Origin of the sequence: Methylomonas sp. DH-1, from assembly GCF_046097555.1 — a bacterium.
GTDB lineage: Bacteria > Pseudomonadota > Gammaproteobacteria > Methylococcales > Methylomonadaceae > Methylomonas > Methylomonas koyamae.
On the sequence record NZ_CP143089.1, the window covers coordinates 4124471 to 4182141 of the forward strand.

The window sequence follows — 57671 nt, forward strand, 5'->3', positions numbered from 1 at the left end:
TTACCACAGGGGTATGGAATTCATGACCAACACTTTAGAAATCAACCTGCCGCGCAAACTGACCAACCAATTGCTGCATCTGGCGCAAATGTCACCGGAGGCCGAGATCTGCGGTTTGATCGGCGCCGACGCCAGCGGCAAACCGGTCGGCTGCTACCCGGTCAACAACAGTGCCGCCGAGCCGAAACGCCGATTTTTACTGGATGCGGCCGAACAAATCGCGGCGATGAAGCAAATGCGCGAAAACGGGCAAAGCCTGTTCGCGATTTACCATTCCCATCCCGACGCGCCGGCCACGCCCTCGGCCACCGACATCGCCGAAGCCGCTTATCCGGATGCGCTGAATTTGATTATTTCGTTGAACACCAAAGGCGTATTGGAAATGCGCGGCTTCAAAATCGACGGCAATAACGTCACCGAAGCCGTATTGAATTTGATCGAAGCCTAGGAGCCCTTGCACTTCAGGTTGTATTTCTGCACCCGGTAACGCAAAGTCTCGCGGGTCGTGCCCAACATCCGTGCAGCCGCGGTGACGTTTTCGTCGGTGCGGTTCAATACTTCCTGGATCAGGTATTTCTCCATATCGTGCAAGCTCAGACTGCCGTCCAACGGCAAAAAAATGCCGTTTTCGTTTTGCTGCACGGCCGGACCGGTCGGTGCATTCGGCAATTGCAACCAATGCTCGGGAAAGTTCTCGTCGGTTGCCAGCAACACGCAGCGCTCGACCACATTGCGCAATTCGCGCACGTTGCCGTGCCAATCGTAGCCTTTCAATAAAGCCCAGGCCTGTTTGGAAATTTTGCTGACATTCTTCGCCGACTTGCGGTTGCTCTCGGCGACGAAAAACGGCACCAGTTCGTCCAAATCCTGCTTGCGCTCGCGTAAGGCCGGCACCCGCAAGCTCATCACGTTCAGGCGGTGGTACAAATCGCTGCGGAATAAGCCCAGCTCGACTTTTTGCAACAGATTCAAGTTGGTGGCGGCGATGATTTGCACGTCTATCGCAATCTCGGTTTCGCCGCCCAAACGCCGAATGCGCAAATCCTCCACCGCCTTCAGCAACTTGGTCTGCAAATCCAGATCCATCTCGCCGATCTCGTCGAGAAACAAAGTGCCGGTGTGGGCTTGCTCGAACAAACCGCGGTGGCGCTTCTTGGCACCGGTAAACGCGCCGGCTTCGTAACCGAATAATTCCGATTCCAACAATTCCCGCGGCAACGCCGCACAGTTGATCTCGATCAGCGGCGCATTGGCCCGGTTGCCGGAGGCGTGCAGAATGCGGGCGATCAAGCCCTTGCCGGTACCGGTTTCGCCGGAAATGATCAAACTGGAAAACGGCGTTTTCGCCACCTGGGCGATCATGGTCCTCAGTAAAGTCGCCGCCTGACTGCCGCCGATCAAGGCATCTACCGTGTGCTTGCTGTTGCGCGCCATCGCCTGCTGCTGCACCTGGCGCTGGGCCCGCGCACTGCGCGCTGCACCTTCGACCAACAAATTCAGCCGCTCCAGCTCGCAGGGTTTTTCGACGAAATCGTAAGCGCCCAAACGCACCGCCCGCACCGAGTCGGCAACCCCGCCGTAACCGGTTAAAAACACCCATTCGCTGCTGACGATTTTGTCCTTGATTCTTTCCAGCAAATCCAGGGCATTGCCGTCCGGCAGGTTCATGTCGGACAACACCACCAACGGATCGATAGTCTGGCTCAACAAATGCCGCTCGGCTTGTTGCAGATTCTCGCTAATCGTCACTTCCCAATTTTTTTTCCGAAAAAAACGCGCCAGCTCGGAACCGAGCAAGGCCTCATCTTCGATGATTAACAGAGTGTCCGGCATAGGCGTTATTTATGCTCCCAGGAGGCAAGGTCTTCGATCGGTTCCAGATGGGTGTCGATATCGATGTTGTCCAAATTGTCCATGATCCGCCGCTCGATGTCTTCAAGCAAATCGTGGCCCTGCTGTACGCTCCATTGGCCCGGCACCAGCACGTGCACCGACATGAAACGGCGGGCGCCGGCGTAACGGGTCCGCAAGGCGTGGTAGGCAATGGCATGGCTGGCGACGTATTGCTCCAACACCGCAACGATGGCTCTGACCTCGTCGGCCGGCAAGGCCGCGTCGAGCAATCCGGAAACGGTACGCCGAATCAACTGCAAGCCGGCCCAAACGATATGCAAAGCCACGCCGATCGCCAGCAACGGATCCAGAATTTCCCAGCCGGTCATACCCAGACTTTTCGCCAGACTCAAACTGGCTTCGAACCGGTTGCCCACTGAAATCAAGGCAATCCCTACCAGGATGCCGACCGTGGTCCAGACGTCGGTCATCAAGTGCTTGCCGTCGGCTTCGAGCGTGATCGATTGCCGGTTGCGGCCAACCCGGATCAAAATGCGCGCGACGGCCAGATTAATCAACGACGCGAACACCGATATGGCGATACCCAAATCCAGTTGTTGCAAAGCCTGGGGATGCCACAAGCGATCCCAAGCCGAAAAGCCGATGCTGAAAGCTGCAAGCAGAATCATCACGCCTTCGGCGCCGCTGGAAAAATACTCGATTTTCTCGTGGCCGTAGGCATGGGTAGCATCCGGCGGCCGGGCGGAAATACTCAACACGGCAACCATGATCACCGCCGCCAACAAATTAATCACTGATTCCAGCGCATCGGATAACAAACCCACCGACCCGGTCAGCCAATAGGCGTAACTTTTCAGCGCGATAGTCGACACGGCCGCGGCGATGGACAGCCAACCATAAGCGGCGAGAGATTTCGGTGCGTCAGCCATTAGCGTTGCATTGTCAGAAAAGGCTGAATATTAGCAGATTGAACTACGCCGGCCGGCCTCATACGGTCAGCGGCAAGGTCAATGTTACGCAAGCATGGCCCTGAGCATCGTTTTGCAATTGCAGCGCCCCTTGGTGGTCTTTGGCGAAACGCCGGACCATCGCCAACCCCAAACCGCTGCCGCCGTCCTTCAGGCTGACAAAGGGGCGGATGCCGTGACACAAAAAATCGGCGCTGAAACCCGGACCGGAATCGGCCACGGTAAGCTCCAACTTGTCGTCTACAATCTCGGCCGTGACGTCGACGGCGCCGTTATTGGGGCCAATGGCCTGCACCGCATTCAACAATAAATTCAGGATCGCCTGGCGGAACTCGCTCTCCGGCAAGAATGCATACAGGTTATCGGCCACCCGACAATTGAACGCCACATTTTCCCGGGCCTGGTATTTCAGCAAGGTTAACAATTCTTCCAGCAAAGGCTGCACCGCGACCCGTTGCGACGTCTCGCCGTTACTGCGGGCCGAGGCCAATAAATCGTTCAAATTGCGAGTCAGCCGCTGCACTTCGCGGTACACCATCCGCAACCGTTCCGCCAATTCGCTGTCGCCGCATTCCTCCAACATGTTCTCCAGTGCCAATTGGATACTGGCCAGCGGATTGCGCAGTTCATGGGCGGTGCTGGCCGCCAATTCGGCTAATGCCGCCAAACGCTCTGCCTTGGCCAACTGCTGGCTGCGCTCCAGCAAAGCGTGGCTGGTTTGCCGGACCCGGTATTCCAGCAATTCGGTATGCTGCAAATGTTCGCGTTCCAACTCCACCAGACGCGAGACCAAATGGTTATAGCGGTCGAACAAGGCGTGCATTAAAGGATCCGAGGTGCTGCGGTTGATCGGCTTCATTTCGCCTTCCGCCAGACCGGACAACAATTCCTTCAAACAATCCAACGGTTCCAATACATTGGTGCGGAAGAAATAACCGACGATCCACAGCAGCAACAGCGGCAACAAAATCGCCAACTGCATTTCGAGTTCGCCGTCGTCCTCGATATTGATCAACAACCGCTCTTCTTCTTGAGCCTGGCGGTCCAAAACCTGCTTAATCAATTGCAGGGCATGGACCAGATTGGCCTGGTCGCCCTGCACCGCCTTGCCGAACACTTCCTGCAATTGCTGCAGATTAGCCGGAATCGCGCTGTCGTAGTCGCTCAAGCCGCCGATCAATTGTTCCTGGATATCGGACATTTGGCTTTTCTCGGCTTCGGAGGCGCTCTGATTGGTCGACAGCGTCAATTGCAGTTGCAGCAGTTCGAATAGCGTATCTTCCAAATGGTGGCCGCGGCCGATATCGCGTTCGATGATGTGGATCCGCTGATCGTTAACCCAGGTCAAGCGGCCGATCGCCAACAATTCGGCAATCACCAACAGGCCAAGAACAAAGCTGACGAAAATAACCGGCCGAAACAGCAGGCGGCGCATGGTGGGGTACATAGGCGGATACCGGGTAATCGTAAGATAGCTGGGGAGTTTACCCGACGTTGTTCGAAGTCGGTAAGCGGATAGCTAGCGACATCCGGTTTTTATTCGGCAAAAAAAACGCCTCGTTTCAGGAAAAACGAGGCGTTCATTCCACACATGCCGCTGCCCGGGTAATACCCGCGGCTCGATTAGTAGTTGAACTGCAACTGGGTACGGATCATGTCGCCGCTGGCTTGCTGCAAAAATCCGGCGGCGGTTGTTTGAGTTTGGATTTGGGTACGGTTCATAGTCGAGTAAGCCACAGTTAACTCCAAAGCCTTATTGATTTGATACTCGACACCTGCCTCGACTTCATCAACCGACACTCTCGGGGCATTGGTAACGCCTTTCCACGCGCCGTCGTAGGTTTGCCATTTCACATAAGGGAACATCGTGCCTTTGGTACCGAATACTTCGTCGATTTTGTACATGGCTTGGACATAACCGCCTTCCAAATGTTTGCGGTCGATGACGTTGGTTACCGGATCGAGCGTGGAGCCCGCCCCCCAGTTCCATTCCGCTTGCAAGCCAAATGGTTGCGGGAATAAGACTGCGTGGACGCCTACCCGGTCTTCGCTGTTATCCCGCGCGGTCGGGGTGCCGGAACCGAAGCGGCTGGTATACGCCGCAGTGGATCGGTTAAACCGGCCCGATAACGCATCGGCACCGATTTCCAAAACCTGGCCCCGCATTGCACTGCCGAGAAACCCCAACTCGAATGGATAGGTAGAGTGGGCTACCAAATACATCCCGTCATTGGCTTCGGCTTTGTTGATACCTTGACCGTTATAAACACCGATACCCAAGACACCGTAATCACCCGAGGTTTTCAAGCCCTTCTTGGTCAAATCCTTCCAGAGCTTTTGTACGTCGGACGGACTCCAGTAGGCAAATAAGCCCAAATCGCGTTCGCTGGGTACCGCGCTGTTCAGGGCGTCGTCGCGGTCCAGGGTCAAACGGTTTTGCGAGGATTGCAGGTTTTCCCAACCGAACGGTACTTTCGATTGGCCGGCGCGAATCCGATATTCATGGGCTTTGTCGAAGGCCAAGTCGGCATAAGCATCGCGCAACTGGGCAAAGTTTAGGTCGCCGTTGGTAGTGGCGAAATCCGGTTGCAAGTACAACGAGATATAGTCGTTGATGTCGCCGGAGAAAACCAAACGTACCCGGCGCAATGAGAAGTTACTGTTATTGCCGATCGAACCATCGCCGACCGATTTCAGCTCCGGTTCGCCAGCGACGCGATCCCCACTCAGAGGCTGGTTATAACGCATCTGGGTATAACCGCGCATGTTGATCTTGTTGAACCACTTCTCGTCGTTCTTGGCCTTGTCTTCGCGCTGAGCCACGATATGCTCTTCGATGGCTTTCAATTCGTTGGTTTTCAGTTCCAGATCGGTTTGAATCGCAGTCAAATCGGCTTTTTGTTTGGCATTGTCTTCGACTTTTTCGAAAGACCCTAATTTGGTCCGGCCGGGACCGGGCTCGGCAAAGATCTGCTTGGTTTTGTCGTCCACGTACAGGTCCAACGCGACGGCTTCGGCAAAGCTGCCGGCACCCATCACCGCCACGATTGCCAAACTAAGCTTGGAAAGTTTCATCAAAAATGCTCCGTAATTTAAATAAATCAATAAATTAAGACAGGCCAACCGGCTTGGCCGGCGAGTTTGGAAGCATTTTAGGGAGGCAATATGACAGCTTTGTGACAGCTCGGTTTAAGCAACGCCAACGTTGCTTAAGGGCAACAAATCCGCCGAATCGGATCGAAAATATTTGATAGGCAGCACATATTCAACCGCGCGGCTTGCCGCCGGCAATCATGCAACAAAGCTGTCCTTTTTGGATTTGCAAGCGTGGCGGCCGCAAAAACGGCCGTAACATTTGCGTCACAACCGGCGGCAAGCCTTAGGGGGCCGGCACGGAAAAGCGGGATAAATTAGCGGGAGGGGTAGAACAGTTTAAAAATGACTTCGAATTCGTCGCTGATCTTGTCCAGTACAAAACTGATTTGTTCCGGGGACAGGTTGAGGGCGCTGACCGCCAGCGCGTCGTAAGGGTTCTCGATCCGGCTCAGGCAATTGGCCAACCGCACCATCGCGGCCAAGTCGGAATACGGGCTGATGGTGTCCGGAAAACTATGCAAGCGGATGCTTTCCACAATGGCTTCCGGCAGATTCCAGAGCTGGCACAGTTGGGCACCGACCTGAAAATGGTCGAATCCGATCACGCTTTGCTCGGTATGGACATCGTCGTCCACTTCCAGATGCGCCTGCGCTTGCAACAGCAAATCCACTTCCCGAGCCAATACCGGAATCCGGCGGTAGAACACCAACTGGCCCAAGTTGTGCAGCAAACCGCAGATAAAGGCGACTTCCGCGTGGTGCTTGCCGAATTGCGCGTCGAGTTCGCGGGCGATCAGCGCGCAACGCAGATTGCGCGCCCAAAAGTCGTGTATCGTGAAAATCTGGCCGGGCAAATCGGAAAACCGCTCCACGATAACCGCGCCAAGCACCAGATTCTGCAGCTCGCGGGTACCGATCAGCGTGATGGCACGGGCAATGGAACCGACTTGGGCCGGAAAGCCGTAGAAAGCGCTATTGACGATCTTCAACAACTTGGCGGCCAGCGCTGCGTCGTTCTCGATCACGAACGCGGCGTCCTTTGCGGTCTTGGCGGAATCGTCGACGATCTTCTTCAATTGGAAGTAAATATTGGGGGGAGAAGCGAGTTGGAGATCGCCCCGCAACAAATCGGCAATGGTTAACGTGGAGGGTGAGGATACTATCATCAACAATTCTAAATTTATAAATTTGCACCTATACTAACTGGAAATAGCATAGAAACGACTTTAAAGTCTGCGCTTAACCCTAGTCCATTTCAATGGAATTACAAGCTTTACCAATGCCGGCCACTCTCCCAGCCCATGTTTGAAGCTCCCCATTTCCAACAAATACCTGGATGGTATTAAATGTTTGCCAGTGACGCGCTCAAAGAAAAACTCATCGTCGTAGCGGAACATGACGAAATCTCCGCGTTGAAAATCATATCCACGCTAAAAGCCAAAGGTTTTAGCCATATTCTCCAAGCCGCCAGCGGCGAAGAAATCTACCAATTACTCCGCCCTTACAGCGAAACCCCCGACGCCATCGGCCTGATCGTGCTGAATACGGCGTTGCCGCAGTGCAAAGTCCATGAGATGTGCCGTAACCTGTCCAGCACCACGACCGCGTCGGTGATTCCGGTGTTGTTGTTAAACAGCGAACACTTCGAGTGCGCCTCCGAGCATTGCCCAACCGAACCCGAATCCGATTGCCTGACTTACCGGATCCACACCCCGGTCAACACCCAGGAATTATTGTTGGCCGTGAAATTTCTGCTGAGCCTGAAGCAGGAACGCCAGTTGCGCCAACGCCAGGAAGAACAATTGATCAACGAGTTGGCTGCGAAAAACGTCATCGACGCCAAGCTCAAATTTCTGGTGGCGCACGACGAACTGACCGGCTTATTCAACCGCAGCAGCTTCGAGCGCCAGTTACGCCTGATTTTGAACCGCAGCAACAAAACCCAAAAAGACGGGGCGCTGTTGTTCATCGACGTCGACCGCTTCAGCCTGATCAACGAATTGGAAGGCTTCGAGGTCGGCGACCGGCTGCTGGTGGAGCTGGCGATTCTGGTCAGAAAAATGACGCCGCCGGCCAGCCTGTTTGCCCGCATCGGCGCCGACGAATTCTGTTTGTTCATCGAGAACAAGACCAAGAAACAGGCACAGCTTTTGGCCGAAACCATCAAGAACACCGTCGACAATTTCCGCTTCTTCACCGGCGAGGTCTGCTACAGCGCATCGGTTTCGATCGGCATCGCCACGCTGGACAATTCGGTATCGGCCTTCCACCCCGGCGAGATGATTCTGCACGCCCGCCAGGCCTGCAATTTCGCGAAAAACACCGGCCGCGACAAGGTCTGCGTCTACAACAGCGAAGACCTCACGGTTAAGGAAAGGCGGCGCGACATCTATTGGGTGCCGTTGATCCGTAAAGCGTTGCGCGACAACAGCCTGTTTCTGGTATTTCAGCCGGTAGTGCAATTGGCCGACGGCAATATCTCCCATTACGAAGTCTTGCTCCGAATGCGCGGCGAGGGCGACGAGATCATCACGCCGGACCAGTTCATTCCGGTAGCCGAGCGCACCGGCTTGATTCACGCCATCGACCTATGGGTGGTGGAAAACGCCATCGACTTCCTGGCCGCGCTGCCGTCTTACATGTCCTACGTGTCATTGGCGATCAACCTGTCCAGCACCGCGTTCCAATACCCGGATTTGCTATCCACGATCAGCGACAAGCTGGAAATGACCTGGGTCGACGCCGGCCGCCTGACCTTCGAAATCACCGAAACCGCCGCCGTGGATAACTTCGATAAAACCCGGCACATGATCAATAAAATTCGCGCTTTGGGCTGCAAATTCGCGCTCGACGATTTCGGCGCCGGATTTTGTTCCTTCAATTATTTGAAAACCTTTCCGGTCGATTATGTAAAAATCGACGGCCAGTTTATTAAAAACCTGCTGGAAAACGAAACCGACCAGATTCTAGTGAAATCGATGGTGGAAATTGCCTCGAAATTGGGCAAGAAAACCATCGCCGAATTTGTCGAATCGACCGGCACCGCGCTTAAATTGAAAGAAATCGGCGTCAATTTCGGCCAGGGTTACGCATTCGGCAAACCCGACCGTAATTTAATCGACAGCCAGGTTTCCAATGCGATATTGTTCGCCGCGCCCAAATCGCCCACCAAGGTTATTTAAAGTTTATGCGGGGAAAAACTCCCGCGCTTAACAGCAAGCCAATTGGTTTACCGGCATGGCGCGCTCTGGTATATTCGGATTCGGCAATCCTATTTGCCATTGCAGCGTACTTAAACTTTAATAAATAGAATTAAAACAAGGGGGAAGGACTATGGCTGAATTGCTTTTCATCGCAACGACTATTTTCGTGGCTTATGTGGTATTTGTAGTATTAGGCGGCAAGAAGGAAGTTCCGGAAACTCCGAAAGCCGAGGCGCCCAAACCGGAAGCTGCCAAGCCGGCGCCGCTCGCGGAACCTGTCGCCCCGCCCGCCGCCGCCAAAACCGTAGAAAAGCCCACCAAACCAGCCCCCGCCAAACCCGCCGCGAAAACCGCCAGCAAAGCCGCCAGCAAAGCCGCTCCGGCCAAAACCGCCGCAACCAAACCGGCCGCAAATCCCGACAGCCTGAAAAACCCGAAAACCGGCGAAGTCGCCAAATTCCCGGCCAGCTACTCCTTTGCCAAACGCTGGATCAAAGACGCGCTGGTAGAAGAAGGCCTGCTGGACAAAGTCTATAAAAACAACGAGCTGGACGAGGCCACCAACGCCAAAATCCAAGCCGCGCTACAACAATTGAGAACGCTGGACAAATACCAATAACGACGGCGGCCTTGCGGCAGCCTTGCGCAGCAGGCTGCCGGCCGCTTATTCCAGACCGAGTTTCTTCAACCGGTAACGCAACGAGCGGAAACTCATGCCCAAATATTTAGCCGTCGCGGTTTTATTCCAGCGGTTTTCCTCCAAAGCCGAACTCAGCGCTTTTTTCTCGATATCTTCCAGATAACTTTCCAGCGACATTTTTTCGGCATCGAAATCTTCCGCCGCGGCCAAGTCCAAACCCGTCGGCAAATTCAAATCGTCGACCTCGATCACGCCGCCCTCGTGCAGCGCCAAAGCCCGCTCCAAAATATTTTCCAACTCGCGGACGTTGCCCGGAAAATAATACTGTTTCAGCGCATTCAACGCCGCATCCGACAGGCGCGGGATAGCAATACCGTTGGCCCGCGCCAAACCTTGCAGCAGATGTTCGGTCAATTGCGGAATATCGGCGGCTCGCGCCCGTAATGGCGGCAGATTCAATTCGATGACGTTGATCCGGTAATACAAGTCCTGCCGAAAACTGCCTTCCTGAACCATTTTGGCCAAATCCCTGTGGGTTGCGCTCAGCAAACGCACGTCCACCGGAATTTCGCGCTGCTCGCCGATCGGACGGATTTTCTTTTCCTGTATCGCCCGCAGCAATTTGACTTGCAAAGCCAACGGCAAATCTGCCACTTCGTCCAGAAACAGCGTGCCGCCGTCCGCGGCTTGAAACAAACCTTGCTTATCGCTGACCGCCCCGGTGAAGCTGCCTTTTTTGTGGCCGAAAAATTCGCTTTCCATCAATTCGTGCGGAATCGCGCCGCAATTGATGGCGATAAAAGCCTTTTCGCTGCGCGGGCTTTGCTGGTGGATCAGCCGCGCCACCAATTCCTTGCCGGAACCCGACTCGCCGCTGATGTAAACCGGCGCCTGGTTGCGCGCCACTTTATCGATCTTGGAGCGGATATTGCGCATCGGCGCCGATTCCCCGAGCAACAAATCGCGGGTGCGGCGTTCCTTTTCGGCCACCCGGTTCAGCGAGATCTGCAAGGCATGGCTGACCAATTGCCTTAACACCGCCAGATCGACCGGCTTGGACAGAAAATCGAACGCGCCTTTTTTCATGGCCTTGATCGCGATATCCATGCTGCCATGGGCGGTGATTACCGCCACCGGCAGTGTCAAACCTTGGGCCTGGATGTAATCGACCAGTTCCAAGCCGTCTCCGTCCGGCAAGCGCATGTCGGTCAAGCATAAATCGAAGGATTGGTTAGCCAGACAGTGCTTGGCTTCGGCTAACGTAGCCGCGCTACGGGTCTGGATCTGCATCCGGTTTAACGTGATTTCCAACAGTTCCCGAATATCGGGTTCGTCGTCGACCACTAACGTAACAGGCATATTCATATTTCAATCGCCGCCCGATCGGCATTCGCCAATAACAAGGTAAAACAGGATTTTTCGCCGGGGGCGTAATTCAACTCGGCCCGGTTCAATTCGGCCAATTCCTTGGAAATGTAAAGTCCCAACCCGGTCCCCTGGTGAGACGTGGTGAAAAACGGTTCGAACAGATGCTGTAGATTGTCGGCGCCGATACCGGGCCCGTTGTCTATCACGCTGATGTAAGGCGAGCCTTGCGCCATGCCCGCCTCGACCAGAATCGGCCCCGCTTCCGGCCGGCCATACTTCAACGCATTGGCGCACAGATTGTCCAGAATCTGCTTCAAATGGCCGGCGTCGATACAGGCAGCGAGTGCGTGGGTCTGAAACGACAGTTTGAACGTATCCTCCGCCAGCCCCAGATTGAGGCGTTGTTCGCTCAAGTAAGCCGGCAGCCACTGGTCGAGCACAATTTTCTGCTTCTGGGATGGCGCCCGCCGCGACAGCTTCAGAATGTCTTCGATGATACCATTCACCCGCTGGCAGTGAATCCGGATGATTTCGGTCAGGCGCAAATCCTGGGCATCCAGCGCGCGCGATTCCGCCAACAATTGGCCGGCATGGCTGATCGCTGCCAGCGGGTTGCGGATTTCGTGGGCGATACTGGCCGTCAACCGGCCCAAGGAAGCCAATTTGCTTTGTTGCAAGCGCTGATTGTACAAGGCGATGTCTTCGAAAATCATCATGTTCAAAGTTTCTTCTTCCACGGCCAACGCCGAGAACTGAACTTGAATTTCGCTACGGTCGGGCAAAGACACGATGGCAAAATCCTGCTCGCGGCGTTCGCGCCACATCTCGAAAGCCTGCTGCAATTGCGGCGAGATTTCGGCCAATGCCTGCGGCTGCCGTTCCAGCCCCAACAAGCGCAGTGCCGATTGGTTGGACAATTGGGTGGCCTGGCGGTCGTCGACGATCATGATGCCGGATTGCAAATGCTGAATGATGTAGCGGTTCAGGCTTTCCAGGCGGGCGATGGTCTGCTCGTGGCGTTGTGCCAGAATCGCGGCCTGCTCGGCGCGTTGCGCCAGGATCACCGACAGAAAGGCAATCGAAAAAAAAGCCACGCCGAGCATACCGGCATAGGTCAGCGTCGTGGTTTCGAAGGCGCGGGTCTGGATTGCATAAAGCTCCTCGGCCAAAATCGCCAGGCTGGCCAAGGCGGCAAACAAGATCGCGCAACGGCCGCCGACCAACAGTCCGCCGGCCGCTATCGATATCGCCAATAAGATGCCGATGCCGCTGCCGACGCCGCCACTGGCGTGCATCATCAACGTGACCAACACAATATCGGTAAAGATAAAAATCTGAGCCAACCGGGCGTAACCCAGCCGTTGGCGAAATGCGATCGGCCCGGCAATCAACGAAATCGCCAAATAGGCCGCACTGGCGAACTGGTACAATGCCGCGTCGTAGGCGCCGAGCAAGGACGGGCCGAAACGCAAATAAAACAGCATCGAGAACAGGCTGGCCGTGACGAAACGGTACAGGGCAAAGATTTTCAGCATCAGCCAAGCCTGCCGACTGGGAATACCGTAACCTTTGGAAAAGGGACAGGGGTATAAAGTGTCGGCCGCAGGGGTTCGCATTGCCCGTCGTTTTTTCAGGAGTTGTTTAAAATTAGTGTCCGGCAATCATAGCACCAACTTGGAACGCCGCGATGTCCGCCTCAACATGGAGCACCTAGATGAACATTCACGAATACCAGGCGAAACAACTATTTACAGATTTTTCAATCCCGGTTCCGCGCGGTGCGGTGGCAGCCAATGCCGCCGAAGCGCAGGATGCCGCGCGCCAATTGGCCGGTTCGGCTTGCGTCGTCAAAGCGCAAATCCACGCCGGCGCCCGCGGCAAGGCCGGCGGCGTAAAACTGGCCCGCAGCCCGGAACAAGCCGGACAATTCGCCGCGGACATGCTGGGTACGCGCTTGGTAACCCACCAGACCGATGCCGCCGGCTTACCGGTCAATAGCGTCTGGATCGAAGAGGCTTCGGCGATCAAATCCGAATTTTATTTGAGCCTGCTGCTGGATCGGGAAAGCGAACGCCTGATTTTCATCGCCTCCGCTGCCGGCGGCATGGATATCGAAGCGGTCGCCGCGCAAACCCCGGAAAAAATAGTCAAAGTCCCGGTACATCCGGCCGCCGGCCTGCAGCCCTACCAAGGCCGGCAAATCGGCGCGGCGTTCGGCTTGGGCAAAGAGCAACAGGGCCAATTGCAAACCATTTTGGAAGGCATGTACCGCTTGTTCCTGGCCAAGGATTGCAGCCAGATCGAAATCAATCCGTTGATCGAAACCGCAGACGGCAGACTGGTAGCCTTGGACGCCAAAATCAATTTCGACGACAACGCGCTCGCCTTACACCCCGACATCGCCGCCATGCGCGACGCGTCGCAGGAAGACGCTAAGGAAGCCGAAGCCAAGCAGTTCGATCTGAACTACGTCACGCTGGGCGGCAATATCGGCTGCATGGTTAACGGCGCCGGTCTGGCGATGGCGACGATGGACATGGTTAAACTGAAAGGCGGCGCACCGGCCAATTTTCTCGACGTTGGCGGCGGCACCAATAAAGACAAGGTCAAGGAAGCCTTCAAACTGATTTTGTCCGACGGCACCGTCAAGGCGGTGCTGGTCAATATCTTCGGCGGCATCGTCAAATGCGACGTCATCGCCGCCGGCATTCTGGCAGCGGTCGAGGAAATGCATTTGACCATTCCGGTCGTGGTGCGTTTGGAGGGCACTAACGTCGAGCAGGGCAAAACCATGTTAAGCCAGTCCGGATTGGGCTTGGCAACTGCGGACGATTTAAACCAAGCCGCGGAATTGGCGGTTAAATTGGCGGAGGGCGTAGCGTAATGGCTATCTTGATCGATAAAAACACTAAAGTCATTTGCCAGGGTTTCACCGGCAAACAAGGCACCTTCCACTCCGAACAGGCCCTGGCCTACGGCACGCAACTGGTCGGCGGCGTCACGCCGGGCCGCGGCGGTTCCGCGCATTTGAATTTGCCGGTATTCGACACGGTCGAGCAAGCCGTCCAAGCTACCGGCGCCAACGCCACGATGATATACGTGCCGCCTTTCTTCGCCGCCGACGCGATTTTGGAAGCGGTCGCTGCCGGCATCGAGTTGATCGTCTGCATTACCGAGGGCATCCCGGTATTGCAGATGCTGAAAGTTAAAGCCGCGATGCAGGGTACGAAATCGTTGCTGGTCGGCCCCAACTGCCCCGGCGTCATCACACCGGGCCAATGCAAGATCGGCATCATGCCCGGCCATATTCACCAACCCGGCAAAATCGGCATCGTTTCCCGTTCCGGCACCCTGACTTACGAAGCGGTCCACCAAACCACGCGCGAGGGCCTGGGCCAAAGTACCTGCGTCGGCATCGGCGGTGATCCGATCCACGGTATGAACTTCATCGACGTGCTGCAGCGGTTCCAGGACGATCCGCAAACCGAGGGTATCGTCATGGTCGGCGAAATCGGCGGCAGCGACGAGGAACAGGCGGCGGAATTCATCAAAGCCCGGGTGACGAAACCGGTGGTCGGTTACATCGCCGGCCAAACCGCACCGCCCGGCAAACGCATGGGCCACGCCGGCGCCATCGTCACCGGCGGCAGCGGCACCGCGGCCGGCAAGGTCGCGGCGATGAAGGCGGCCGGCGTCAGCATGGTCAGTTCGCCGTCGGATATCGGTGCGGCAATACGGGATTGTTTTTCGAAGTAATCGATGACCTTGCAAATCGCCTTAGCTCAACTCAATTTCACCGTTGCCGATATTCCCGGCAACGTCGGCAAAATCCTGGCTGCCGCCGAGCAAGCTCGCCAACGCCGGGCCGACGTCGTCGTGTTTCCGGAATTGTGCGTAACCGGCTATCCGCCGGAGGACCTGTTGCTGCGCGCCGATTTCCTGGCACAAAGCGAACGGGCCGTGCAGCAACTGGTCGCGCAAATCCGCGGCATCACTGCGGTGATCGGCTTCCCGCGTCGCCTGGATGGCAAACTGTACAACGCCGCAGCGGCAATCCGCGACGGCGCTATCGTCGCCGAATACCACAAAACCGCCCTGCCCAATTACGGCGTATTCGACGAACAACGCTACTTCAAGCCCGGAACCGGATGCGGCCTATTCGAAGCCAACGGCTGCAAACTGGCGTTGGCCATCTGCGAGGACGTCTGGCTGCCGGATACCATGGCCGCTAACCGCGCCGCCGGCGCCGACATCGTGCTGGCTTTGAACGCGTCGCCGTTCCACGCCGGCAAAATGCAGCAACGCGAAGATGTCATCTGCAACCACGTCCGCGCTGCAGGCATCCCGCTGGTTTATGTCAACCAGGTCGGCGGCCAGGACGAGCTGGTATTCGACGGCGCCTCGTTCGTTGCCGACCGCAGCGGCGCAGTCGTCTATCGTGCGACGGAATTCGAAGAGCAGCTCGATGTGGTCGAATTCAACGGCGCCGCACCTACCGGAACCGGCGTAGTCGCGCTTTACCGACCGATAGTCAGCGAATATAAGGCCTTGGTGCTCGGCATTCGCGACTATGTGCGCAAGAACGGCTTTCAGGGCGCGATTTTGGGCTTGTCCGGCGGCATCGATTCGGCGCTGGTGCTGGCTTTGGCTGTCGATGCGTTGGGCGCCGACAAGGTCGAAGCGGTGGCAATGCCGTCGCGCTACACGGCCGATATCAGCAACGAAGACGCCCGGCTGGAAGCCGAAGCACTCGGGGTAAATTTCCACACCCTACCGATCGAACCCGCCGTCAACGCTTTTTCCGACATGCTGGCGCCCTTGTTCGCCGGCAGCCGAAAAGACACTACGGAGGAAAACATCCAGGCCCGCTGCCGCGGCGTGTTGTTGATGGCTTTATCCAACAAGCAAGGCAAACTATTGCTGACCACCGGCAACAAAAGCGAAATGAGCGTCGGCTATGCCACGCTGTATGGCGACATGGCCGGCGGTTTTGCGCCGTTAAAGGACGTATCCAAATTGATGGTCTATAAATTGGCCGAATACCGCAACAGCCTATCGCCTGTGATTCCGGAGCGGGTCATCACCCGGCCGCCGTCGGCCGAGCTGGCGCCGGACCAAAAAGACGAAGACTCGCTGCCGCCCTACTCGGTGCTGGATCCGATTCTGGCCCTGTACATCGAACAGGACCAATCGGCCGCCGACATTGTCGCGCGGGGCTATCCGCGCGACGCGGTCGAACGCGCCGTCTCGCTGGTCGACCGTAACGAATACAAACGCCGGCAATCGCCGCCGGGCATCCGCATCACGCCCAGGGCGTTCGGCCGCGACCGGCGTTATCCCATTTCATCGGCTTACCGCGGCGCCGCCGCGCTTAATCCAACAGCGCCCGACAACGTTAAGGAGTAAATTCATGTCAACACTGCGTACCGTTTTAATCTCTACCGCCCTGCTGCTGACGGCGGAGAACGGTCTAGCCCGCGAAATCAACATTCCCGTGCCGATGGAATACCGCTTTATCAGAAGCGTTCTGGTCAATCAGCTCTACACCGGCCCCGACGAATCGGTACGGGCCTGGAAAGACGGCAAACAATGCAGCTATCTGGATTTGGACCATCCGCAAATCAGCGGCGAAAACGGCCAAGTCAAAATCCAGAACAACGTCCAGGCCCGCATCGGCACGGCATTGGGCGGCAAATGCATGGCGCTGGTGGAATGGTCGGGTATCCTGCAGACCTTTCAGCAACCCACCCTGGACGCTTCGGGCAACGTGCTGAGTTTTCCGGTTACCCAGCTCAACGCGTTCGACCGCAACGGCCAGCCGCTGAATATCAGCCAATTGCAATCCTTGATCAAAAAAGCCGCCGAACCGAAGCTGTCCGGCTTAAAAATCGATTTGAACCAAGTCCGGCCGGACATCGCCAAAGCGCTGGTACCTTATATAGCCGCCGAGCATAGCGAAGAGTTGCACGATACGATCAACAGCTTGCGCTTCAACCAAGCCAAGGCCGACGCCAACGGCTTACAAATCAACCTGGGCTACACGGCCAACAACCCGAATCCGAACGACGTCAAGCCGGCCGCGGTTCTCAACGAAGCCGAGTTGAAGCAGTGGCGCGGGCTCTGGCAAAACTGGCAAGCGTCTCTGGATAAATCGATAGCCACGGCGCAGTTGGGCAGCAATGCCGAGGATACCCGCGCCAAATTGCATGAAGTCCTGCAAAAAGCCGGCAGCGCCTTCGAGCAAGGCCTGAGCAGCGAATCGGTCGCCGAGAACGACCCGGTCCGTAAATTTTTCAACAGCTCGTGGGATACTTTCGCACCGTTGTTGCGCGACGCCTCCAGCCAATTGCCGGGCGGCGAAAAGTTGCGCTACGTGACGCTGATTGCCGCGACCGATCTGATGTACGAATTGGAATCCATCGGCTCGCCGTTGGGTCTGGAAGTCTCCTCCAACGGTTTACGCAAACTGGCCCGCTCCTTGATCGCCCAGCAAACGCTGAAAGGCAAAGCCAAAAAAGCCAAACGCAAAGGCTAGCCCGCCCTCCGCTTCGCCCCACCCCGGATTACTCGACGCACGGTGATCCGGGCTCACCCTGCCTGACCGCGTAATCCCCCAGCGACAGACTCACGTTATTAACCTGTTTTTTTCAACAGGAATTTACGTTAAGCTTGCCCGCCAGTTAGACGGAACGCGAGTATCCTAAACCGACAGGGCCAGAATCGCCGGTACCCGGACCGGCGCCTTCCGGCGCTCGATAAACCTATAGCGAGCGAAACATGCCAGACCACCTGTTCGACATGCACCCGTACATGCCTCACGGCCAATGTTATTTGTGGCAGAACGATCTGCTATTGCTGCATGTGGTGTCCGACACATTGATCGTGTTGTCCTACTACTCGATCCCGTTCGCGCTGGTCTACATCCTGAAAAAACGCCAGGATATTCCGTTTAGCTGGATTTATTGGCTGTTCGGCCTGTTCATCTTCCTGTGCGGCACCACCCACTTGCTCAGCATCTGGAATGTCTGGGTGCCCGATTACTGGCTGTCCGGATTCGTCAAACTGGCCACGGCCATCAGTTCGATTACGACGGCGGCACTGGTTTGGCCCTTGGTGCCGAAAATCCTGGCCATACCGAGCCAAGCCCAATTGGTCGCGGCCAACTCGGCCCTGGCCAGAGAAATCGAAAACCATAAGAGAACGGAACAAGAGCTGCGCAAATTAACGCTGGCGATGCAATACAGCTCGAGCATGGTCATCGTCACCGACGCCCAAACCCGTATCGAATATTGCAACCCGGCCTTCTTCCAGATTACCGGTTACTCGGCGGACGAAGTGTTAGGCCAACGAGCCAACCTGCTCAAATCCGATCTGACCGCCGACGAGACTTACAAAGGCCTGTGGGCAACCTTATTGAGCGGCTCCGCCTGGCACGGCGAATTTTTGAACCGCAAAAAAAACGGCGAATTGTTTTGGTGCCTGGAATCGATCGCGCCCATCCTCGACGAGAGCAATTCGATCAGCCATTTCGTCTCCATCATCCACGACATCAGCGACCGTAAGGATACCGAAGAAATCATCCGCCACATGGCGTACTACGATCCGTTGACCGACCTGGCCAACCGCTCGCTATTCAACGAGCGGCTGGAACAAGCCATCCACCAAGCCAAGCGCAATCCGCAAATTTTCGCGCTGTTCTATCTGGATCTGGACCGTTTCAAAAACATCAACGATACGCTGGGGCACTTGGTCGGCGACAAATTGCTGATCGAGGTCGGCAGACGCATTTCGGCCTGCCTGCGCGAACAAGAAACCGTGGCCCGGCTCGGCGGCGACGAATTCGCACTGATTGGCCTGAATTTGACCAGCCCGGCCGACGCCGGCGAGATTGCCCAGCGCGTGATCAACACCGTCAACGAACCGTTTTTCATCGACGACCACCAGTTGTTCGTCAGCACCAGCCTCGGCATCAGCGTCTACCCGCAGGACGCCACGACCAGCGAACAACTGTTGAAACACGCCGACGACGCGTTGTACCTGGCGAAACAACACGGCCGCAACACCTTCGAGTTTTACAATGCCTCGGCCAACGCCCAATCCTTGCGCCGATTAAACATCGAAAACCATTTGCGCCATGGCCTGGCCCGCAACGAATTCTCGCTGGCCTACCAGCCGCAAGTCGATTTGGCCAGCGGCCGGATTATCGGTGCCGAAGCGCTGTTGCGCTGGATGCCGGCCATCGGCCCGATCGGTCCGGACGAATTCATCCCGATCGCCGAGAACAGCGGCTTGATCGTCGAAATCGGCGAATGGGTCATGCGCACGGCTTGCCGCGACTTTATGGCGGCGCCGTTGCGCGAGCGGAAGCTGTTGCTGGCGATCAACCTGTCGGCGCGCCAGTTCAAGAAAACCACGCTGGTCGACAGCGTGCGCGGCATCTTGGCGGAAACCGGCTTTCCGGCCGAGCGGCTGGAGCTGGAAATTACCGAAAGCATGCTGGTCGAGCACTTCGAGAAGACCGTCAAACAAATGCAGGAACTGAAAAACCTGGGCATTCGCCTGGCGATCGACGATTTTGGCACCGGTTTTTCCTCGCTCAGCTATTTGAAACGGTTTCCGATGGACACGCTGAAAATCGACAAATCCTTCGTTGCCGATATCTACGACAACCAGAACGATGCCTGCATCGTGCGTTCCATCATCGGCCTGGGCCACGGCCTGAACCTGAAAGTCCAGGCCGAAGGCGTAGAAACCGCGCAGCAACTGGAGCTATTGCAGCTGCACCAATGCGACCGCGGCCAGGGCTATTTCTTCCACAAACCGCTGCCGATAGACGAGTTTCGCCGGCTGTTCGTCTAGCATTGCGCTCCGTGGCGAACAGCCGGCAACCGGCGCTTTATGCGGTGACGCAGCGGTAAGGCCCTAGCGGATCGGCGCCCAGGGTACCGACCAGAGATTCCAGATAGGCCGGTCCGGACAGTTCCTGCAGTTTGCGTTGCGCCCGCTGCAAACGCTCGGCCAGTTTCAATTCGCCGACCACGGCCTGATGGCTGTTGTCGCGCAAAAACGCCTCCAGATAGCCGACGTGGCGTTGCCACAGCGCCAGCTCGCGTTGCTGTTTGATTTCCAGCCGCTCGCGGTACCAATCCGCGGCCAACAAATAGTCGCGGGTAAACATCGCCCGAATTTCGGGATGGTGCGCGTCCTTGCCCTGATAATGGCCGGTCGCCATGATGTGCAGCAGCGCATACAACGGCGGGCAGGCGTCTTCGATGCTGCCGTCGTCCAGATATTGCTGCGCCACGCGCTGCTGGGTTTCGACGATATTGTTGACGCCGTCGACGAACACCTCCAGGTTTTGCCGTTCCGGTTGCAGAATCTCGTCGGTGAACACCGCGTAGGGGTTGTCGAAGATCTTGCCCATCAGGCTATGCACGAAGTGGCTGGTGATACGGTAGCCGAGCCGGCTAGCCATGACCAGTTGGCCTTTGTGTTCGAAATCGGTCAGCGGCTCCAGATAACCGTGTTGCAACAGGTAATCGGCCTCGCGTTCCCGGCGCGACAAGCGCGCCCAGATTTCCGGAATCAACAGGCTGATGTCGTGGTCGACCCGGGTGTCGGGGCCGATATGGCCGGCGGAGCTGGAAAAGCCGGGATAGCCGGTCAGAATGTAGGACACCAGCGTGTTGTTCAGGTCGGTGATGCCGCGCAAGGCGTTGAACGGACCTTTGGTCAGCGCGCCCTCGCTGCCTGCGCCGGTCGTCGACGGCGATTTGCCAGTCAACGAACTGATGAAGTCCATGAACAATTCCGGCAACTCCTGGTAATGAATCGGGTTGTACACCGCCAGCGGCCGGATGCCGGGTTCCGGCGGGTTATTGCGCCGGCCGGTCAGCACCGCATCCACCGGATGGCACAAAGGCTGGTTCAGCGGGATTTTCCGGTGCAGGCGGGCGCCGACTTCGGCGACGTATTTGCGCAGCGGTTTGACCACATCGACCCGGGTTTCCAGATAGCGCGGGTTTTTCGACGGTTTGCCGTTCACCAACCGCGGATGCGCCGAAGACACGACAAAGCCCTTGCCGTCGCGGTAAGCTTCGCTCAACAGGTTTTGCATCGGCGGGGTGAATTTGGAAAAAGTCATGACGTCTTCCACCACGGCCGCCAGCTTTTCCCGATCCAACGGTTCGAAATTGGCCATGAAGTTGCCGGGGCCGGACATGTTCAGCTCGGTCTGTTTATCGTATCCGGGAATGATCGCATCGTCCGGGCGCTGGAACAGCCGGTACTCGCAGTTGGTGACCAGCTTCAAGCTCATCTGATAGCCGTCGTCCGGCAGCCAGGGCAGCACCGCCGCAGTCGGCACCACCACAGAGGCACTGATGTCGTCTTCCATCTGCACTTTCTCGCAGGCGATGTAGTCCTGGCGTACTTTAAACGTGCGCCAGCCGCCTTCGGCGTCGAAGCCGACCCGCAAATAGGTGGCGACGATCTTGCGTTGGTTCAGTTTCAGCTCGTGGCCCGGCGCACCGTCGATCACATCCACCGACAAATGGTCGCGCCAGTGTTCGCCCCACTCTTCGCGGTAAAAACGTTTGATCAGGAACACCAAAGCCAGAATGCTGGGCGGGATCGACTTCAGCCAGTTGTTGAACTCCGGCGTATGGTAACTGGACGGCGTCAATAACTTGATGACCGAGCCCAGGCTGCGCTCCGGACTCAGAATCTTGCGGGCCGGATCGCGGTCTTCGTACTCGTAGCCCGGCAGGAAGCGGCCGGTGTAATCCTTGTCGAAAATCGCCTGCACCCGGTCCAGATCGTGTTGCAAATCGTCGACGAACAGCGGCCCGTAAATCACCGCATCCTCGATGGATTTGGAAATTTCCGACTTGCCGCCGCCCGAAACCGTACACGGTTTGTGGCAGAACGTGCCTTCCGCGACGGTACCGATCAAGCGCCAGGACGGTGCGCCGGGGTGCTTGCACATTTCGATCTTGTAGCCGTTGGGCTGCACGTAAATTTTGCCGGGTTGCAAGCGGATACTGTGGCTCTGGCCGTTTCTGATCCAGGTGATTTTCTGGTTGTTCAAGCTCATCCGCAGATCTTGCGGCACGTAGATGATGTCCGGGTATTGCTTGTCCACCGCGTAGCCTTCCGGCTGCATATCCATGATCGCGCCGTAGCGGTAAACCATGTCGTCGAAATCGTAGCCCGGCTCGCGGGTCAGGCTGCCGATGCCGAATTCGTCGCCGTGGTTGAAGCGGCGGAAGGCCAGCGCGCCGCCGGCATGCTCTTCCTCGGCCAGGCCGAACAGGTTGGCAGCATAGCTGATCTGGGTTTTCACTTCCTTTTTGCAATAGCCGTAATAATTGTCGGCCAACAGCGTGACGATGATGCCGGAGCGGTCGCGGGCAGTCAATTTAAAGGCCTGGCCGTCGTTATACAGCTCGGCCGGGTCCTGCCAGCACATGCCCTCCGCGCGCTGGCGCTCGCTGGCATCGGCCCAGTGCGGCAAGCCCAATTGTTTCTTGGTCAGCTTGACCAGATGCGGCGCCAGAATCACGCAGCCGCTGTGGCCCGACCAATGTTCGACGTCCAGTGCCGCATCGCATTCCGGCAAGGCCGGATTGCCGCCGTTACCGAAAATGCTCTCGACGAAATCCAGGTTGCTGACCAGATTTCCGGGGGCGAAAAAGCGGATTTCCATCGACTTCTCGGCGGTGACGCCGGGAATTTCCGGACAAACCACCGGACGCAGCAATAACGAGGCGAACATGTGCGCCGGCTGCGGTTGATTGGCGGTGAAGGGTAGCGTCAGCAAGTCTTGCGGCGGATTCAAGGCCTCGGCCAGCATCAAGGCAAAGGTTAGCTTCGGCACCTGTTTTTTGTCGCCGGGCACCGGCAAGCCGCCTTCGGCAATGTGGAAAGAGCCTTGAGTGGTGCGGCGGTCGCTGGCCGGATTATGCAAAACCCCTTGTTTGACGCGGAAACTGGATACGATTTCGGAGCGGAATTCGTCTTCGCCCATCGGCAACGAAAGTTCGCGGGCCACGCCGTGCCGGTCCAATTCGAAGGTCATGGTCGGCAGCGACGGCACTTTTTCGAGACCAAGATCGCCGCAATAGCGATCGAGGAAATCCTGAATCCGGCGGTCGGCGGGGTACAACGAGGAGCTGGCCAATTGCCGGCTTTTCTCCAGATAACTGTTCAATAAATCCTGAGCGGTATCCATGAACTGGGCCGAGGCCTGATCGATACAGGTCGGCTGGCCGCAGGACGCCAATTTCAAATTGATATACAAATGCAATTGCCGCTTGACCGCTTGTTCGTCTTGACCCGCCGGTCCCAGACCCAACGCTCTGAGTTTATCCATAGCCTCCCCCTTGGAATTTTTTTAATGAATGGTAGCGGCATGATATAGCAAACCCGGCTCCGGCTGAACTTGGCATTCGCTTGGTCTGAGGCCGATTCCGGCCGCCGCGTGCGCCGGCGGCCGCCGAATCGGCCCGATCCGAACATGCGCGATATGCCCGATCAATCGCGTCATTTAACTTAGATTAATTAAATTTGCCGGCGAAATTCCGCCGCGTTTTCCGCTCCGGCTTTGAAAATCCGGGATCGCCGCTACTACGGCGGGACTGGCAGATAAATTGCTTGGAACGGGCTCCATCTTCTGCCACCGGAGCCCGCCTTGTCCGCTGCCGCCATTCCCGCCGATCAGATTGCCGCGCTGTTTCGCGACCATAAGGAAGCGATCGTGCATTTTCTGTTACAGCGCGTCAAATGCCCCGACACGGCACAAGACTTGAGCCAGGAAACCTATTTGCGCCTGTTGCGTAAAGACGGGCTGGCCCATAGCGACAATCTGAGCGGTTACCTGTTCCGCACCGCAGAGCGGCTGGCGATCGATTTCGTCCGCCAGCGCCAGCGCCTCAGCGCGCGACTGGAAGCTTTGCCGGACGACGCTCTCTGCCCGTTACCGCAGCCGGAATATGCCGCAATCGTCAACCAACGCTACCGGCGCCTATTGGACGCGATCGCCGCGTTGCCGGCCCAGTGCCGGCATATCTTGTTGCTGCGCAAAATCGACGAACTCGGTTACCGGGAAATTGCCGAGCAACTCGGTATTTCCGAAAAAACCGTGCAACGCCAATTGGTCAAAGCGATGTTGCATTGCCACGAATATTGCCGCGATACCCCGCCATAGTCTTGGCCGTCGCGGGGTACCGCCCCATCCCGCGCCCGAATCGGGTAAACTCGCACCGGCTATTTGTCCAAGACCCGTCTGAAATCTCCGGATGACCGCTACCACTCCCGCCCAGCACCACCTAAAACAAGCCACGACCTGGTTCGTAGCGTTACAGTCCAGTTGCGTCGATCTCGAACAGCGCCGGCAATTCGAGCGATGGCTGGCGGCAAGCCCGCTGCATCGCCAAGCGTTTAGCGAAGTCGAACAATTCTGGGGCAATCTGGACGCGCTGAAATCGGCCGATTTGCCGGAGCTGGAGCACGCTCGCGCCGCCCGGCCGCCGCGCTGGCGCCAGGGCCGGCCGCTGTTGTCCGGGTTATTTCTCGCAGCGACCCTTGCCGCGGCCTGGCAGGAACTATCGGCTCCGGCCGCCAGCTACCAGACCGGGATCGGCGAACGCCGCGAAATCGCGTTGGCGGACGGTTCTCGCCTGCAATTGAACACCGCCACCCGCTTGCGCATCCGCGTCACCTGGTTGCGCCGCGAAATCGAATTGGAACAGGGCGAAGCCCTATTCGACGTGGCGCACGAGCGCTGGCGCCCGTTTCGGGTCCATGCCGGCAAAGGGCACATTAGCGACATCGGCACGCGGTTTAACGTACGCCACCAGGACTCAGACGGAATCTCGGTTTCGGTATTAGAAGGCGAAGTGGAACTGCGCGTCGGCCGCAGTTGGCAGGGAGAAGTATTGAGCGCCGGTTTCCGCCGCCGCCTCGACGCCGAAGGCCGCTGGCATTCACCGGAAAAAATCGACGCCGAGCCGGTGTTGGCCTGGACCCGCGGCCAGTTGGTGTTCAACCACACGCCGCTGGCCGACGTGACCAAAGAATTGGAGCGTTACCATAATCTCCATTTCGTACTCGCCGATAGCTCGCTCGGCCAACAAACCCTGAGCGGACGTTTCGACGCCGGCGATCTGCAGCCGTTTTTACACGCGCTGCAAACGACGTTGCCGGTGCGGGTACAGCGCGGTAAAGACACGGTTGTGTTGCATAAACGCTGACACAGCCTCCGCAGCCCATTTTCCGCCCCGCCGAAAATTATTTTCGGTGCCGCTGTCCAGTTTCGTTGCCTTGCTTCGTTTATGACAGGTATCGTCAGCAAAGGCCTGGCCTACCTTCATTACACAGGAGACGACAATGAGCCGATCAACCAATCCCCCTTACCGGCAGCGCAACCGCGGCCGCACCGTTGCGCCGGTGCTGGCTTTATCTTTGGCAGTCGCCGGCAATAGCTGGGCCGGCGCAGCCGCATCGAACCAACTCGATCTGCCGGCGCAAAGCCTGGCTGCCAGCCTGGACAGTTTGGCGAAAACCAGCGGCGCCAAGTTGATTTATGCCGATTCGCTGGTCAAAGGCCTCCAGGCCGAGGCGCTGCACGGCGAATTTACCGTGCAGCAGGCGCTGGAGCAGTTGTTACGCAAGCACGGGCTGCAATCCGAAAACGTCGGCGACGGCGTTATCACCATCAAGAAAGCGCCGCCGGCACCGAAACCGCAAGCGGTCAAGGACGACTCGATCATCTCGCTCGGCGAAGTTACGGTCAGTGATCAACAGGAAAACGGCAAACTGACCAGCAAAGACATCGCCACGTCGGTGGATATCATGTACGCCGATAAAATCGCCGACCAAAACGTCCTGACTGCATTCGACTTGATGCATCGCATGCCGGGCGTGCAGATTACCCAATTCGGACAAGGTACCACCACCGGCAAATTTTCGTTCCGCGGCTTCAATGGCGAGGGCCGCACCAACGCGGTGAAACTGTTAATCGACGGCATTCCCAGCAACTCCAACGACGGCAACATGCCTTATTTGGATGCCTTGTTTCCGCTGGACATCGAATCGATCGAAGTGGTACGGGGCACCAACGATCCGCGTTACGGCCTGCATAACATTGCCGGTAACGTAAATATGACCACCTCCACTGGCGGCAATTACGTCAAAGGCCGGATGAGTTACGGCAGTTTCGACACCCACGAGATCCAATCGGGCTTGGGCTACGAAAAAGACGGCTTTTCGCAGAACTACCAGATTTCGTACCGAGCCAGCGATGGCTATCGCGACCGCAGCGATTCCGACAAGAACAGCTTCTCCGGCAAATGGTTCTATGCGCCGAGCGACAAATATAAAGCCGGTTTGATCGCACGTTGGAGCGAGGCCGGCGCCCAAGAGCCGGGTTACCTGACCTATCAGCAGCAACTTGCCAGCACGACGCAAGCCGCACCGCACGACCCGCTGGATTACAGCAAGCGCACCGTGGGCCAGATCAGCGCCCATCTCGACGTCAACTTAAGCGAAACCTTGTTCTGGTCGAACAAGGCTTACGGCAATATTTTCGATGACCAACGCTTGGTACAGTTTCACCCGGCGTTTTCCCAGGTCAAACGCGACCGGGACGAAGTACAGTACGGTGCCATCACATCGCTGACCTACCACCCGCAAGTCAGTTGGCTGGACGATTTCTCGATCGAAACCGGCTTCGATTTTCAACAGCAAGAAAACAAGTACAAGCAATACCGGACCATCAACGGCATAGCCAACCCCAGCAGCGCCGCCAATATCCGTAACGATGAGCATTGGACCTTTCTGAATTACGGCGGTTACATCCAAGCGGTCATCAAGCCGACAAGATGGTTGAAATTGACGCCCGGCTATCGTGCCGACGTGATCGACGGCGATTTTTTCAGCTACCGTCCCGGCGCCACCTATGGCGCCTACCCGATCAACGATTACGGGACCATCTCGCAACCCAAAATTGGCGCGGTGATCACCCCTATCGAAGGCTACAGCCTCTACGGTAACTGGGGCCGGACTTTCCAAGTAGGCCTTGGACAAGCCACTTTTGTCGGGCGAAACCAATCAAATACCGGTCCTTCTCTGAACGACGGCTGGGAAATCGGCGTGAAATTATCTCCGGTCGCGTGGGCGGAAGGCCGGGTGGCCTATTGGATGCAAGATGCCAGCAATGAAATCAGCCGCAATCTGGCCAGTACCGATTCCACCATGATTGGCCCCACCAAGCGGCAAGGCGTGGACATCGAACTCAAAGTGTATCCGACCGACCGCTTCGGCGTTTGGGCGGCTTACTCCCTGCAGGAGGCCAAGATCACCAATCCGCCGGCGGTGGTCGCCAACGCCATGGAATACACCGCGGGCAACCAAGTCGTGAATACGCCCAATTACCTGTTTTCCGCCGGTATCGACTATCAAATTACCCAACAACTGCGTTCGTCGTTATGGACCAGCGGCCAAGGCAACTACTTCGTCGATCAAGCCAACGACGCCGGCAAACACGGCGAATACGCGCTGTTGAATTTGGACTTGGGTTACCAGGTGACCAAACAAGTGGAACTGCAATTCCAGGCGAAAAACCTGACCGATACCCAGCGCGAATACTTGTGGTACGACGAAAGCTACGGCGCCGGCCAGCGGTATGCCTTTTATTCTCCCGGCGACGGCCGCGCGTTTTACGGCGCCGTCAGCGTCAAGTTCGATTACTAAAACATGGCTTCGCCTGCGTTAAAAGCCAACAAGAAACAGACCGCCCGCCGGCTTTGGTTGGCGGTCCATCTTTACTTGGGGCTTAGCTTGGGTTTGGTCATTGCCGTCGTCGGCCTGACCGGCAGCCTGTTGGTGTTCTATCTCGATCTCGACGAATGGCTGAATCCGCAATTGGTCATCGCCCAGCCCGGCGCACAGCGGCAAAGTTACGAAGCCCTGTACCAGGCTTTACGCCAGGCGGAACCAGGCCGGCAACGCGGCTGGCGGCTGGAAATTCCGGAACACCCGCGCCGAGCGGTAACCGCCCGCTATTACAAACCGGAAGAAACGGCTCACCACGGTTTCGCACCGTTAATGGTTTCGTTAGACCCTTACACCGGCAAAGTGCTGGCGAACCGCTTTTGGGGCGAGTTTGCGATGACTTGGTTGTACGATCTGCATTACAAACTGCTGCTGGACGACCCCGGCAAAATTCTGATGGCGATTGTCGGTGGCATTTTGCTGATTTCGCTGATCTCCGGCCTCTACCTGTGGTGGCCGCCGTTAAGCAAACTAAAAACCGCGCTGACGGTTAAGGCCAACGCCAGCAAGGAACGGCGGAATTACGACCTGCATAAATTGGCAGGCTTTTACACTTTCATCGTGATGCTGGTTGTGGCGCTGACCGGCGTTGCCCTGGAAATCCCGCAATACGTCAATCCGCTGTTCGGCTATTTTTCGCCGCTACAAGCCATGCCCAAACCGCAATCCTCACCATCAGCGCCCGGACAACAGCGGGTTAGCCTCGATCAAGCGGTCGCTGCCGGCCAGTCGATTTTTCCCGACGCCCGCTTGTGCTGGATCGAAACCCCGCACGACGCCGGCGGCAGTTTCCGCATCAATCTGCGCCAAGACGGCGAGCCTAGCCAGCGCTTCCCGAAAACCAATGTCTGGGTGGACCAATACAGCGGCAGGATACTGGCGGTCAGCGATCCCGCCGATCTCGGCGGCTCGGACACGCTGATCAACTGGCTGCATCCTTTGCATACCGGCGAGGCCTTCGGTTTGACCGGGCAATGGCTGGTGTTGATATCCGGATTGGCCTGCCCGCTGCTGTTCGTTACCGGCGTGATTCGCTGGCAACAAAAACGCCGAGCCCGTCACAAATTCGAGTTGCGTAGCGGCCACTGATCCAAGCGTCGGCCAATTCCGCATTTTCCCGATAGTGGCCGGCGCCGGGCAAATTCCGCCGCCGGACGGACTCGCCGCTCCGGCGAAACCGAATTTTCCGTGCCGATTCGGGTAAAAATCCGCCACTCGGACTGGCGACTCCGTCCGCCCCACCCCGAAATCCACCTTTGTCGAAAGTGAAATTTCTGATTAAATAATGTCCTCATAAGCTTACATTACCTTCCTGGAGCAAAGTAATAACTTGAGCGCCCTGCCTACGCCCCGTTTAGCCCTGATCTCCCTGGCTTGCCTGCTGCTGCAAAGCCCGTTTGCGGCTGCCCGCTACGCGGCCATCGTCATCGACGCCGACAGCGGCCGGGTGATTCACGAGAACGAATCCACCCAACGCTGGTATCCGGCATCGCTGACCAAGGTCATGACCATGTACATGACCTTTGCCGCGCTGGAATCCGGCGACCTGAAGTTAACCGATACCGTTTACGCGTCGAAACATGCCGCGTCTATGCCCAGCTCCAAGTTGGGCTTGCGCGCCGGGCAAAGCTTGACTGTCGAACAAGCGATCATGGCCGTCACCACCCGCTCGGCCAACGATGCGGCGGTGGTTTTGGCGGAACGGCTGGGCGGGACCGAGAGCAATTTCGCGGCGATGATGACGCAAACCGCCCACCGCCTGGGCATGAGCAGCAGTTCGTTCGAAAACGCCAGCGGCCTGCCTAACGACGGCCAAATCAGTAGCGCCCGCGATCTGGCCTTGTTATCGGCGGCGGTATTGCGCGACTTCCCGCAGTATTACCATTACTTCTCGGCAACCGAATTCCGCTACAAGGGCCGGGTAATGCCGAATACCAACAAAATTCTGAAAACCTACCCCGACGCCGACGGCTTCAAAACCGGCTTTACTTGCGGCTCCGGCTACAACCTGATCGCTTCGGCCAAACGCAACGGCCACCGGATCATCGGCGTGTTGCTGGGCGCCCACAGCAGCGGCGAACGCTTCGAGCAAATGAGTAATTTGTTGGACATGGGCTTCGCCAAAAGCGGCAGTAACCAATCCGGCGAGTATATTTCGCAGTTGCACGACACGGCTCAATTGCCGCCGCCGTTTCAGTTGGCCTCCAACCGTTGCGCCGGCAGCGCCGAGCAAATGGGCGCCGATTCCGGCAGCATCAGCCGTTACGAACCGATCCGTATCAACGAAACGCCGGAAAGTAAGGAACGCCGGCTGCTGGCGGCAAACAAACCGCAGCCGCGCATTACCGGCCAATCTTGGAACGTCAGCCTAGGCAGCTTTCCGCGCAAAATCGATGCCGACGTCAACCTGCAACGGGTCCGCAATGCGTTGGGGCCGTTGGCGAAAAACGGCCAGCCGCGGATAGTCAAAAGCAAAAACAAGAGAGGCACGGTCTGGCTTAGCCAATGGACCGGCCTGCAACAGGACGACAGCCGCGATTTCTGCCGCCGACTGCACGGCAAAAATCTGGATTGCAGCTCGTTTCCGCAACCGAAACAAACCGTTGCTGCGGCCGGCAGCCACGGCAAAACCGGCCACCGCAACCGTTCCAAGTCTTAAACCGGCCGCGGATCAGTAATGCGGCGGCCGTTCGTCGAGCGGCAGCAACGGCCGCTCCGACATGCTCGACGCCAGGCTCTTGATCTTGTCGTGCAGCAATTTGCAGGTTTCTTCCAATTTGCCGATCTGTTTTTGCTGATCGGCCACCACCTGGTTCAACGCTTGAATCAAGTCTTCCTGGTAGGCTTGTTTAATTTCCAATTCGATAATGCGCTCTTCGTTCATAACCGCTTAAAAGTTCCAGTGTTGGGCCATTCTAATCGAATTTCGCCACGGTTTTGCGCCGCCGCACTCGCACCGCCCCGCTAAACTCGCTATCATTGCCCACCACATCAACACAGCGAGGATGCAACCATGACAACCATTGCAGATCCGGTCATCGGCCGTTGGTATAAAGATTTGGAAAGCAATCTTACCTTCAAGGTCGTGGCGATCGAGGGAGCCGACGAATCCATCGAAGTCCAATACGCCAACGGCGACCTGGGCGAATACGACAACGAATCCTGGTACGGCTCGACCATCGATTACATCGAAGATCCCGACGATTGGAGCGCACCGTTCGACGACCTGGAAACCGACGATCTCGGCTATACCGATCCGGACCGCCATACCCGCGCGGATTCGGAAGATTTGGATATCAGCGACTTTTTGGATTGATTACGACTTTATGAGAATGACCCCGCAACAGTTTTTGGACTGGGAGTCCAAAAGCATCACGCTGCTGGCCATGTCCGGCGCCGGCAAGACCACGCTATCGGCCAAACTGCCCAAGGACAAATGGTTCCATTATTCCGGCGACTACCGAATCGGCACTAAGTACCTGGAAGAACCGATCCTGGACAATATCAAACAACAAGCGATGGGCGTGCCGTTTTTGCGGGACCTGCTGAAGTCGGACTCGATCTACATTTGCAGCAATATCACCGTCGACAATCTGGCGCCGGTGTCCAGCTTTCTGGGCAAAATCGGCGACCCCAGCAAAGGCGGCTTAAGCCAGGCCGAATTCAAACGCCGCCAGGCCTTGCACCACCAAGCCGAGATCGCGGCGATGAACGACGTGCCGGATTTCATCCATAAAGCCGAAGCCATCTACGGCTACAAGCACTTCATCAACGACGCCGGCGGCAGCGTTTGCGAATTGGATTGCCCGGAAGTTTTGGAAAATCTGGCCAAGCACACGCTGATCGTCTACATCAAAATTCCGCCGGCGCTGGAACAGACCATCATCGACCGCGCCAAGCAGGACCCGAAACCCTTGTATTACCGCCCCGAATTCGTCGACGAAAAGCTGGCGCAATTCATGCGCGAACGCAACTATCAAAGCACCGACCAAATTCCACCCGACGAATTCGTTAGCTGGGTGTTTCCTGAGCTGTTCAAGGCCCGCGTGCCACGCTACGAAGCGATTGCCGCCCAATACGGTTACACCGTCAGTGCCGACGAAACCGCCAACGTGGAAACCGAGGACGACTTCATCCAACTGATCGCCAGCGCGATCGCTCGCGAAACCGTATGAGCGCAACACTGCCATGCCTTTAGTCGCACATACCGCATTGCCGACTTTCCGCCGTTTGCAGGAAGAAGGCGAAGAAATTCTCACCCCGGACCGCGCCGCCCACCAATCGATCCGCGAATTGCACATCGGCCTGTTGAATATCATGCCGGACGCGGCGCTGGAAGCCACCGAGCGCCAGTTTTTCCGGCTGGTCGGCGCCTGCAACCAGATCGCCCAATTCCACGTCCACCCGTTTACCATCGACGGCCTGGAACGCGGCCCGGAAGCTTTGGCGCACATCGAAAAATATTACGAAAGTTTCGAGCAAATAAAACGCGACGGCCTGGATGCGCTGATCATCAGCGGTGCCAACGTCACCCACGACCATTTACAGCAAGAAGACTTTTGGCAGCCGTTGACCGAAGTGTTCGAATGGGCCAAGGAAAACGTCACCTCGGTTTTGTGCTCCTGCTTGGCCACCCATGCCTTGATCCAACATTGCTACGGCGTCGAGCGTACCCGGCTGCCGGCCAAACGCTGGGGCGTCTACTCGCATAAAGTCGTGGACCGTTCGCATCCGTTGGTAGCCGAGATTAACACCCGTTTCGACGTACCGCATTCGCGCTTTAACGAAGTGTTCCGCAGCGACATGGAAAAACACGGGCTGAAGGTCTTGGTCGCCAGCGACCAGGCCGGCGTGCATTTGGCGGTAAGCCCGGACGGCTTCCGCATCGTGTTTTTCCAGGGCCACCCGGAATACGACGACATCAGCCTGTTAAAAGAATACAAACGCGAGGTACTGCGCTATTACCGGGCCGAACGCGACGATTATCCGCCGTACCCAGAACATTATTTCGACGAGGCGGCGCAACGCCTGCTGGCCGAATACGCCAGCCACGTACAAGCCGCCCGCCACGGTGGCCGGCAACTGAAAGCGATGCCGGAGGAGCAAATTGTCGAACGTTTGGACATCACTTGGCGCGACTCGGCCAAAGCGGTATTCAACAACTGGCTGGGCAAGGTCTACCAGATCACCAACGAAGACCGCCGGCTGCCGTTCATGGACGATGTCGATCCGCGCAACCCGCTGGACCTATGATGCACCGGGACTTTCTGCTCCAAGCCGTGGAACTGGCTTGTTTCAACGTCGCTAATGGCGGTGGCCCGTTCGGCGCGCTGATCGTGCAAGACCAGCGCATCATCGCCGCCAGCGGCAACCGAGTCACCGAGAACATGGACCCCACCGCCCACGCCGAAGTCCTGGCAATCCGCCAGGCCTGCCAGTATCTGCAGGACTTTCAACTGAAAGACTGTGCGCTGTACACCAGTTGCGAGCCCTGCCCGATGTGTCTGGGCGCGATTTATTGGTCCAGGTTGGAAGCGGTGTATTTCGCCAGCAACCGCGACGACGCCGCCCAAGCCGGTTTCGACGACAGTCTGATTTATACTGAAATCGATAAACCTGCCGACCAACGCCAGATTGAGATGCGGCACCTGGCCATCGAATCCGCCGCGGAGCCGTTCCGGCTATGGCAAATCCAGACCGATAAAATCCGCTACTGAGCGGCTTTTTGCATTACTGAAGGGACGGGTGAGAAATCGCCTGTCCTTTTAGATCGGGACAGAATGTGGACCCAAGGCTTTCACTTGGGGGCCATTAGGATAACAACTTGACGCTCATAATTAATGGCGTCCCGGATACGATTCGAACGTACGACCTGTCCCTTAGGAGTAAACAGCGCAATTGTTCTACGAGATACCTAATAAATCTTAGGCGTTTGATTTTTATATAAAACCAATACCCCAGAGCAAGTTTGTGCATCTAACAACTTCTCTCGAAAACCTAAAATTTCCAGGCTTGTTTACACCAAAATTACACAGACTTTTTCAGCCGCCCTCGGGCAAAACAGCACGCCCCTGCAACCCAATGTTCTTTAACCGCGCATCTAACGCTTGGTAATCGCCAAGATGTGCCTCCATCAGCGCCTTCCACAACTTGCCATGATTCGGCACCGTGAAATGTAGCAGCTCATGCACGATAACGTATTCGCCCACGTCGCGCTCCAATGCTAACAGCTCGGTATTGAAGTTCAGGTTACCGTTAGTCGAACAGGATGCCCATTTGGTGCTCATGGGCCGCAATGATAAATGATTAACCTCGACATTCAGCTTCTTGGCCCAGTCGTAAACGCACGCCTTGAATTCATCCTTGTCCGTCCAGGTCATCGTTTGGCCTTGTGCGCTTTCGCGATCAAGCGCAGCAGTTCATCGGCAATGGCGGCGATTTCATTCATGTCCTGCAATACCCCAAACAGTGCAAAAACAATACTCTGCCGCAATTCCCGGTAAGCATCTTCGCTTTTTAGCCAGTTTGGTTGCTTGACAAAGGCCTCGCCGATTTTCACCGACACGGCTTCCGCATCGGCCAAACCATGATCGAGCAATTGGCAGAACACAAAATACGTCATGCCATCAAAGCCTTTTTCCACCTGCGCCTGTTTGCGCCGCTCGTTTTCCTGCATCAGCTCCAGCAACTTGTCGAGTGCTTTCTGCGTCGATTCCTGGCGGCTTTCGTAGCTGTCAAGCACCTGTTGCGCCCGCTCCGCCATCGTCACCAGAAACGGATCGTCGCTTTGCTCTTCGGCGTTTTTCTCGATCGATTTCACCAAGTTGATCACCTTGGTGTTCTTGCCCTCATGCTGGGATTTGATCAATTCGATGGTTTGCGCATTCAGCCGATAGATACCCGAGCTTTCGCCGATTTGGGTGCTACTGACTTTGGCTTGCACCAGTGCGTTGGTTTTTTTCTGAAAGGCCTTATCCACATAAACCCGCTTGGCATAGGCTTTGGCGACCACGGCATAAATGTTCGATAGGGTGGCGTAATCGTCGATATACGGCCGCAGAAACACATCCGGCGAAATGATTTCGTACAGCATTTCGATGGCCTTATATTCCTTGAAAAACGCCTTGCGCCGCTCCTTGTCGCGGAAATGTTCGATCAGATTGTCCACGTCCTTATCGTTGAAGTTGTGCTGGATCAACTGCATGTAAGCCGGCGCCTTGCTTTCCATCTTGGCCTTGAACAAGCCTTTCAATAAAGCAATGTCTTTGACACAGGCATTCACCTCGTCGCTGTCGAAGGCCAGGGCTTTTTCCAGCTTGTCAAACAGGCCGATAAAATCCAGCACAAAGCCGTGCGGCTTGACCAATTCTTCCCGCTCGTTTTCATACGGCCGGTTGACGCGGGCGATGGCCTGCAACAAGGTATGGTCGCGCATCGGCTTGTCGAGATACATCGCATACAAAATCGGCGCATCGTAGCCGGTCAGCAATTTTTCGGTGACGATCAAAATCTTCGGATAGGTGCCGAATTTGGCGAACTCCTTGCGGATGTTCTTTTCTTTTTTCTCGTCGTAATGGAAGCGCTTCAGGCCTTTGCTATCGTTGTGGTTATGGGAAATGATCACGTCGGAATAATGCGATGGCAGGATTTTATCCAGCGCGTCTTTGTAGAGTTCGCAGGCCTCGCGATCCACGCACACCAAAAACGCCTTGTAGCCCAGCGGCTCGACGTTTTGCGTGTAATGGTCGGCGACGTATTGCGCGACGATCGGCACCCGCGCCGCGCCTTTTAAAAAGTTCTTGGTGTTGACGGCCCGCTCCAGAATCTTGTTCAGTTCCTCGATGTCGGACACGCCTTCCGATTCCGCCAGATTCAAAAATTCCTTTTCCAAATCTTCCTTCGGCACCAGCAATTCATTGGGCGCCAAGTCGTAATAAAGCTCCAGTGTGGTGCCGTCTTCAATCGAATCGCGGATCGAATATTTGTCGGTATAGCCTTCCTGGTCGTCGATGCCGAAGGTTTTGAAGGTGCCTTTGCCGTAAGCGGTTTTGTCGATCGGCGTGCCGCTGAAGCCGATATAAGTGGCATTGGGAATCGCCGCCATCAAATACGTCCCCAAATCGCCGCCGGTGGTGCGGTGGGCTTCGTCGATTAACACATAAATGTTGCGGCGGCCGTTCAGATTGGCCGGCATGCCGCGAAACTTGTGCATCATCGTCACCACGATGCCGCGGTAATCACTTTTCAAAATATCGGCCAAATCCCTGATGTTCATGGCCTGCCGTGCCGCGTCGACGCCCAAGGCTTTCAGATTCCTGACCATCTGATCCTCCAGCTCGTTGCGGTCTATCATCAACAACACCGTCGGCTTGTCGCTGTCCGGGGCTTTGTAAAGGCGTTCGGCAGCTTTGATCATGGTAAAGGTCTTGCCGGAGCCTTGAGTATGCCAAATCAGTCCACGGCTTTTGCTTGGATCGTGCGCCCGCGCCAACACTTTTTCCACCGCGCGGGTTTGATGCTGGCGCAGGATGAATTTGTTCAGTTCCTCGTCTTTTTCGGCGAAGACAATGTAATCCTGCAAGAAGCCTAACAGCGTATCGACCTGGCAGAAGGATGTGATCTTCTGCTCCAGATTGCCGACCTCGTCGCCGCGCCAGTGGAAGATATTGCGCCGCACCGTGTTCCAGGTGATACCGTAGGCAAAGCCGATGGCTTCGGTAACGGTAAACAACTGCGGCGGCACCATCATTTCCGGGGTTTCTTCGTGGTAGCGGCGCAACTGGTCGATGCCCAAGGCAATCGCCTCGTCCTTGTTGGCGTTTTTGCATTCGATCACCAACACCGGGATGCCGTTGATCAAAAACACCACGTCGGCGCGGTTGCCGTAGTAGCCGTTGTGAACCGAATATTCTTCGGTCACTTCATAGACATTGCGCCATTGCGCGGGCGGTTTGCCGATGTCGTCGAACGCGATCAATTGCAAATCCAGCTCGCGTTTTTCGTCGTTGACCGAAAACTTGCCGTGACCGCGAATCAAATCCAGCGCGGCGCGGTTACCAAAAATATCGCTGCTCAACAAGGCAAAGCGACGCAACAAGGCCGGCAAGTCGTCCGGCAGGCGCGGGTTGAATTCCAACGCTTTGGCATACAGCAGTTCGGAAAAAAACAGATCGGCGCCGCGACTGCGCTCTTCGAAGGTGTCGCTTTCCTTGAAACCGCGCCGCGCTTCCGCTTCGCTGCGGCTGACCACAATCCAGCCGAGCGCTTCGGCATAGTGCAAAATGCGGCTTTGTACGGTTTTATGCTCGCCCGGCTTGGCCATGTCCTTGTGTTCCTTTGATTTTAGTTTGCCAACGTTTGCTCCAGCTCCGTCAAATCCAGCTCATTGACGCGAATTTCGGCGGTCATCAGTTTGTGGAGCATGGTATTGAAGAGTTCGGTTAGCAATTTCTTCTTTGCTTGTGATATTTCAACTTTGTTTTGAACTGAATCTATTGCGCCAGAAATCTCGATTTGTTCCGATAGACATGGTAAAGGCATCAATATTGGGGCAATATTCTTTTTGTTTAGCTGTGGCGTAGGTCCTGGTTCGGTAATCATTCTAAGATCAAAGGTTTCTATCCACCAATAAAGATACTTATAATTGATAATGTTTTTGGGGATCAACGCTATTAGGTTTGGGTCCAAAACGGTGTGTTCTCTGGCGATTCTTTTTTTATTCGTAGCAATTGCAGCTCCCCTCTTCGGGAAAATAATAGAATAAGATGGAACAGTCCGTTTTATTTTCGCCTCATCTAAAAATCGAACTAAATTTGAATTATTAAAAAATATCTCATTACCCTCGATGTTCATGTCAGATACTTTTACGCCATGAATAATTAGGTCACTATTATCTTGGTTATTTTCGTTCGCTAGTTGAGTATATGACATTGCAGACGCTTTGATTTCGGCCACGTTTTCAATCGGTGCAACACTCCAACTCTCCGGCACAAAGCCAATTTCCGTTTCCTTCTGCGGTCCACCGCGCAAACCTTCAGTGAACAGCTTTTGCATCAACGCCTTTTTCAGCTCTTGCGTGGTGTTGATCAAGTTCTCCTGTAACTCGATGGCTTGCTGAATGGTGGAAAGTACTAATGCAATTTTTCGTTGTTCATCTTTCGGCGGCAAACTTAGTTTGAATGTTTTTAGGCTTGCCCATGAAGTCCGAGGATGTTGTACGCCGGCGGTGGTTTTTATGGCGTGTTGAATGAATTGGTCGGTATGAACTAGATACTTCAAATATTCATTTACCGCATTTTCCTTATTGCGAAAAACAAGAATATCGGTCGAACATACACCTTCAAAATCGACCAATACCGACTTTCTTAAATAAGGCCTAAGCTTTCCAAATAAAACATCGCCATTTTTAAACGCGGATTTACTGCTCTTCACTTCATTTTCAGAGCCTTTTCCTATTAGCCTTGGGAATCCTTTTTCTAAATGCTCAAGCCCCAAATAAACCGAATCTCCGTCTGTTGTGGGCTGATAAGACTCGGATATTTTGTTACAAATATCGCAAAAAAATTTTATTTCCCAACCTTTTGGCAATTCTTCAAGTACGAGACTATGCTCCATATTCAATTCCTAGAGTCTCAAAGATATTTCTGAGTCTTGTTTTTTGAAGCGTTTCTTGCGATTCCAACTCGGAAAGATCATCAATGATTTCCTGGAGTGGTCTAAATTCGCCTTCCGTGCTGACATGCACATACCGACTCGGCGAAATGTTGTAATCGTGTTTGACAATTTCATCCTTGCTGACAATCTTCGATAACTTCTCCTGCTCGCGCCAATTCAAGAACACCTCGGCCAGCATCTCGATGCTATCGTCGGGGATGTAGTTTTTCGGGTCGCCTTTTTTGAAGTGCTGGCTGGCGTTGACCAGCAATAGCTGGTTACGCCGCTCCGCCGGTTTCCGTTTGTTGAGGAAAATGATGATGCCCGGCGCGCTGGTGTTGTAGAACAGGTTTTCCGGCAGGTAGATCACGCCTTCGATCAAGTCCTGCTCGACGAACCATTTACGCACGTCTTTTTCCTTGTTGCTGTTGGCGTTGCCGGAGCCGCGCGAGGCAGCGCCGGTGTCTAGCACCACGGCGGCGCGGCCGTCGTCTTTCAGACTGGCCCAGATATGTTGCATCCAGCCCCAGTCGGCCTTGCCGCCCGGAAAACCGGCGTCTTTGGGGAAACGGTCCAGTTCGTCGGCGTCGTAGATTTTTTCGTCGTAACCGGGCTGGTTCCACATCGGATTGGCAACCACGCGGTCGAAGCGTTTCAGTTGGCCTTTGTCGCGGAATTTGGGGTTTTTGAAGGTGTCGCCGATTTCGATTTTGCCTTCCATGTCATGGATGATCATGTTCATGTTGGCCATGGCCCAGGTGCCGGGGGTAAATTCCTGGCCGTAGAGTTTGGCGGGCACGAATTGGTCTTGGCCTTTGGCGGCCATTTTACGTTGCAATTCCAGCTCGCATTTGATCAGCAAACCGCCGGAGCCGCAGTTGGAGTCGTAGATTTCCATGCCCGGTTCCGGCGCCATGATGCGCGCCATCAGGATGCCGACTTCCTTGGGGGTGTAGAACTCGCCGGCGCTTTGCCCGGAGTTTTCGGCGAATTTGCGGATCAGGTATTCGTAGGCGCGGCCGATCAAATCCGGCTCCACGTCCTTTAGCCCTAAGCGTTTTTTGCTGATTTCCTCGATCAGCATCGACAGGCGGTCGTCTTCGATTTCGCGCACGCCGTGGTTGGTGGCGTTGTAATCGATGCGGTTGACGATACCGTCCAGTTCCGGGTGTTCCTTGGCGATGGCGTGCAACACGTCGGTGAGCTTTTCACCGATTTTACCGGTCAGTTTGCGAATCACCGACCACACCGCATCGGCGGCATTTTCCGGTTGTACCGGCAAATAAAAGCGGGTCATAGCCTTGGGTTTTTCGCCGGGGCGGGCGTTTTTGCGGGCTTGCTGATAATCGGCCTTGGCCAGCTTGAAGGCGTTTTCCCGGCCGCCAACTTGCTCGGCAATGCGGTTGATTTCGTCGTCGTAAACGTCGCACAGGCGTTTGACGAACACCAGCGGCAGAATGAAGTCTTTGTATTTGGCGGCTTCCTGCGCGCCGCGAATGGAGCAGGCGGCATCCCATAGCCAGTTTTCCAGCGATTTGTCCTGTTCGCCGTTGGGTTTCTTGGTGGGTTGGGTCACGGTGGTGGTTATCCTTGTTGTGGCGGCTGTTCGGTGATGCCGCGATAGAGTGCGTCCAGTAAATTCAAGTATTGGTTAAATTGGTCGGGCGTTTGGACCATGTTTGCGACGAGCCGGTAATCCGACTGCTCGCCGGTTTGGGCATGCAATATGCCGACGACCAACTGCCAAGTGGGTGAGGATAGCATTTCGGCGGCTTGCCGGCCCAACATCCTAGCGCCGGCAAGGTCTTCGTCAAAATCGGCGTCTTCCAGCAAATTGGTGTGATGGTCGTAAAGCAGATCCCGATTCCATTCGCCCACGGCGTTGCGTAACACAAAGGCAATATCCAAGGCGTCTTTCCCACCTTGGGGATAACGCTCGCTCCAGGCAATCAATTTCAGGATTAATAAACCGACCGGTGTAACGCAACGAATATCCAGCGGCGGTTGTTCCCGCAATCTAACGATTTGTGTGTGCTGGTAGGCTTCCTGAAATCCGGTGACGGTCATTTGGATGCTGTACTCCGGCGGCCAGGCAATGCTACCGTCGGTTTCGATGCCGCCGAACGGCACGATGTCGACCGGAATGTTCTCGCGGTAAAGCAGCCGCTGTAATTGTTTTGGGTCTTGGCTAAATTGATTTGTCGCTAGTAATTGGCTTTTCAGCGTTTCAAAGGCTTGCCAGTCGTTTACTTGAACGGCCAAGTCGACATCCCGAGTAGCTCTGGGCGCTTTGATGCCGTATGCGTGTTCGAAAATCAGGTCTCGGGCCGTGGCACCGATGATAAAAAACGGTAGGTCGATCTGTTCGGCAACATTAGCGATCTCCGCATAAATGCCAAGGAAGGGTTCGTTAATCTTCCCGGAAATGTTCAGCAAGTTCTTGCTCATAGATGATTTGTGCTACTTCAAGGTTTCTCGGGTCGCCGCTGGCGAGCAGGTCTGCGTAAATCAGTATCGGGTGCACGACGTCAGTGCGGTTAAATTCACCTTCAACGTCCCAAAATGTATTCAGAATTTCGATATCGCCGCTCGGATCTTTGCGCAATCTGTGGGCAACCTTGAGCTTGCTCGCCCATTCCGCCATGACATATATCGTAATAGTTGCTGGCTTTAAATAATGCGTGAGCTTATCCGCAGCAACATCCCCTCCCCAATAGGCTTGCAGATTGTGTAAGGGCGCTATCTGCCACCAGTTAGGATCAGGTGCTCGGTATCTTCCTGTTTCCAGTTTGGGCCGGAGCTGCTCTGGGTAAGCTATTAACCAGCGCTCCAATAACTTCTGGCGGTTTTTTAGACGGCGACCTTGCCCCCCCATATCGACGATATAGCCCAACTGTATTAAGTCTTTGAACACCAAGGCCACTGTCCCCAATGCGGCCGTGGCTGTTTGGGCAATTTCGCGATAAGGCGCGTTGACCAATTCCGGTCGACATAGCAAGGCATACACGATTTTTAAACCGATGGGAGTAAATGCCCGGTTTACCGCTTTGCTGGTTTGAGCCTCAGCTGGCTTGTTGCCTTTGATATAGACATAAATAGGCAATGCATTGATATAGGCATTGCCGGCGGTATCGATGAACCAGATGCCCATGTCCTTGAGACGTTCGGCCATCAACGGATTGATGTAATGGGCTACGACCAAACCGTGCTCAGTCATGCGCGTAAATTGATGCGCAATTGCCGGGAGAATACTGTTGATGACGAGCTTTTTTATATCAATTGCAATCGGTATTCGATTTGCGCCGGTATCTATAAAACCGGTTGCATCCACATATTGCCTGTGAAACTGATTGATTTTGATCGTAAAGCCAGTGTTCCGTTTAAGTTGGTCGATGGCTTGATCTAATAAGTTGATTTCTGTTGTTTTCACGCTGGCTTGCTCGGCTGCTCGGTGAGTTGTTCATTATTTTAGCTTGTTCACCAATAATGAACAGGAGTAAAAAATGAACACACAGCAAGCTGCATCGCTTTAACTACTGGAGCAACGAGCGCTGGAAAGCCAACTTGAGTCCTCTATGGCTTCGGATTTCAGAACTGAAACGCAAAGGTTATAAGCCAAGTTGTTTTGACATATCGGCAAATCGCGCATTCATCTTTTTCAAGCTTGCCGCCATGTGTTAAGAAAATGGCAGGCTGTCCTGCCGAGGAAGTTAGGCCGGAAGAGCTGGAAAAAGCGGATGCCGAGCTGGTCAAGCAATATACCGGCATGTTTGCAGGTCTGTTTACTAGCTGAAATCCGCCATACATGGCGCTTTTAGTCAGCGTCATAATGTAACAGTCTGCCCATGTAGCCGGTTTTGATTGCCTGATTTTGGGGTGTTTTATTTTGAATTGCCCCATGAGTGCCCCATGGGTATTTTTGAACAATCATAGGCCATGTAAGCCTTTGATTTGTATGGCGTCCCGGATACGATTCGAACGTACGACCTGTCCCTTAGGAGGGGACCGCTCTATCCTACTGAGCTACCGGGACCGAGTGAATTTAGCGGACGGATTTTAACACAGCGAGCGAGTTAGGCTTTCTGTTTTCGAATCTCGACCCGCTCCAAAGACGTGATGAAATACGACAGCTTGGACTGGCTTCTCGCCGACAAGCCTTCGAAGAAACCGCCGATTTGCACCTTGGGAGAGGTTGCCGAAACCGGTTTGACGAAGCGCACGGCAAAATCGAAATCCATCACGTAATCGTCGAAATTGATTTGGCAATTCTTGATTACGTCGCCGCGCTGTACCCGGGCTCTATTGACCGGCACAATAACTCCGGCGCCGCCCCTGGACAGATCGAACAGATAACCGCCAATCGATATGCCGGTGCGTTGCACGACACCGCTGAACGGTATGTCGATGGCACTGATTTCCAGCCGCGGCGAGCGCCGGCGCTGCGGATAAAATACCCGATCCGGCAGCGGCGCCTTGTAGTAATTGATGCCTCTGGAATGGCCGATCTCGATGTCCGTCAAATTAAAAGACAAGTGAATGCCTTTGTGAAATGTCGATAACTTCAAGGCCCGCGAGCGGAGCAACAAGTCGTTGCCGTGTTTGGGCATCAACTCGTCCAGGATGATACTGTTTTTGTCCAATTTGATGCTCAAGATGGACGAGCTGAAATCTTCGGCGAAACCTTCGACTTGAATGCTGCATAACGGCGAGCTGTTCTCGATTTCTCCGAGCAGCCGGGCGATTTTGTCCGGGTCGGTGATGAAATTCGGATTTTCGAACGCCAATAAATCGTCTTCGGCTTCAGGCGCCGATACGTTGGCTTTGGAAAAAAAATGCTTCAGCTTGCTCAGCATGTCGAGCGGTCCGTAAACTAGTTCGGCGCCCAGTCTACACTGAAATTAAGGTATGCGAAAACAGCTCGTTACGGGTCACGCCATCCGGTCCGTAGGTGGCCGCCAGCGGGGATTTACCGCGTAATATTTGCAAAGAACGCTGGGTATGTCGGCTCAACAGCGCGATGCTGGCACCGTTTTGTTCGTTAAGCGCGCGGCAATTTTCTGACAGCTTGGCGAGGCCGGCCCAACTGCCCCAGACGCCTTCGACGCGGATGCCGGCGGCGCCGGCTTTGGCAAGGTATTTTGTGACGCCTTCGTTACCGACGCTTAGCTGCTCGGTGGCCAAGACTTGACCCAATTGCTTGGTAAATTGCTCGAGCTGGGCTACCAACTCTCTTTTGTTGGCTGCGATATTGGCTATCGCCTCCGGGTCGATTTTCTGCTTGAGCTTATCGGATTCGATGGTTAACAGCTCGAACAGGCTTTGTGCCGCCTTTAACGCATTGGCGAGCAATTTTTCGGTGATGGGATATGTTTTTTCTATCATAACGTCATGTACTGTCGGGTAACTGTTTATCGAATTGCAGCATTTTCGCCGCCACGCGTTCAGCGTTGACTTGGTAGCTGCCAGCCTGGATCGCCGCTTTTATCGCTGCCACCCGGTCTTCGTTGACCACCGGCGTTGCAGCGCCGGCGGCCGACGCCGTTTTAATATCCTGGGCAGTGGCGGTGATCTCGACAGTATCGGTAACGACACCGCTCTCGGTCCGTTGTTTAGGCTCAGCCGCATCTTTAACCCCAGGTTTTGCGGGCACTGAGGTCGTAACAGGCTTGCCGGTGATTGATTCGATAGCCATGGCGAAATTCCCAAGTTAGTTTTATCTGAAGCATTTAGCGGCATCATAGTAAATTCCTTTAGCGCCAATTTTAAAAATTAACCGAAACTTGGCCGGCATTGACCACGACGGCTTGAATCACGCGCTTGGAAGACAGGTTCCGCACGCTGATTTTCTGGCCCTTCGCGCCGTCGCTCATCGCCGCCCCGACCGCACTGATCACGACTCCGGCTTTGCTGGATTCGATATTCACCCGTTCGCCGCGGCGAACCACCGTCGGATCGGTAACCAGTTGCCGATTCAACACGCTGCCTGCCGGAATATTCCGCGCGGCCTGCTTGTCCAGCACATCGCTGATATCGGTAACGTAGCCCTGCGGCAGCATGCCGGCATCGCGGGTCTCCACATTCAAGTGCTCTTGCCGAATAATGTCGTTGCGCAGCATCGACTTGTTCAATACAAACACGTCCTTAAACGACTTGACCAGCACCGTGCTGTATATGGTCCAGCCCTTATCGCCGTAACAACGGACGCCGACGGTATTGCGGCCTGGCTTAATTTCCCCGGTTTGGGCAAACACTTGCAGCGCTTGCTCGCAGTTAGGCAATTGCAGACGGGGATCCGGCTGCGCCAGGTTGATTTCGTATTTGCCCCCCGCTTCCAGCGCGGACTGGACGAATTGGTTAATCGCATCCTGGATTTGCTGAGCGGACTGGAATCCACCGCCCCACGCCATTCCCGAGGCCAACATCAAAATTCCGGGTAACATTCGTTTGTTCATATTCAATCGCCATTTTTTTGACTTGCCCTAAGCTTTCAGCATAAAACGTACCAGCAAATTTCAAGTAAACCCAAGTAATGCCGCTATAATTGAGCGAACGTTATTCAGGGGGGTTATATGGCCGGAGTCTTAGACGGGGTAGATCAACGAACCAAGCTAGCAGGACACAACCGATTCGAATTGCTTTTGTTCAAATTGGTCAGCCGCCAGCGCTTCGGGATCAATGTGTTCAAGGTCCAGGAAGTCATTCAATGCCCCCCGCTGACCCAAATCCCCAACTCGCATTCCGTGATTTGCGGCGTCGCCCACTTGCGCGGCAAAACCATACCGGTATTGGACCTATCGATGGCGATCGGCATGCGCCCGCTGCAACGAGACTCGGGTTGCTACGTCATCGTCACCGAATATAACCGCTCCATCCAGGGTTTTCTGGTCGGTTCGGTGGACCGGATCATTAATATCGGTTGGGAACAGGTCAAAGCCCCGCCCACCGGCACCGGCAAGGAAAGTTATCTGACCGCGGTAACCGAAATCGAAGGCGAACTGATCGAAGTCATCGACGTGGAAAAAGTCATGAAAGAGGTGATCGGCGGCCGCGAAGAGGCTTCAGCGGAAACCATAGATCAAAACGTGATGAGCCAAAACGACCATATCCTGGTCGTCGACGACTCTTCGGTCGCCAGAAACCAGGTGAAGCGGGTTTGCGAACAAATCGGCATCGAGTGCACCCTGCTGAAAGACGGCCAGGAAGCCTGGGACCATTTATGCGCATTGGTTGCGGAAGGCACCAAAATCGAACAACGCTATTCGATGATCATTTCCGACGTGGAAATGCCGCGAATGGACGGCTACACGCTAGCGACCAAAATCAAAGCCGATCCGAACATGAAACACATCTACCTGATCCTGCACACATCGTTGAGCGGCGTCTTCAATACCTCGATGGTGCAAAAAGTCGGCGCAAACGAATTTTTAGCCAAGTTCGATCCGGACTCGCTGATGCAGTCCATTCAAAAACGGCTGAGAGTCAACCACGCCGGCCACGCCTGATCAGGGTAGCGCGGAATTTGTATCCTCCATGTTGAATTCGGCCGGCACCGACAAATCCCTGGGCATCTCCGGCAACCTGTCGCCGGCCGACTACCAAGCCATTCAGCAATTCCTCAGCCAAAACTGCGGCATCGAGTTGGGCGACAGCAAGCAGTATCTGGTTAAAAGCCGATTGCAACCGTTGCTGGCCAAATTCGAACTGCCGGGCTTTGCCGATCTGGCCGCCGCCCTGCAATCCAACGCGTTCTCGGCGCAAAAGCTGAAAAGCGCCGTGATCGACGCGATGACCACCAACGAAACCTTCTGGTTTCGCGACGAACGCCAGTTTTCCGAACTGCGCGATAACGTGTTACCGCAAGTGCTGGCACAAAGAAACGGCAGCATCCGGATTTGGTCCGCCGCCTGCTCTTCCGGCCAGGAACCCTACTCCATCAGCATCTGCGGCTTGGACGCCCTACGCGCCAGCGGCAAGAACCGGGCGTTGCAAATTATCGGCACCGACATTTCCGAGGCTATCCTCGAAGAGGCCAAGCGCGCCTGCTATTCCGACGCCGCGTTATCGCGCGGCATAGACGAAGCGACCAAAGCCAAATACTTCCAGAAAAGTTACGACGGCTACCAGCTAAACGAAGAAGTCACGCGCCAGGTCCGGTTTCAACAATTCAATTTGTTGAAATCCTTCGCCGCCTTGGGCCGGTTCGACGTTATTTTTTGCCGCAACGTGTTGATTTATTTCTCCGACGCCATCAAACGCGACATCCTGACCCGGATGGCCGACAGCCTGGAACCGGGCGGCTATCTGTTCCTGAGCAGTACCGAAGCCATGCCTCCCGGCATCGGCGCCTACGAAATGGTCCGTTCCGGACTCACCAATTATTTCCGCAAACCCGGCTAACGCCGCCGAATTCTTGACGGATTCGGCCACCGGCAAGTTTTTGCCGCCCACCTCCCCACACCGGTTTTTGACGCTGAAACCAAGCCCATTCAAAGCCAGACAACTGAAAATTAACTAATTTTTTTTTCAGGCACGCTTACTGCTTTTTTAGTTAAAAAAACCAGTAAGGTGGCAACCATGTCAATCAATTTCGACAACGCTTTGGGCATACACCCGCAAGCCCTGGCGCTTCGCGAAAAACGCGGGGAAATTCTGGCGTCCAATCTGGCCAATGCCGACACGCCCGAATACAAGGCGCGCGACCTGGATTTCAAAGCCGTATTTCAACAAACCCTGGCCGACCGCGGCGGCGAATTAAAACGCAGCCAAAGCGGACACTTGGCCGGTCAACACCACGTGCTCGGCGCCGACCTGCTGTACCGCAATCCGCAACACGCGTCGCTGGACGGCAATACCGTGGAAGCCCACATCGAACAAGCCAAATACGCCGAAAACGCCGTGCAATACCAAGCCAGCTTGCGCTTCATCAACGACGACTTTCTAGGTTTGATGACCGCCATCAAAGGAGAATGACCATGAGCTCTTTACGCATCTTCGATGTCGCCGGCAGCGGCATGAACGCCGAGAATCTGCGCCTGAACCTGGTGGCCAGCAATATTTCCAACGCCAACAGCGTCAGCAGCAGTATCGACCAGGTTTACAAATCGCGGCAGCCGGTATTTGCCGCCGAATTGAAGAACATTATGGATAAGAACAACACCGCCAGCGGCGTCAACGTGCTGGGCGTCGTCGAAAACCAGGCGCCGCCGATCATGGAATACAACCCTAACCATCCCATGGCCGACGCCACCGGCTACATCTATAAACCCAACGTCAACACCGTCGAGGAAATGGCCAACATGATGTCCGCATCGCGTTCCTACCAAAACAACGTCGAGGTGTTGAACACCGCGAAAAACCTGATTTTGCAAACCCTGAAAATGGGCCGCTGAGGTGAACCATGAGCACAAGCGCAATCGACACGTTTAACAGCCTAGGCTTGGCCACGACCGCCACCGCTTCGGCCAGCACCCAAAAACAATCGCTAGGCCAGGATCAGTTTCTGAAACTGCTGACCACGCAGCTGACCCACCAGGACCCTTTAAAACCAATGGACAACGGCGAATTTCTGGGCCAAATGGCCCAATTCAGCACCGTATCCGGCATCCAGGATTTGCAGGCTTCGTTCAAGGATTTCGCCGGTTCGATCAGTTCGAACCAGGCGCTGCAAGCCTCCGGTCTGGTCGGCCGCCGGGTGTCGGCGCCATCCACCGAAGCGCTGCTGGGCGCCGGCGGCAGCGTCTCCGGCGATTTCGAATTGCCGAGCAGTTCGCCGGAAGTCACCGTGAAAATCATCGATCCGGAAACCGGCTCGACGATCAGAACCATAGACAAAGGCGCCCAGTCGGCCGGCACCACGACTTTTACCTGGGACGGCAAAGACGGCAACGGCAATCTGGCCGACCCCGGCGTCTACAAAATCGAAGCCGCCGCCAAAATCGACGGCGTCAATACCGTATTGGCTACCAACGTCCAGTCGCTGGTCAAAAGCGTGACGATGGGCAGCAGCAATAGCAGCATGCAAGTCAACCTGGACGGCCTGGGCCCGGTTAAATTCAGCCAAATCAAACAGATACTGTAGGAGAAATCGACATGCCCTTTACCACAGCACTCAGCGGCCTGAACGCCGCATCCAACAATCTGGCCGTGACCGGCAACAATATCGCCAATGCCAACACCGTCGGCTTCAAAAAATCGCGTTCCGAATTCGCCGACGTTTACGCCGCCAGTCTGGGCGGGGTCAGCAGCATCACCCCCGGCGCCGGCGTCAAAGTCGCCAACGTTGCCCAGCAATTCAACCAGGGCAATTTGCAATTCACCGACAACAACCTGGATTTGGCAATCAGCGGCGAAGGCTTCTTTACGCTGGCGAAAAGCCCGACCGAAACCAACGACCTGTCCTACACCCGGGCCGGCGAATTCAAATTGAACAAGGAAGGCTATCTGGTCAACAACCAAGGCAAGGCACTGTTGGTCTACCGGCCCAATACCACGAAAGTCGAGGACGGTTTCAGTACCGGCGTCACCACGCCGGTGCAGATCAATACCCTGACCGGCTTGCCGTCGGCGACCGATACCGTCAACATGCAATTGAACCTGGACGCCCAGGACGACTTCACGCCCAGTACGCTGCCGTTCGACCCGACCGACAGCAATACCTATAACTCGCAGACCTCGACGACGGTTTACGACACCTTGGGCTCGCCGCATATTCTGACCACCTACTTCGTCAAACTCGATCCGGCTACCGCCCCGAACCCCGGCACTTCCGAATGGCTGGTCTACCACTACATGAGCGAACCGGCCACCCCCAATACCCGGACTGCGGTGCCGGTGACTTCCGGCACCCTGGGCGGCACCACGCCGGAATCGGCCAAACTGACCTTCGACTCCGGCGGCAAATTGACCGACCCGGTAGACGGCAAATTCGGCTTGTCCAGCTATGTCATCACGCCGCCGACCGGCGCCGCCGATGTCGAAATCGACACGATCAATTTTTTCGGCACCACCCAGGTCCAGCAAAAATTCAGCGTCAACGGCATGACGCAGAACGGTTTGCCGGCCGGACGCCTGACCGGCATCGACATCGACGACGAAGGCGTGATCTTCGCCCGCTTCAGTAACGGCGGCTCGCAAACCATGGGTAAAGTGGCTTTAACCCGTTTCGCCAACAATAACGGCCTGGCGAAACTGGGCGACACCTCTTGGGGCCAAAGCGCCAATTCCGGCGAACCGATTCCGGGCCAGGCCGGTGCCAACAATTTCGGAGCGATTCAGGCCGGCGCGCTGGAAAGTTCCAACGTCGACTTATCGGCGCAATTGGTGAATCTGATCGTCGCCCAACAGCATTACCAGGCCAACGCCCAGACCATCACCACCGAAAACAGCATCATGCAAACCATCTTGCAGATTCGTTAATTGAAGGAGGCCGCTCATGGACCGTAGCCTTTACATTGCGATGAACGGCGCCAAACAAACGCTGATGGCGCAATCGGCCAATGCCAATAATCTGGCGAACGCCCAGACCACCGGCTTCAAGTCCGACTTCGAGCAGTTCCGGGCCATGCCCAGCTTCGGTCCGGGCTACCCGTCGCGGGTGTATTCGATGACGGAACGCCCCGGCACCGATCTGTCGAACGGTTCGATCTACCATACCGGGCGCGAACTCGATGTCGCGGTCGAAGGCCAGGGCTGGATCGCCGTGACCGGTAAAGACGGCAAGGAAGCCTACACCCGGGCCGGCGACTTGCGGCTGACGCCGGAGGGCCTGCTGCAAACCGGCGCCGGCCTGTCGGTGCTGGGCGAAGCCGGCCAACCGATCGCGGTACCGCCGGCGCAGAAGGTGGAAATCGGCAAGGACGGCACCATAAGCATCGTGCCGCAAGGCGTCAACGCCACCAACACCGTGCTGGTGGACCGGATCAAACTGGTCAGCGCCGACCCGGCCAATCTGGAAAAATTGGAAGACGGCCTGATGCACCCGAAACAAGGCGGCGTGTTGCCGGCCGATGCCAACGTTACCTTGATCCAAGGCTCGCTGGAATCCAGCAACGTCAACGCCATGGCAGCCATGGTGGAAATGATCGAGCTATCCAGAAGCTTCGATATGCAATCTAAGGTCATGAAAGATATAGACGAAAACGCCGCCGCCGCCGCCAAGTTAATGCAAGTGGCATAAAACCTGCTTTACTCCTGATAAGACAAAAAATCGTCAGATCAGGAGGCTGTCATGACAGAACGAGCATTATGGGTCGCAAAGTCCGGATTGGACGCCCAACAAACCCGCATGGCGGTTATTTCCAATAACCTGGCCAACGTCAACACCACCGGTTTCAAGAAAGCCAGACCGATATTCGCCGACCTGATGTACCAAAACATCCGTCAGGCCGGCGCCCAATCCACCCAGAACACCCAGTTACCGACCGGCCTCCAGCTCGGCACCGGCGTGCGGACCGTCGCCACCGAGAAAATCCATACCCAGGGCAATATCTTGCAGACCGGCAACTCGCTGGACATCGCCATCAGCGGCCGCGGTTTCATCCAAATCCTGCAGCCCAACGGCGACATCAATTACACCCGCGACGGTTCGTTCAAGATGGATTCCACCGGCCAGTTGGTCACCTCCAACGGCATGCTGCTGGAGCCGGCCATCACCATCCCGCAGGACGCTCTCAGCATCACGATAGGCCAGGACGGCACGGTTTCCGTAACCCAGCCCGGCGCTGCCGCGGCCAACCAGATCGGCCAGATCCAGATCGCCGATTTCGTCAACACCGCCGGCCTGGAACCGATAGGCGACAACCTGTTCCGCGAAACCGTCGCCAGCGGCGCGCCGATTATCGGCAATCCCGGCGAAAACGAACTGGGCCAGATGATCCAAGGCTCGCTGGAGACTTCCAACGTCAACGTCGTCGAAGAGCTGGTCAATATGATCGAAACCCAGCGCGCTTACGAAATGAACTCGAAAGCCATCTCCACCACCGACCAGATGTTGTCCTTCGTCACGCAACAACTCTAATTCAGGACCAAGGCCATGAAAAACCCAACACAGATACAGCGGCAAACCGGCGGCAAATTTTTGCTGCTGGCGGCAACGCTAGCCATACTGGCCGGTTGCGACACGCTACCGAAACGCGACCCGGACTTTGCGCCGGTGCAACCCGCCGACCTACGCCCGCCGCAACAAAACAACGGCGCCATTTACCAGGCCGGTTACGACATGCGCTTGTTCGAAGACCATGCCGCACGCCGGGTCGGCGATATTTTGACGGTGACCTTCGACGAAAATACCAACGCCACCAAGCAGGCCAATTCCAAAGCCAGCAAGAACAGCGATATCCAGGCAAGCGGCAGCGCGCCGACCATCTTCGGTCTGGCCAGTTCCGCCCTGCTCGGCCACGACCTTGCAACTTCGCTGGATTACAGCATGGACCGCTCGACCGAGGGCAAAGGCGACTCCCGGCAAAGCAACCGTTTGACCGGCGGCATCAGCGTCACGGTGGTCGATTTGCTGCCCAACGGCAATCTGCGGGTACGCGGCGAGAAACGGGTGACGCTGAACGACGGCAGTGAGTACATCCGCCTGTCCGGCATCGTCAGGCCGATCGATATCAACGTCGCCAACACGATTCCGTCCAGCAAGGTAGCCGACGCCACCATCATGTATACCGGCGACGGCGCACTAGCCGACAGCAGCAAGCCCGGCTGGATTACCCGAATTTTGTCCAGCCCGATCTTCCCGTTCTGATCCGGCCGCCCAGGAGAAACGCCATGAAACGCTTAATTTTTCTGCTTCTGCTGCTCGGCGCCGGCCAGGCGCAAGCCGAACGCATCAAAGACATCGCCTCGATTGCCGGCGTGCGCAGCAACCAACTGGTCGGCTACGGCCTGGTGACCGGTCTGGACAAAAGCGGCGACAAAACCAAGTTCACCGGGCAAAGCCTGCGCAGCATGATGGGTAAACTCGGCATGACCTTGCCGCCGGATATCGATCCGAAATCGAAAAACGTGGCTTTGGTCAGCGTCCACGCCGACCTGCCGGCCTTCGCCAAGCCCGGCCAAAAAATCGACGTCACCGTATCGTCGATGGGCGACGCCAAAAGCCTGCGCGGCGGTTCATTATTGATGAGCCCGTTGCGCGGCGCCGACGGCAACGTCTATGCCGTGGCGCAAGGCAATCTGGTGGTGGGCGGCCTCAGCGCCGGCGGCCAGGACGGTTCCAAGGTTACGGTCAACAACCCGCTGGTCGGCCGAATCCCCAGCGGAGCGACGGTCGAGCGTATCGTGCCGACCTCGTTCGACCAAAGCCCGGATATGGTGTTCAACCTGAACACGGCCGACTTTACCACCGCCCAGCGCATGGCCGATTCGATCAACAAAACCTTGGGCGCCGATACCGCGCAAACCATAGACGCCACCTCGGTCAGCGTCCGCGCCCCGGTCAACCCTGCGCAACGGGTCGGCTTCGCCTCGGTAATAGAAAACATCGAACTGGCGCCGGACGATGCGCCGGCCAAAGTGATCGTCAACTCGCGTACCGGCACCGTGATCATTAACAGCAAGGTGCGGGTGCAACCCGCCGCGGTATCGCACGGCAGCTTGACGGTGACGATCAGCGAAAATCCGCAAGTCAGCCAGCCCAACCCGCTGTCCGGCGGCAGTACCGTGGTGACCCCGCAATCCAACGTTGAGGTCAAGGAAGATAAGAACCACATGTTCGTATTCAATCCCGGCGTGTCGTTGGACGAAATCGTACAGGCCGTCAACGGCGTCGGCGCCGGCCCCAGCGATTTGGTGGCCATTCTGGAAGCTCTGAGATCGGCCGGTGCGCTACGCGCCGAATTGATTGTGATTTAACGCTAACCGGCACCTCGTTTTAAACCGGTTTAGGGGGATTCGTTATGTTGAACGTAGACAGCGCCGCGGTATACACCGACTTCAATAATCTGGCGAAACTGAAACAAAGCGCCCGCGAACAATCGCCCGCCGCCGTCAAGGAAGTCGCCAAGCAATTCGAATCCTTGTTTCTAAGCATGATGATGAAGAGCATGCGCGAGGCCAAACTGGCCGACGGCATACTCGACAGCCAGCAAAGCCAGTTTTACCGCGACATGTACGACCAGCAAATGGCCATGCACCTGGCCGGCAAGCCGGGCATCGGCTTCGCCGACTTGATCGCCAAACAACTGTCGCCCAAAGCCGCGGAAGAAGACGAAAAAGATCCGAAGCTGGCCACCAACGAAGTGTTGAACCGGGCCGCCGGCACCGGCAGCGCGTCGCAACCCGACCGCCACCAGACCATTGCCGGAGCCGGCGCGAGCGACGGCGAACCGCTGGAAAACTCGGGCCTGGACAGCCTGGAACGCAGTCTGGCCATGCTGGAGCGCAGCCAGAATGCGATGGCCGACCGCTGGCAACATCTGGAAGACGACTTGCAGGCCACAGCAAGCGCCGGCACGGAAACCTTATCGAGCAAAGAAGAGTTCATCAGCCAATTGCGCCCGCACGCCCTTGAGGCAGCGCAAGCCCTGGGCGTCGATCCCAATCTGCTGCTGGCACAAGCGGCATTGGAAACCGGCTGGGGCCAAGCCGTGATTAAAAACGGCCACGGCGAGAACAGTTTCAACCTGTTCAACATCAAAGCCGACAAATCCTGGCAAGGCAAGCAAGCCAAAGCGTTGACGCTGGAATTCGACGGCTCCAGCGCCAGAAAGGAAATGGCCGGCTTCCGCGCTTACGGCTCGTATAAACAAAGCTTCGACGATTACGTGAATTTCATCAAGAACAACCCGCGCTACAGCGAGGCCCTGAAAAAAGCCGGCAACGCCGGCCAATATATCCGCGAGCTGCAACAAGCCGGCTATGCGACCGATCCGCGCTACGCCGACAAAGTGATGAGCATCTACCACAACCAAAACGCCGCCGAAGCGGCGGCATTGCGCGACGCAGGCTAGGAGGCGATCATGTCGATGGGCATCTTGGGCACCGCACTTTCCGGTTTGACCGCGTTCCAACGCTCGCTGGAAACCACCAGCAACAACATCGCCAACGCCAATACCGACGGCTACAGCCGGCAACGGGTGGAACTCGCCACCCGGCCCGAGCAATTCAACGGCGCCGGCTACATGGGTAACGGCGTGGAAGTGGCCAACATCACCCGCAGTTACGACCAATTCATCACCAACCAGGTCCGCACCAGCGCCGCCACATTCAACGACGTCAACAGTTTTTATAAGTTGTCCGCCCAAATCGACAATATCACCGCCGATAACGCCACCGGCCTGGCACCCGCCTTGAAAAGCTTTTTCAATGCGGTGGACGACGTGTCCAACGATCCGACTTCGATCGCCGCGCGGCAAGTGATGCTGACCCAGGCCGAGTCGCTGACCCAGCAGTTCAACACTATGAACCAGCGCTTCGGCAACCTGCGCACCCAAGTCAACACCAATCTGGCCAGCGCGGTCGACGAGGTCAACGGTTACGCCAAATCGATTGCCGAACTTAACGTCAAAATCGTCGCCGACATCGGCCGCTCCACCGGCAAACAGTTGCCCAACGAACTGCTGGACCAGCGCGACCAGTTACTGACCAAAATCGCCGAGAAAGTCGACGTCAGCTATGTCGCCCAAAGCGACGGCTCGATCAACGTCTTTATCGGCAAGGGCCAATCGCTGGTGCTGGGCAATTACGCAGCCGAACTTTCGTTGCAAGGCGACGCGCTGAATGCCGACCAAAAACAATTGGTATTGAACGGCCAGGACATTTCCAACCAAATCTCCGGCGGCAGCATCTACGGCAACCTGCGCTTCCGCGACCAGGTTCTGGACCCGGCGCAACAACAGTTGGGGCTGCTGGCAACCGGCATCGCCACCGAATTCAACAACATCCACCGCAACGGCTACGATCTCAGCGGCCCGCCCGCCACCACCGGCGTGGATTTCTTCGAGCTGGGCGCACCGAGCGTGCAGGTAAAAGGCCCTCCGGGCAATAACGCCGGCGCCGTGGCCAGCTTCGTCGCACCGACCTCGGCGGCCAATTTGGGCGCATCCTACAAACTTGAAGTCATCAGTACCGCGCCCGACCTGTTCACGCTGACCAATCTGAGCGACAACACCGCCTATACGCCGCTGAGCGCCGCCGATTTGAGCGATCCGGCACCGGCAGTGGCGGCGGCCAACGGCTTTAACATCAGTTTCAGCGGCACATTGACCATAGGCAACAGCTTTACCATCAGCCCCAGTTTCAACGCCGCGGCGAACATTAAATTGAACAGTGCGATCACTAACCCGAAACAAATTGCCGCGGCCAGCGCCGCCGATTTGCCGGGCGACAACAGTAACGCGCTGAAACTGGCCGAGCTGGAAACCAAAACCAGCATGCTGGGCAGCAAAGCCAGTTTTACCCAAGTCTACGGCCAGTTGGTAGCGGATGTCGGTTCGGAAACCCATGCGGCATCGGTCAGCCGCGACGCCCAGGATACCTTGCTGAAACAAGCCACCAGCGCCAAGGAAAATATTTCCGGGGTGAATTTGGACGAGGAAGCCGCCAATCTGATCAAATTTCAAAATTCGTATCAGGCGGCCGCTAAAGCGGTATCGGTGGCCAATGCCATGTTCGATACCCTGATCGGGGCCTTTCGCTAGGAGATTATCATGCGTATTTCAACATCCTGGAACCATCAATTGGGCCTGACAGCGATGCTGGACCAGCAATCCAAGCTCAACGAAACCCAATTGAAGCTGTCGTCCGGCAAAAAGTACCTGAACCCGGCCGAAAACGCCGTGGCGGCGACCAGCATGCTCAATTTCGAGCAAAACATTAAGGAAAACGAGCAATATCAAACCAACATCGGTGCGGCACGGCAACGGCTGGGGCTGGAAGAGAGCAATTTGGCCAACGCTACCGATGTGCTGCACCGGATCCGCGAACTGACAGTACAAGCGCTGAACGACACCAATACCCAAACCAACCGCCAGCAAATCGCGATGGAAGTCGACGAGCTGAACAAACAATTGCTCAGCATCGCCAACACCAAAAACGCAAACGGCGAGTATTTGTTTTCCGGCTACGCCAGCGACCGGCCGGCCTTCACCGACACGCCGGATTACGCCTACCAGGGCGACGCCAACCAACGCCAAATCGCGATCGGCCCCAACCGGCTGGTCACCGACGGCGATCCGGGCGAGGCGGTATTCGGCACTATCCAATTGGCGCCGCTTAGCGCCGGGTCCATCGACAACGTGTTGCAGGCAGTCGCTCAATTATCCAGCGATTTAAAGAGCAACACGCCGAATAAGCTTTCGCTCGACGACCTGGACCGGGCGCTGGTCCGCTTCGACAACGTTCGCGCCGCAGCCGGCGCCCGCCTGAACGCGCTGGACGATCAGGAAAACCTGAATGCCGACTATATTCTGGACAATAAAGCCACCGCGTCGGACATCGGCGACCTGGACTACGCCGAGGCGCTGAGCAAATTCAACCAGCAACAGATCGCATTGCAGGCCGCGCAACACGCATTCACCAAAGTACAAAACCTGTCGCTGTTCAATTACATTTCCTAAGCGCCGATCCGCCGGCAACCGCCGCAGCCTAGTCGAAGAAACCGGCGGCTTTCAGCTTCGCCACCAGGCGCCGGGTGAATTCGGCTTTGTCGCGCCGATCCAGATGCGCGCCGTCCGGCAATTCGAATCCGAATTCCGGATAATCCCAACAATTGACGGCAAGTGCCGGACTATTCGCCGCAAACACGTCCCAGCCGGTCGCTCTGGGATAACGGTATTCCTCTATGGTTCTGACCAAGGCCGTGGACGGGAAATTGATAAAAGCCAGTTGAGCTCCTTTATTCTGGATTTGCCTGCCAAGGCTGTTGGTATAAGCGAATTGGTCGGCGCTAAATTGCACGGCGGCCGACTGCCTGAGTTTTTCGCCGACGGCTTGCTCGAACTTCTCCCGGCTATCGATCCCGTTCATGTCGAGCGGCGCGCCCAAGCTACGCAACACCCGGTTGATATAAAAAGCCGGCTGTTGCACCAATTCATAATCGGCGTCGCGCTCGCGGTT

51 protein-coding genes and 1 tRNA gene (2 of these 52 running past the window's edge) are annotated in these 57671 nt (G+C 56.1%); 31 read left to right on the forward strand and 21 right to left on the reverse strand.

Going from position 1 to position 57671, the window contains the following annotated elements:
• Both prmC and VXJ35_RS18900 read left to right on the forward strand, forming a co-directional pair.
• Nucleotides 1-26 carry the 3' end of a peptide chain release factor N(5)-glutamine methyltransferase gene (prmC, locus tag VXJ35_RS18895; protein ID WP_064022747.1) on the forward strand. The gene continues 841 nt to the left of window position 1, outside the view, so the window shows 26 of its 867 coding nt (coding positions 842-867); the start codon falls outside the window, past its left edge; its stop codon occupies nucleotides 24-26.
• Nucleotides 23-448, forward strand: a complete 426-nt coding sequence (locus tag VXJ35_RS18900; RefSeq protein ID WP_054762726.1) for a M67 family metallopeptidase — start codon at nucleotides 23-25, stop codon at nucleotides 446-448. Before prmC ends, VXJ35_RS18900 begins: the two co-directional genes overlap by 4 nt.
• Here the strand turns inward: VXJ35_RS18900 and VXJ35_RS18905 are convergent.
• The 5 genes from VXJ35_RS18905 to VXJ35_RS18925 form a co-directional block, all read right to left on the reverse strand.
• On the reverse strand, nucleotides 445-1833 hold the full coding sequence (locus VXJ35_RS18905; protein ID WP_064022748.1) for a sigma-54 dependent transcriptional regulator: 1389 nt from the start codon (nucleotides 1831-1833) through the stop codon (nucleotides 445-447). The genes VXJ35_RS18900 and VXJ35_RS18905 overlap by 4 nt on opposite strands.
• 5 nt (nucleotides 1834-1838) lie before the next feature.
• Entirely contained in the window at nucleotides 1839-2783 is a 945-nt protein-coding gene (locus VXJ35_RS18910) for a cation diffusion facilitator family transporter (protein WP_064022749.1), read from the reverse strand.
• Nucleotides 2784-2841: 58 nt separating this feature from the next.
• On the reverse strand, nucleotides 2842-4269 hold the full coding sequence (locus VXJ35_RS18915) for a HAMP domain-containing sensor histidine kinase (RefSeq protein WP_231914782.1): 1428 nt from the start codon (nucleotides 4267-4269) through the stop codon (nucleotides 2842-2844).
• Between the two features lie 176 nt (nucleotides 4270-4445).
• On the reverse strand, nucleotides 4446-5897 hold the full coding sequence (locus tag VXJ35_RS18920) for a porin (protein WP_064023598.1): 1452 nt from the start codon (nucleotides 5895-5897) through the stop codon (nucleotides 4446-4448).
• A 335-nt stretch (nucleotides 5898-6232) separates the two neighbouring features.
• Nucleotides 6233-7084: an HDOD domain-containing protein gene (locus VXJ35_RS18925; protein ID WP_054762725.1), complete on the reverse strand. Its 852-nt coding sequence runs from the start codon at nucleotides 7082-7084 to the stop codon at nucleotides 6233-6235.
• A gap of 180 nt (nucleotides 7085-7264) precedes the next feature.
• On the opposite strand from VXJ35_RS18925, the gene VXJ35_RS18930 reads away from it, so the two are divergent.
• Together VXJ35_RS18930 and VXJ35_RS18935 are read left to right on the forward strand one after the other, a co-directional pair.
• A complete protein-coding gene (locus VXJ35_RS18930; RefSeq protein ID WP_064022751.1) occupies nucleotides 7265-9100 on the forward strand; it encodes an EAL domain-containing protein in 1836 nt (611 codons plus the stop codon).
• 151 nt (nucleotides 9101-9251) lie between these two features.
• On the forward strand, nucleotides 9252-9740 hold the full coding sequence (locus VXJ35_RS18935) for a hypothetical protein (protein WP_064022752.1): 489 nt from the start codon (nucleotides 9252-9254) through the stop codon (nucleotides 9738-9740).
• 45 nt (nucleotides 9741-9785) lie between these two features.
• Here the strand turns inward: VXJ35_RS18935 and VXJ35_RS18940 are convergent, their stop codons facing one another.
• Both VXJ35_RS18940 and VXJ35_RS18945 read right to left on the reverse strand, forming a co-directional pair.
• Nucleotides 9786-11126, reverse strand: coding sequence for a sigma-54 dependent transcriptional regulator (locus tag VXJ35_RS18940; RefSeq protein WP_054763602.1), 1341 nt, complete (start codon nucleotides 11124-11126; stop codon nucleotides 9786-9788).
• Nucleotides 11123-12664, reverse strand: a complete 1542-nt coding sequence (locus VXJ35_RS18945) for a PAS domain-containing sensor histidine kinase (protein ID WP_082881000.1) — start codon at nucleotides 12662-12664, stop codon at nucleotides 11123-11125. The genes VXJ35_RS18940 and VXJ35_RS18945 overlap by 4 nt, the downstream gene beginning before the upstream one ends.
• A 179-nt stretch (nucleotides 12665-12843) precedes the next feature.
• On the opposite strand from VXJ35_RS18945, the gene sucC reads away from it, so the two are divergent.
• From sucC to VXJ35_RS18970, 5 genes are all read left to right on the forward strand, one after another.
• Nucleotides 12844-14013 (forward strand): ADP-forming succinate--CoA ligase subunit beta, encoded by a 1170-nt coding sequence (sucC, locus tag VXJ35_RS18950; RefSeq protein WP_064022754.1) that lies wholly within the window; start codon nucleotides 12844-12846, stop codon nucleotides 14011-14013.
• Nucleotides 14013-14885, forward strand: a complete 873-nt coding sequence (gene sucD / locus VXJ35_RS18955; RefSeq protein WP_064022755.1) for a succinate--CoA ligase subunit alpha — start codon at nucleotides 14013-14015, stop codon at nucleotides 14883-14885. The genes sucC and sucD overlap by 1 nt, the downstream gene beginning before the upstream one ends.
• 3 nt (nucleotides 14886-14888) lie before the next feature.
• Nucleotides 14889-16535, forward strand: coding sequence for an NAD+ synthase (locus VXJ35_RS18960; RefSeq protein ID WP_064022756.1), 1647 nt, complete (start codon nucleotides 14889-14891; stop codon nucleotides 16533-16535).
• A gap of 4 nt (nucleotides 16536-16539) precedes the next feature.
• Nucleotides 16540-17664 (forward strand): hypothetical protein, encoded by a 1125-nt coding sequence (locus tag VXJ35_RS18965; protein WP_064022757.1) that lies wholly within the window; start codon nucleotides 16540-16542, stop codon nucleotides 17662-17664.
• A gap of 242 nt (nucleotides 17665-17906) precedes the next feature.
• Complete coding sequence (locus VXJ35_RS18970; RefSeq protein WP_064022758.1) at nucleotides 17907-19988, forward strand: bifunctional diguanylate cyclase/phosphodiesterase; 2082 nt, start codon at nucleotides 17907-17909, stop codon at nucleotides 19986-19988.
• A gap of 37 nt (nucleotides 19989-20025) precedes the next feature.
• On the opposite strand, the gene VXJ35_RS18975 is transcribed toward VXJ35_RS18970, so the two are convergent.
• Nucleotides 20026-23502, reverse strand: a complete 3477-nt coding sequence (locus VXJ35_RS18975) for a hypothetical protein (protein WP_064022759.1) — start codon at nucleotides 23500-23502, stop codon at nucleotides 20026-20028.
• Nucleotides 23503-23820: 318 nt separating this feature from the next.
• On the opposite strand from VXJ35_RS18975, the gene VXJ35_RS18980 reads away from it, so the two are divergent.
• From VXJ35_RS18980 to VXJ35_RS19000, 5 genes are all read left to right on the forward strand, one after another.
• Nucleotides 23821-24336: an RNA polymerase sigma factor gene (locus tag VXJ35_RS18980; protein WP_064022760.1), complete on the forward strand. Its 516-nt coding sequence runs from the start codon at nucleotides 23821-23823 to the stop codon at nucleotides 24334-24336.
• 91 nt (nucleotides 24337-24427) lie between these two features.
• Complete coding sequence (locus tag VXJ35_RS18985) at nucleotides 24428-25381, forward strand: FecR family protein (RefSeq protein WP_064022761.1); 954 nt, start codon at nucleotides 24428-24430, stop codon at nucleotides 25379-25381.
• Between the two features lie 136 nt (nucleotides 25382-25517).
• A complete protein-coding gene (locus VXJ35_RS18990) occupies nucleotides 25518-27881 on the forward strand; it encodes a TonB-dependent receptor (protein WP_082881001.1) in 2364 nt (787 codons plus the stop codon).
• A 3-nt stretch (nucleotides 27882-27884) separates the two neighbouring features.
• Complete coding sequence (locus VXJ35_RS18995) at nucleotides 27885-29051, forward strand: PepSY domain-containing protein (protein ID WP_064022762.1); 1167 nt, start codon at nucleotides 27885-27887, stop codon at nucleotides 29049-29051.
• 241 nt (nucleotides 29052-29292) lie between these two features.
• On the forward strand, nucleotides 29293-30621 hold the full coding sequence (locus VXJ35_RS19000; protein ID WP_231914783.1) for a D-alanyl-D-alanine carboxypeptidase family protein: 1329 nt from the start codon (nucleotides 29293-29295) through the stop codon (nucleotides 30619-30621).
• Nucleotides 30622-30633: 12 nt separating this feature from the next.
• Here the strand turns inward: VXJ35_RS19000 and VXJ35_RS19005 are convergent, their stop codons facing one another.
• Entirely contained in the window at nucleotides 30634-30846 is a 213-nt protein-coding gene (locus tag VXJ35_RS19005; RefSeq protein WP_064022763.1) for a SlyX family protein, read from the reverse strand.
• 129 nt (nucleotides 30847-30975) lie between these two features.
• On the opposite strand from VXJ35_RS19005, the gene VXJ35_RS19010 reads away from it, so the two are divergent.
• The 4 genes from VXJ35_RS19010 to VXJ35_RS19025 are packed head-to-tail and all read left to right on the forward strand — an operon-like array spanning nucleotide 30976 to nucleotide 33679.
• Entirely contained in the window at nucleotides 30976-31278 is a 303-nt protein-coding gene (locus tag VXJ35_RS19010; RefSeq protein WP_054760620.1) for a DUF6763 family protein, read from the forward strand.
• A 10-nt stretch (nucleotides 31279-31288) separates the two neighbouring features.
• Nucleotides 31289-32137 carry a hypothetical protein gene (locus tag VXJ35_RS19015; protein ID WP_064022764.1) on the forward strand — a complete coding sequence of 283 codons (849 nt, stop codon included), beginning with the start codon at nucleotides 31289-31291 and terminating at the stop codon, nucleotides 32135-32137.
• 13 nt (nucleotides 32138-32150) lie between these two features.
• Nucleotides 32151-33215, forward strand: a complete 1065-nt coding sequence (locus tag VXJ35_RS19020) for a homoserine O-succinyltransferase (RefSeq protein ID WP_064022765.1) — start codon at nucleotides 32151-32153, stop codon at nucleotides 33213-33215.
• Complete coding sequence (locus tag VXJ35_RS19025) at nucleotides 33212-33679, forward strand: nucleoside deaminase (protein ID WP_157198233.1); 468 nt, start codon at nucleotides 33212-33214, stop codon at nucleotides 33677-33679. Before VXJ35_RS19020 ends, VXJ35_RS19025 begins: the two co-directional genes overlap by 4 nt.
• Before the next feature lie 324 nt (nucleotides 33680-34003).
• Here VXJ35_RS19025 and VXJ35_RS19030 read toward each other — a convergent pair whose 3' ends face one another.
• From VXJ35_RS19030 to flgA, 11 genes are all read right to left on the reverse strand, one after another.
• On the reverse strand, nucleotides 34004-34342 hold the full coding sequence (locus VXJ35_RS19030) for a M48 family metallopeptidase (protein WP_064022767.1): 339 nt from the start codon (nucleotides 34340-34342) through the stop codon (nucleotides 34004-34006).
• On the reverse strand, nucleotides 34339-37284 hold the full coding sequence (locus VXJ35_RS19035; RefSeq protein ID WP_064022768.1) for a type I restriction endonuclease subunit R: 2946 nt from the start codon (nucleotides 37282-37284) through the stop codon (nucleotides 34339-34341). Before VXJ35_RS19035 ends, VXJ35_RS19030 begins: the two co-directional genes overlap by 4 nt.
• Before the next feature lie 20 nt (nucleotides 37285-37304).
• Nucleotides 37305-38576, reverse strand: a complete 1272-nt coding sequence (locus VXJ35_RS19040) for a restriction endonuclease subunit S (protein WP_064022769.1) — start codon at nucleotides 38574-38576, stop codon at nucleotides 37305-37307.
• Nucleotides 38566-40191: a type I restriction-modification system subunit M gene (locus VXJ35_RS19045; RefSeq protein WP_064022770.1), complete on the reverse strand. Its 1626-nt coding sequence runs from the start codon at nucleotides 40189-40191 to the stop codon at nucleotides 38566-38568. Before VXJ35_RS19045 ends, VXJ35_RS19040 begins: the two co-directional genes overlap by 11 nt.
• 8 nt (nucleotides 40192-40199) lie before the next feature.
• A complete protein-coding gene (locus VXJ35_RS19050; RefSeq protein ID WP_064022771.1) occupies nucleotides 40200-41063 on the reverse strand; it encodes a nucleotidyl transferase AbiEii/AbiGii toxin family protein in 864 nt (287 codons plus the stop codon).
• Nucleotides 41026-42045 carry a type IV toxin-antitoxin system AbiEi family antitoxin gene (locus VXJ35_RS19055; RefSeq protein WP_064022772.1) on the reverse strand — a complete coding sequence of 340 codons (1020 nt, stop codon included), beginning with the start codon at nucleotides 42043-42045 and terminating at the stop codon, nucleotides 41026-41028. The genes VXJ35_RS19050 and VXJ35_RS19055 overlap by 38 nt, the downstream gene beginning before the upstream one ends.
• A gap of 526 nt (nucleotides 42046-42571) precedes the next feature.
• Nucleotides 42572-42648 (reverse strand) — tRNA-Arg (locus VXJ35_RS19060).
• A gap of 40 nt (nucleotides 42649-42688) precedes the next feature.
• Nucleotides 42689-43468, reverse strand: a complete 780-nt coding sequence (locus tag VXJ35_RS19065) for a flagellar brake protein (RefSeq protein ID WP_054760602.1) — start codon at nucleotides 43466-43468, stop codon at nucleotides 42689-42691.
• Between the two features lie 34 nt (nucleotides 43469-43502).
• Nucleotides 43503-43997 (reverse strand): flagella synthesis protein FlgN, encoded by a 495-nt coding sequence (locus tag VXJ35_RS19070; protein WP_064022773.1) that lies wholly within the window; start codon nucleotides 43995-43997, stop codon nucleotides 43503-43505.
• 4 nt (nucleotides 43998-44001) lie between these two features.
• The gene (gene flgM / locus VXJ35_RS19075; protein WP_064022774.1) at nucleotides 44002-44307 is read right to left on the reverse strand and encodes a flagellar biosynthesis anti-sigma factor FlgM; all 306 of its coding nucleotides are present in this window, start codon (nucleotides 44305-44307) and stop codon (nucleotides 44002-44004) included.
• A gap of 70 nt (nucleotides 44308-44377) precedes the next feature.
• A complete protein-coding gene (gene flgA, locus VXJ35_RS19080) occupies nucleotides 44378-45067 on the reverse strand; it encodes a flagellar basal body P-ring formation chaperone FlgA (RefSeq protein WP_064022775.1) in 690 nt (229 codons plus the stop codon).
• A 117-nt stretch (nucleotides 45068-45184) separates the two neighbouring features.
• Here flgA and VXJ35_RS19085 point away from each other — a divergent pair, with 117 nt between their 5' ends.
• From VXJ35_RS19085 to flgL, 13 genes are all read left to right on the forward strand, one after another.
• Nucleotides 45185-46117, forward strand: a complete 933-nt coding sequence (locus tag VXJ35_RS19085; RefSeq protein ID WP_064022776.1) for a chemotaxis protein CheV — start codon at nucleotides 45185-45187, stop codon at nucleotides 46115-46117.
• A 28-nt stretch (nucleotides 46118-46145) separates the two neighbouring features.
• Nucleotides 46146-47012, forward strand: coding sequence for a protein-glutamate O-methyltransferase CheR (locus tag VXJ35_RS19090; protein WP_064022777.1), 867 nt, complete (start codon nucleotides 46146-46148; stop codon nucleotides 47010-47012).
• 177 nt (nucleotides 47013-47189) lie between these two features.
• Entirely contained in the window at nucleotides 47190-47585 is a 396-nt protein-coding gene (gene flgB / locus VXJ35_RS19095; RefSeq protein WP_064022778.1) for a flagellar basal body rod protein FlgB, read from the forward strand.
• Nucleotides 47586-47587: 2 nt separating this feature from the next.
• Nucleotides 47588-48004 carry a flagellar basal body rod protein FlgC gene (flgC, locus tag VXJ35_RS19100; protein ID WP_064022779.1) on the forward strand — a complete coding sequence of 139 codons (417 nt, stop codon included), beginning with the start codon at nucleotides 47588-47590 and terminating at the stop codon, nucleotides 48002-48004.
• Between the two features lie 8 nt (nucleotides 48005-48012).
• Nucleotides 48013-48693 (forward strand): flagellar hook assembly protein FlgD, encoded by a 681-nt coding sequence (locus tag VXJ35_RS19105; protein ID WP_064022780.1) that lies wholly within the window; start codon nucleotides 48013-48015, stop codon nucleotides 48691-48693.
• An 11-nt stretch (nucleotides 48694-48704) separates the two neighbouring features.
• Nucleotides 48705-50030 carry a flagellar hook protein FlgE gene (gene flgE / locus VXJ35_RS19110; RefSeq protein ID WP_054760588.1) on the forward strand — a complete coding sequence of 442 codons (1326 nt, stop codon included), beginning with the start codon at nucleotides 48705-48707 and terminating at the stop codon, nucleotides 50028-50030.
• A gap of 16 nt (nucleotides 50031-50046) precedes the next feature.
• The gene (gene flgF, locus VXJ35_RS19115; protein WP_064022781.1) at nucleotides 50047-50790 is read left to right on the forward strand and encodes a flagellar basal-body rod protein FlgF; all 744 of its coding nucleotides are present in this window, start codon (nucleotides 50047-50049) and stop codon (nucleotides 50788-50790) included.
• Between the two features lie 51 nt (nucleotides 50791-50841).
• Nucleotides 50842-51630 (forward strand): flagellar basal-body rod protein FlgG, encoded by a 789-nt coding sequence (flgG, locus tag VXJ35_RS19120; RefSeq protein ID WP_054760586.1) that lies wholly within the window; start codon nucleotides 50842-50844, stop codon nucleotides 51628-51630.
• A 15-nt stretch (nucleotides 51631-51645) separates the two neighbouring features.
• On the forward strand, nucleotides 51646-52359 hold the full coding sequence (flgH, locus tag VXJ35_RS19125; protein ID WP_082881002.1) for a flagellar basal body L-ring protein FlgH: 714 nt from the start codon (nucleotides 51646-51648) through the stop codon (nucleotides 52357-52359).
• A 23-nt stretch (nucleotides 52360-52382) separates the two neighbouring features.
• Nucleotides 52383-53468 (forward strand): flagellar basal body P-ring protein FlgI, encoded by a 1086-nt coding sequence (locus VXJ35_RS19130; RefSeq protein WP_064022782.1) that lies wholly within the window; start codon nucleotides 52383-52385, stop codon nucleotides 53466-53468.
• A gap of 44 nt (nucleotides 53469-53512) precedes the next feature.
• Nucleotides 53513-54565, forward strand: a complete 1053-nt coding sequence (gene flgJ / locus VXJ35_RS19135) for a flagellar assembly peptidoglycan hydrolase FlgJ (protein WP_064022783.1) — start codon at nucleotides 53513-53515, stop codon at nucleotides 54563-54565.
• A 9-nt stretch (nucleotides 54566-54574) separates the two neighbouring features.
• Nucleotides 54575-56254 (forward strand): flagellar hook-associated protein FlgK, encoded by a 1680-nt coding sequence (gene flgK, locus VXJ35_RS19140; RefSeq protein ID WP_064022784.1) that lies wholly within the window; start codon nucleotides 54575-54577, stop codon nucleotides 56252-56254.
• A gap of 9 nt (nucleotides 56255-56263) precedes the next feature.
• A complete protein-coding gene (gene flgL / locus VXJ35_RS19145) occupies nucleotides 56264-57172 on the forward strand; it encodes a flagellar hook-associated protein FlgL (protein ID WP_064022785.1) in 909 nt (302 codons plus the stop codon).
• A gap of 28 nt (nucleotides 57173-57200) precedes the next feature.
• Here the strand turns inward: flgL and VXJ35_RS19150 are convergent, their stop codons facing one another.
• On the reverse strand, nucleotides 57201-57671 hold the 3' portion of the coding sequence (locus tag VXJ35_RS19150; protein ID WP_157198234.1) for a hypothetical protein. Its footprint extends 606 nt past the window's final position; 471 of the gene's 1077 nt are visible here — the last part of the coding sequence; its start codon lies off the right edge, out of view; the stop codon is at nucleotides 57201-57203.

Bases quoted from the DNA above. Each gene is read 5' to 3' on its own strand.
- flgF (WP_064022781.1), top strand. From the start codon at position 50,047: ATGGACCGTAGCCTTTACATTGCGATGAACGGCGCCAAACAAACGCTG.
- flgH (WP_082881002.1), top strand. From the start codon at position 51,646: ATGAAAAACCCAACACAGATACAGCGGCAAACCGGCGGCAAATTTTTG.
- VXJ35_RS19065 (WP_054760602.1), bottom strand. From the start codon at position 43,468: ATGCTGAGCAAGCTGAAGCATTTTTTTTCCAAAGCCAACGTATCGGCG.
- flgM (WP_064022774.1), bottom strand. From the start codon at position 44,307: ATGGCTATCGAATCAATCACCGGCAAGCCTGTTACGACCTCAGTGCCC.
- VXJ35_RS19005 (WP_064022763.1), bottom strand. From the start codon at position 30,846: ATGAACGAAGAGCGCATTATCGAATTGGAAATTAAACAAGCCTACCAG.
- VXJ35_RS19070 (WP_064022773.1), bottom strand. From the start codon at position 43,997: ATGATAGAAAAAACATATCCCATCACCGAAAAATTGCTCGCCAATGCG.
- VXJ35_RS18990 (WP_082881001.1), top strand. From the start codon at position 25,518: ATGAGCCGATCAACCAATCCCCCTTACCGGCAGCGCAACCGCGGCCGC.
- VXJ35_RS18905 (WP_064022748.1), bottom strand. From the start codon at position 1,833: ATGCCGGACACTCTGTTAATCATCGAAGATGAGGCCTTGCTCGGTTCC.
- VXJ35_RS18920 (WP_064023598.1), bottom strand. From the start codon at position 5,897: ATGAAACTTTCCAAGCTTAGTTTGGCAATCGTGGCGGTGATGGGTGCC.
- VXJ35_RS19020 (WP_064022765.1), top strand. From the start codon at position 32,151: ATGCCTTTAGTCGCACATACCGCATTGCCGACTTTCCGCCGTTTGCAG.
- VXJ35_RS19090 (WP_064022777.1), top strand. From the start codon at position 46,146: ATGTTGAATTCGGCCGGCACCGACAAATCCCTGGGCATCTCCGGCAAC.
- VXJ35_RS19130 (WP_064022782.1), top strand. From the start codon at position 52,383: ATGAAACGCTTAATTTTTCTGCTTCTGCTGCTCGGCGCCGGCCAGGCG.
- VXJ35_RS19035 (WP_064022768.1), bottom strand. From the start codon at position 37,284: ATGGCCAAGCCGGGCGAGCATAAAACCGTACAAAGCCGCATTTTGCAC.
- VXJ35_RS18900 (WP_054762726.1), top strand. From the start codon at position 23: ATGACCAACACTTTAGAAATCAACCTGCCGCGCAAACTGACCAACCAA.
- VXJ35_RS19010 (WP_054760620.1), top strand. From the start codon at position 30,976: ATGACAACCATTGCAGATCCGGTCATCGGCCGTTGGTATAAAGATTTG.
- VXJ35_RS18960 (WP_064022756.1), top strand. From the start codon at position 14,889: ATGACCTTGCAAATCGCCTTAGCTCAACTCAATTTCACCGTTGCCGAT.
- VXJ35_RS18930 (WP_064022751.1), top strand. From the start codon at position 7,265: ATGTTTGCCAGTGACGCGCTCAAAGAAAAACTCATCGTCGTAGCGGAA.
- VXJ35_RS18995 (WP_064022762.1), top strand. From the start codon at position 27,885: ATGGCTTCGCCTGCGTTAAAAGCCAACAAGAAACAGACCGCCCGCCGG.
- VXJ35_RS19105 (WP_064022780.1), top strand. From the start codon at position 48,013: ATGAGCACAAGCGCAATCGACACGTTTAACAGCCTAGGCTTGGCCACG.
- VXJ35_RS18940 (WP_054763602.1), bottom strand. From the start codon at position 11,126: ATGAATATGCCTGTTACGTTAGTGGTCGACGACGAACCCGATATTCGG.
- flgB (WP_064022778.1), top strand. From the start codon at position 47,190: ATGTCAATCAATTTCGACAACGCTTTGGGCATACACCCGCAAGCCCTG.
- VXJ35_RS19015 (WP_064022764.1), top strand. From the start codon at position 31,289: ATGAGAATGACCCCGCAACAGTTTTTGGACTGGGAGTCCAAAAGCATC.
- VXJ35_RS19040 (WP_064022769.1), bottom strand. From the start codon at position 38,576: ATGGAGCATAGTCTCGTACTTGAAGAATTGCCAAAAGGTTGGGAAATA.
- VXJ35_RS19050 (WP_064022771.1), bottom strand. From the start codon at position 41,063: ATGAGCAAGAACTTGCTGAACATTTCCGGGAAGATTAACGAACCCTTC.
- VXJ35_RS18970 (WP_064022758.1), top strand. From the start codon at position 17,907: ATGCCAGACCACCTGTTCGACATGCACCCGTACATGCCTCACGGCCAA.
- VXJ35_RS18915 (WP_231914782.1), bottom strand. From the start codon at position 4,269: ATGTACCCCACCATGCGCCGCCTGCTGTTTCGGCCGGTTATTTTCGTC.
- flgA (WP_064022775.1), bottom strand. From the start codon at position 45,067: ATGAACAAACGAATGTTACCCGGAATTTTGATGTTGGCCTCGGGAATG.
- VXJ35_RS18965 (WP_064022757.1), top strand. From the start codon at position 16,540: ATGTCAACACTGCGTACCGTTTTAATCTCTACCGCCCTGCTGCTGACG.
- VXJ35_RS19030 (WP_064022767.1), bottom strand. From the start codon at position 34,342: ATGACCTGGACGGACAAGGATGAATTCAAGGCGTGCGTTTACGACTGG.
- sucD (WP_064022755.1), top strand. From the start codon at position 14,013: ATGGCTATCTTGATCGATAAAAACACTAAAGTCATTTGCCAGGGTTTC.
- flgE (WP_054760588.1), top strand. From the start codon at position 48,705: ATGCCCTTTACCACAGCACTCAGCGGCCTGAACGCCGCATCCAACAAT.
- VXJ35_RS18945 (WP_082881000.1), bottom strand. From the start codon at position 12,664: ATGCTGAAAATCTTTGCCCTGTACCGTTTCGTCACGGCCAGCCTGTTC.
- flgK (WP_064022784.1), top strand. From the start codon at position 54,575: ATGTCGATGGGCATCTTGGGCACCGCACTTTCCGGTTTGACCGCGTTC.
- flgC (WP_064022779.1), top strand. From the start codon at position 47,588: ATGAGCTCTTTACGCATCTTCGATGTCGCCGGCAGCGGCATGAACGCC.
- flgJ (WP_064022783.1), top strand. From the start codon at position 53,513: ATGTTGAACGTAGACAGCGCCGCGGTATACACCGACTTCAATAATCTG.
- VXJ35_RS18975 (WP_064022759.1), bottom strand. From the start codon at position 23,502: ATGGATAAACTCAGAGCGTTGGGTCTGGGACCGGCGGGTCAAGACGAA.
- VXJ35_RS19025 (WP_157198233.1), top strand. From the start codon at position 33,212: ATGATGCACCGGGACTTTCTGCTCCAAGCCGTGGAACTGGCTTGTTTC.
- VXJ35_RS18925 (WP_054762725.1), bottom strand. From the start codon at position 7,084: ATGATAGTATCCTCACCCTCCACGTTAACCATTGCCGATTTGTTGCGG.
- VXJ35_RS18910 (WP_064022749.1), bottom strand. From the start codon at position 2,783: ATGGCTGACGCACCGAAATCTCTCGCCGCTTATGGTTGGCTGTCCATC.
- VXJ35_RS18985 (WP_064022761.1), top strand. From the start codon at position 24,428: ATGACCGCTACCACTCCCGCCCAGCACCACCTAAAACAAGCCACGACC.
- flgG (WP_054760586.1), top strand. From the start codon at position 50,842: ATGACAGAACGAGCATTATGGGTCGCAAAGTCCGGATTGGACGCCCAA.
- VXJ35_RS19085 (WP_064022776.1), top strand. From the start codon at position 45,185: ATGGCCGGAGTCTTAGACGGGGTAGATCAACGAACCAAGCTAGCAGGA.
- flgL (WP_064022785.1), top strand. From the start codon at position 56,264: ATGCGTATTTCAACATCCTGGAACCATCAATTGGGCCTGACAGCGATG.
- VXJ35_RS18935 (WP_064022752.1), top strand. From the start codon at position 9,252: ATGGCTGAATTGCTTTTCATCGCAACGACTATTTTCGTGGCTTATGTG.
- sucC (WP_064022754.1), top strand. From the start codon at position 12,844: ATGAACATTCACGAATACCAGGCGAAACAACTATTTACAGATTTTTCA.